Here is a 57671-nt window from a genome sequence, read left to right as displayed (position 1 = left end):
ATTGGAAGTAAATGTTGGTTACTCAAACCCTGTTGAAATTCAAATCAATGATGATCTAAAAGTTGAAACCCCAGATAGTTTAACTATTAATGTTAGTGGTATCAACAAAGAACATGTTGGTGACTTTGCTGCTAAAGTTCGTGCTGTACGTTCACCTGAACCATATAAAGGTAAAGGTATTCGTTATGAAGGCGAAGTTGTTCGTCGTAAGGAAGGTAAGACTGGTAAATAATAAGTATTTGCTTGTTATTTAGTCAATTTTACAAATTCAATTAAGAGGTGACTATTTTGATTAATAAACCAGACAAAAATAAGACACGTCAACGTCGTCACTTGCGTGTCCGTAACAAGATCTCTGGTACTGCTGTGTGCCCACGTTTGAACGTATATCGTTCTAACCAAAACATCTACGCTCAAGTTATTGATGACGTAGAGGGTGTTACGCTTGCTAGTGCCTCAACTTTAAGTAAAGACGTAAATGGTGCAAACAAAACAGAACAAGCAAGTTCTGTTGGTGCTTTAATTGCAAAACGCGCTGTTGAAAAAAATATCAAAAATGTTGTTTTCGATCGTGGTGGATACTTATACCATGGACGTGTTCAAGCATTAGCTGATGCTGCACGTGAAAACGGATTAGAATTTTAAAAAAGGAGGAATAACCACAAATGGCAGAATTTATTGATCCAAATAAGTTAGAACTTGAAGATACTGTCGTTTCAATTAACCGTATTACTAAGGTAGTTAAAGGTGGACGTCGTCTACGTTTTGCAGCTTTAGTTGTTGTTGGTGATAGAAATGGACATGTTGGATTTGGAACTGGTAAAGCTCAAGAAGTTCCAGATGCAATTCGTAAGGCTGTTGATGATGGTCGTAAGAACTTAATTACTGTTTCAAGAGTTGGTACAACTATTCCTCATGAAATTATCGGTACATTCGGTGGCGGTAAGATCATGTTAAAACCTGCTGAAGAAGGTTCTGGAGTTGCTGCTGGTGGAGCTGTTCGTTCAGTTATGGAATTAGCTGGTATCGGCGATGTTACAAGTAAGCGTTTAGGTTCAGATACTCCAATCAATGCAATTCGTGCAACTTTTGCCGGATTAAAATCATTGAAGAGTGCAGAAAAAGTTGCTACTTTACGTGGCGTTTCTGCTCAACATTTAGCAGAATAAGGAGGGGTTTATAAGATGGCTCAATTAAAGATTACTTTAACTCATAGTGCAACTCACCGTCTCCCCAAACAACGTAAAATCGTTAGTGCACTAGGATTAGGTCGCATTAATAGTACTGTTGTTAAGCCTGATAACGAAGCAACTCGTGGAGCTCTATTCCATATTGCACACTTAGTTAAAGTTGAACAAGTTGATTAATAAATAACAAGGAGGTGCACTTTTATAATGAAATTACATGAATTAAAAGCTGCTGAAGGTTCACGTTCATCAAGACAACGTCTTGGTCGTGGATTAGGAAGTAAAGGTAAGACTTCTGGTCGTGGACAAAAAGGTCAAAAAGCTCGTAGTAAGACCCGTCTAGGCTTTGAAGGTGGTCAAATGCCTTTCTACCGTAGAATGCCAAAACGTGGTTTCACTAATATTAACCGTAAAGAATATGCTATTGTTAACTTATCTGTTTTAGATCAATTTGATGATGGTGCTGAAGTTACTCCAGAAACTCTTAAAGAATCTGGAGCAATTAAAAATGCTAAGAGCGGAGTTAAGGTTCTTGGTAATGGTGAAATCAGCAAAAAGTTAACTGTAAAAGCAAGTAAATTTTCAAATGCTGCTAAGTCAGCAATTGAAAACGCTGGCGGTAAGATTGAGGTGATCTAAATGCTATCAACCTTGAAAAACGCTTTTAAAGTAAAGAGTATTAGAAATAAAATTCTTTTTACCTTAGGAGTTTTGATTGTATTTAGACTTGGAGCATATATTACTGTTCCTGGGATAAACGCCAAAGCACTCCAAAGCGTTGCTTCATCTGGTTTGGTTAGCATTTTAAACACCTTTAGTGGTGGTGGATTAACTAATTATTCACTATTCGCTATGGGTGTTTCACCATATATTACTGCACAAATTATTGTTCAGCTTTTACAAATGGATATTGTTCCTCGCTTTGTTGAATGGAGTAAACAAGGTGAAGTTGGACGTAAAAAATTAAATCAAGTTACTAGAGTTTTAACAGTAGTTCTTGCATTTGTACAGTCTATTGGAATTACAGCCGGATTTAATACTTTAAGTAGTTTGAACCTTGTTCAACATCCAGGTCCTTCTACTTATATAAGTATTGGTTTAATTTTAACCGGTGGATCAATGTTAACTACTTGGATGGGTGACATGATTACTGATCGAGGAATCGGTCAAGGTGTTTCAATGATAATCTTTGCTGGGATTATCGCTAGAATTCCTGTTGGAATTCAACAATTATATAAAGAATATATTGTTGGAGATACTTCTTCTCAATTATGGCAATCAATTATATTTATAATTCTATTGTTCATAATAGTTCTAATAATTGTTACATTTGTTACTTGGGTTCAACAAGCTGAACGCAGAATTCCAATTCAATATACAAGAAGAGAAACTGGAGCATCAGATAACAGTTACTTGCCTTTAAAAGTGAATGTTGCTGGTGTTATCCCTGTAATTTTTGCCAGTTCGTTTATTTCAACACCTCAAGCTATTTTGATGTTTTTTGCAAGTAAACATTCTGGTGACGGTTGGTACAAGATTTTGAGTGATATTTTTAATATGCAAACTCTATCTGGTGCTACTTTGTATACATTCTTAATTGTTTTATTTACATTCTTTTATGCGTTCGTTCAGGTTAACCCTGAAAAGTTGTCTAAGAATTTACAAAAACAAGGTAGTTACATTTCTGGTGTTTGGCCAGGTAATGGAACACAGACCTATGTTTCTAAGTTGCTTATGAGACTTAGTGTTGTTGGTGCCTTATTCTTAGGAATTGTTGCTCTTATTCCTTTAATTGCACAAAATTTATGGAATCTTGATGAGTCAATTGGACTTGGAGGTACAAGTTTACTAATTGTTGTTGGAGTTGCTATCCAAACAATTAGTCAAATTCGTGGATTAATGATGAAGCAAGAATATGTTGGTTTTATTCAAGATCCTAGACCTAAAGATTTATAAAATTTTGTGTAAGGAGGAAAAATAATATGACAATGAATTTGATTTTAATGGGTTTACCTGGTGCCGGTAAAGGTACTCAGGCTGAAACTATTATTAAAAATTATGGAATCCCACATATCTCTACTGGAGATATCTTTAGGGCCGCTATAAAAAATCAGACTGAAATGGGAATAAAGGCCAAACAATATATTGACAAAGGGAATTTGGTTCCTGATGATGTAACATGTGGAATTGTTAAAGATCGTCTTGCACAAGATGATACTAAAAAAGGATATATGTTAGATGGTTTTCCTAGAACTCTTGATCAAGCTAATGCTTTACAAAAGATTAGTAGTGATTTAGATCGTCCATTGGATGCTGTTATAAATATTGATGTTGACCCTAAAATTCTTATTGATCGACTTTCTGGTAGATTTATATGTAAAAATTGTGGAGCAACTTACCATAAACTATATAAAAAACCTAAGGTTGATAATACTTGTGATATTTGTGGTGGTCATGAATTTTATCAACGTAGTGATGACAAACCTGAAACTGTTAAAAATCGTTTAGATGTAAACATTAAAATGAATACACCATTAATTGATTTTTACAAAGGTCTTGACTTATTGTATACCGTTGATGGTAGTCAAAATATTGATAATGTTACTGAAGACATTGACAAAATACTCAAGAACCTATAATTTATTAAAATTTTAGAATGTTGCCGTAAGTTGGTTTATATGATAAACTAACTCATGTGTATTTGCGGTTTTATTAACGATTTCGGGATTAATACTACTTAATTTAATATTTTAATGTGTACCCAAAGTTTATAAAGAATCGTAGTTTCGAGGAGGAAATTCTTTGTCTAAAGATAATGTTATTGAAATTGAAGGTAAAGTAACTGAAACTTTACCTAATGCTATGTTTCGTGTTGAATTGGAAAATGGACATGAAATTTTAGCTCACGTATCAGGTAAAATTAGAATGCATTACATTAGAATATTACCTGGTGATCGTGTCACTGTTGAAATGTCACCATATGATTTAAGCAAGGGACGTATTACTTACCGTTATAAATAAGTAGTACTGTCTTTAAATATAGGAGGGTTATTATAATGAAGGTAAGACCATCAGTAAAACCAATGTGTGAAAACTGTAAAGTTATTAGAAGAAAAGGCCGTGTTATGGTTATTTGTTCTAATCCTAAACATAAACAAAGACAAGGCAAGTAATTTATTTAATATCACAGGAGGTGTATTTTAATGGCTCGTATCGCCGGAATTGATTTACCACGTGACAAGCGTATTGTTATTGGTTTAACTAGTATCTTTGGAATTGGTCAAAGTAGAGCTGCTGAAATTCTTTCAAAAGCTGGCGTTTCTGAAGATATTCGTGTTCGTGACTTAAGTTCTGAACAAGAAGAAAAGATTCGTGAAGTTGTTGACGGTTACAAAATTGAAGGTGACTTACGTCGTGAAGTAAGAATGAATATTAAGAAACTTCAAGAAATTGGTTCTTACCGTGGAATGCGTCATCGTCGTGGATTACCACTTAGAGGTCAACATACTAAAAATAATGCTCGTACTCGTAAGGGTAAAAAGACAGCTACCATCGCTGGTAAAAAATAATTAATAAAGGAGGTTAGTAAATCATGGTTCAAAAGAAAGGTTCACGTAAACGTAGAGCAAAGAAGAATATCGAAGCTGGTGTTGCTCATATTCATTCTACTTTTAATAACACATTAGTTATGATTACTGATATGCAAGGAAATGCTATTGCATGGTCATCTGCTGGTTCTTTAGGATTCCGTGGTAGTCGTAAATCTACTCCATTTGCTGCTCAAATGGCTGCAGAAGCTGCTGCTAAATCATCAATGGAACATGGTATGAAATCTGTAGAAGTTGCAGTTAAAGGTCCTGGTTCAGGTCGTGAATCAGCTATCCGTGCTCTTCAATCAACTGGTTTAGAAGTTGCTGCTATTCGTGATGTTACTCCAGTTCCACATAATGGATCTCGTCCTCCAAAGCGTCGTAGAGTTTAATTTATGTTCATCATTTTAGATGGAAATAATTAATATTAACTCATAGCGTTTTGAAAGGGGTAGAAGATAAGAATGATTGAATTTGAAAAACCTAATATTCATAAGATTGATGAAACTGATAATTATGGAGAAGTTGTTGTTGAACCACTAGAACGTGGATATGGAACAACTCTTGGAAACTCGTTGCGTAGAATTTTACTTTCATCTTTACCTGGTGCTGCGGTAACAAGTATTCAAATTGATAATGTTTTACATGAATTTTCTACTGTACCTGGTGTAGTGGAAGATGTAACACAAATCATTTTAAATATTAAAAAGCTTTCATTAAAACTTGAATCATCTGACGATGAAGAAAAGTCAATGGAAATCAATGTTACTGGACCTGCACAAGTAACTGCTGGTGATATCCAAGCTGATAGTGATGTAACTGTATTAAATCCAGAATTACACATTGCCACTGTTGCCGACGGCGCTACATTCCATATGAGAATGACTGCCAATAAGGGTCGTGGATATGTTTCTGCAGATGAGAATAAGGCTCGTAATGATGGAATGCCAATCGGTGTCTTACCAGTTGATTCCATTTATACCCCAATCGAACGTGTTAATTATCAAGTTGAAAATGCACGTGTTGGTCAAAGATCTGATTACGATAAACTTACCTTAGACGTTTGGACTGATGGTTCTATCACTCCAAGTGAAGCTGTAAGTTTAGCTGCCAAGATTTTAACCGAACACCTTGAAATGTTTGTTGATTTAACCGATGAAGCTAAAAATGCTGAAGTTATGGTTGAAAAAGAAGAAACACACAAGGAAAAAATGTTAGAAATGACAATTGAAGAATTAGACTTATCTGTTCGTTCATACAATTGTTTGAAGCGTGCTGGAATCAACACTGTTCAAGAATTAACTGACAAAAGTGAAGCTGATATGATGAAGGTTAGAAACTTAGGACGTAAGTCACTTGTTGAAGTAAAACATAAGTTAGAAGACCTTGGATTATCATTGCGTAAAGAAGATTAGTATAAAGGAGGATATCCATTTATGAGTTACCGTAAATTACAACGTACCAGTGCACATCGTCGTTCATTATTACGTAACCTAACTACTGATTTATTAGTTAACGGTGAAATTAAGACTACAGAAGCTCGTGCTAAAGAAGTACGTTCAACTGCTGAAAAAATGATCACTCTTGGTAAACGTGGCGATCTTCATGCTCGTCGTCAAGCTGCTGCATTTTTACAAAATGTTGTTGCTGATGCAAAAGAAGATGGTGATGATGTAACTGTTACTACTGCATTACAAAAGCTTTTTGATGAAATTGCTCCTAAATATGCAGAACGTAACGGTGGTTACACACGTATTATGAAAACAATGCCTCGTCGTGGTGACGGTGCATCAATGGTTATTTTACAATTAGTTGATTAATCATTAATTAAAAATAAACATTTAAATAGCAACAATAAATCACTAGGTATATTAGTATAGAGCGTTATGATGATGGTTTTTCCAAGTCTAGCTTGAATGGAGTATAAAATACTTTGCACTAATATACTTATAGTGATTTTTTTATACATAAAATTATTTATTTAGAGGGATATCTATGGCAAATAATATTATTGATGTTAGAAATATAAGTTTTAAATATGATGATGCAAATAAAAATGCCATTAACGATTTATCTTTTTCTATTGATGAGGGTGAATGGGTATCAATAATTGGTAAAAATGGGAGTGGTAAAACTACTTTAATTAATTTACTTGATGGTTTAATTAAATCTAATAATGGTGATATTATAGTAGATAATTTAAAAATAGATAATAAAAATTTGGGCGATGTTAGAGATAAAATAGGAATAGTATTTCAAAATCCTGAAAATCAGTTCGTCGCATCTACAGTAAAAGAAGATGTTGCATTTGGCTTAGAAAACAGACAATATAATATTTCAAAAATGCATAAAATAGTTGATAATTCTTTGAAAGAAGTTGATATGCTTAAATATAAGGATAGTAACCCATCAAAACTTTCTGGAGGTCAGCAGCAAAGAGTTGCTCTAGCAGGTGTAATAGCTATCTTACCCAAAATAATAATCTTAGACGAATCTACCAGTATGTTGGATCCTAAAGCAAAAAAAGTAATAATAAATTTAATTAATAAATTAAGAATAAAGAATAAATTAACAGTTTTATCTATAACTCATGATATGAATGAGATTCAATATTCTGATAGGGTTCTTTTATTAAAAGATGGTAATCTTATAAAAAATATTTCTCCTTTAAAATTATTTAATGAATTAGATGATGTTGAAAATTATGGATTAGAAATTCCTTTTTCAGAGAAACTTAGATTACAATTGAAAAAAAATGGATTTAATATAGGAAATAATTATATTAATGATGAGGAGATTGTAAAATGGATAACTCAGTATTATTCAAAAATGTAATTTATAAATATCAAATGAATACTCCTTTTCAGCATACTGCACTTAATAATATAAACTTAAAAATAAAAGCGGGTTCTTTTGTTTCAATTGTGGGCAAGACTGGAAGTGGAAAATCAACATTAGTTAAACATATTAATGCACTATTAAAACCTAATTCAGGAACAATTAATGTTGGGAACTTTACCATTAATTCTAAGACTAATAATAAAAATCTAAAAAAATTAAGAAGAAAAGTAGGTATGGTGTTTCAATTTCCTGAACAACAATTATTTGCTAACACGGTTAAAGAAGATATTGCTTTTGGTCCATTAAACTTTGGATACGAAGAGGACAAAATTTCTGATATTGTAAAAAACGTTGCTAAAATTGTTGGAATTGATAAAGACCTACTTAATAAATCTCCCTTTGAATTATCAGGTGGTCAACAACGTAGAGTAGCAATCGCAGATGTGTTAGCCACTAACCCAGAAATATTGATATTAGATGAACCAACTGCTGGATTAGATCCTGAGGGTAAAAAATTCATTATGAATTTAATTAATGATCTTAATAAGAATCAAGACATTACAATTATTTTAGTTAGTCATCAGATGGATGATGTTGCAAAATATTCAGATGAAGTTATTGTTATGCAAGATGGTAACTTAGTTAAACAATGTTATCCAGATGAATTATTCGCTAATACTAATTTGTTAAAAAAGTATGATTTACAGATGCCTGTTAGTGTAAAAATTAATTTGATGCTCAATGAAAGAGGATTTAAATTAAATAATTTACATTTAGATGAAGATGATTTGATTAATGCTATTATAAATAAATTAAAGGAATGTTAGTTGCTTATGGATAATTTTATATTTGGTCGATATTTACCAATGGATTCAATTATTCATAAAATGAATCCAGCGGCTAAAATATTTTTATGTTTTTATTTTGTTATATTAGTTTTTTTTGCTAATGGTTTATTGAGCTACTCTGCAATGAGCTTATTTGTAATTGCCTTAATATTTTTATCCAAGAGTCCTATTAAAATGTTTTTTAAAGGAATAATGCCCTTAATATGGATAATATTGTTTACAATTGCTATACAAATATTATTTAGTTCTGGCGGAGAGACGATTTACAAAATTGGTATAATTAATATAAATACGTTTGGTATAAAAAATGCAATATTTCTTTTTATGAGATTTATATTAATCATTTCTCTTTCTACAATTTTAACTATTACTACTGATCCATTAGAAATATCTAGTGGAATTAGTATTTTGTTAAGGCCTTTGAAAAAATTGAAATTCCCTGTTGAAACATTTTCTCTTATGATTTCTATTGCATTAAGATTCGTTCCCACCTTAACTGATGAAACAAAAACCATTATGGATGCTCAAAGATCCAGGGGAGTTGATTTTGGCAGTGGCGGTTTAGTTAAAAGAGTGAAATCATTTATTCCATTATTAATACCACTATTTGTTAGTGCTTTTAAACATGCTGATAATTTAAGCGTAGCCATGGAATCTAGAGGTTATCGAATAAATAATAGAAGGACTCATTATAATAATTATGGTTGGTCTAATTTTGATACATTATCATTATTTTTAGCAGTGTTCATTTCTATGATTATCTTTATATTAAGAAAGTAGGGGATAAAAATTGAGTCAACGTTATAAAATAATAATGGCATATGATGGTACTAACTTTTCTGGTTTTCAACGTCAACCTAATGAAAGAACTATAGAAGGAACTTTAACTAAAGTAGTTAATAAAATGGCCAAAAGTCCCAAAGAACATATATCAGTTTATGGTTCTGGTAGAACTGACGCTGGGGTGCATGCTCTAGGACAAGTTGCTCATTTTGATTTTCCTTATGATTTAAAAGAAATTAATATGTTGAAGGGTCTTAACAGCATGTTACCATTAGATATTAAAATTTTAGATGTTAAAATAGTTAGCTCTAATTTTCATGCTAGATATGATGTTTCAGGTAAAAAATATATGTACCGTATGTATCTGGGAGAATTTAAAGATCCATTTAAAAGATTCTATACAGCTCAGTGGAAATTTCCAGTTGATATTAGTAAAATTAACATTGCATTGAAAGATTTAATAGGGGAACATGATTTTACGAGTTTTGTTGCATCTGGATCAAGTGCAAAGACTAATATTCGTACAATTTATGAGGCTAAATGTAATTTTAATTCTGATAAAAGTGAAATAATTTTTGAATTCTATGGTAATGGATTTTTATACAACATGGTTAGAATTTTAGTTGGAGTTGTTTTAGAAATTGGTGCTGGTAAGCGTAACGAGCATGATATTTTAAGACTTTATAAAATAAAAGATAGAAACGAAGCTCGAAGAACTGTACCAGCAAGCGGATTATATCTAAAACACGTTTACTATGAAGGTGACGATCCTAATCATCCAACCAAATTACCATATCACCAAAGATAATTTTTATGGTTGACTTTTTAGAGCGAACTTTGTATCATTAGTTATGGTATTGTTTGCCCCACGATAAGCCCCGGAAACTTATATTGGTGTCGAACAAACACAGAAACATGGAGGAATATTAAAGTGCGTACAACATATATGGCAAAACCAGGTGAAGTAGAACGCAAGTGGTACATTATCGATGCAACTGATATCAGTTTGGGTCGTTTAACTTCTACAGTTGCTTCTATTTTACGAGGAAAAAATAAACCAACATTTACACCTAATGTAGATACTGGTGATCACGTTATAGTTATTAATGCTTCTAAAGTTGCATTAACAGGTCGTAAAGCTAGTCGTAAAGTATACTCCCACCACACAGGTTATTTAGGTGGTCTTAAACAAAAAACTGCTGGTCAAATGTTAGAAGATACTCCAGAAAAATTAATTGAAACATCAGTTAAAGGTATGATGCCTGATGGATCATTAGCTCATAAGCAATTGTTACATTTACATGTACATGCTGATGGCAATCATGGTCATGAAGCTCAAAACCCTGAAGTATTAGACATTAATAACCTAATTTAAGGAGGAAACTTAATTGGCTCAAGTACAATATCGCGGCACAGGCCGTCGTAAAGACTCAGTTGCTAGAGTACTTTTAGTACCAGGAACTGGTAAAGTAGTTATGAACAAAAAAGCTATTGAAGATTACATTCCATTCCCTAACCTAAGAGCAGTGGTTATGCAACCATTCAATGTTACTGAAACTTTAGGTAACTATGATGCTTTAATCAATGTTAATGGTGGAGGATTCTCAGGACAAGCTGGTGCAGCTCGTCATGGGGTTGCTCGTGCATTACTAGAAGTAGATCCTGATTTCCGTGCTCCATTAAAGAGCGCTGGTTTATTAACTCGTGATGCTCGTATGAAAGAACGTAAGAAACCAGGTCTTAAGAAAGCTCGTAAGGCTGGTCAATTCTCAAAACGTTAATATTTATTTTAATATTAAACTTTCAAGGTACTTTTCAATAAATGAAAAGTACCTTTTTATTTTATTGAAGATAACTTTAATACACATTGATATATCATTTTTGTATAATAATCAATAAAGCCTATTTTATAAAAAGGGGATGTAATTATTAGTAATAAAAATTATAATATAAATATTTTAACGATGTTTATAGCAATTATTCTAATCCAAACTACTATTCCAGGAATTGGTAATATTCCAATTGGTCCTTTGAGTATTACTATTATTCCTATTACTATTATTGTTGCTTCAATCTTATTAGGCAGCAAAAATGGTGCAATCCTTGGTGGTGTATGGGGACTAATAACATTTATTAGGGCTTTTTGGTGGCCAACTAGTCCACTAGCTGTTTTTGTTCTGATTAATCCTATAATTTCTGTATTACCTAGAATACTTGTTGGTTTAGTTTCTGGTTTGTTTTACCATAAGTTGGTAAAGTATAAGATTAATAATAAGTTATTAATGTCATTATCAGGAATTATTGGATCCTTGATCAATACGATTCTTGTATTATTTTTAATTTATATTTTTTATAAAAATGACTCATTTAATATTTATCATATTAATACTAATGAACTTTTACCATATTTATTGGGAATCGCTGGAACTAATGGATTAATAGAAGCCATTTTATCTGGGATATTTGTTCCACTTATTTCTGTTCCATTACAAAAAATAAAAAAGTAGTGATTTTTTATATCACTACTTTTTTTCGTCTTTATTATCTTCTTTTTTCTTAGCTTCTTTACTATTATGATTACTCATTTTAACCATCGTTAACTTTTTATTGCTAACTACGACTTTATCATGATACTTATCTTCTAATACTGGATCGTTTGATTTAAATGCGATTAGATAAGCATTGTTATATGCTTTCTCAATTGTTCCATTAAAAACATTTTTTTCAAGTTTAAATGATACTTTATCTCCAATATCAAATGGTGACTTGTCGTTACTTGTTAATTTATCCTTTACCAAAGATATACATCTCCTAACCTATATCTTAAAAGTAACTAAAAAAATTTGATTTGTCAATTTTTAGCTATGATATTGCTATTTTTGTGTTAAATAGTTTAAAATTATAAATAAATATGAATAGAGATGATAATGATTAAAAAAAGAAAAAGTAAATTTACCATTAACATTGGTTGGTTGATTTTAATTTTAACTTTAGTATTTATTATTTTCTCAGTAGGCTATTATTATTACGAAAATAATTATATGTATAATATTTATAATCAAAAAAATGTAATAAAAAAGCATCGTAATTTTATTAATAGGTTATTACCATCAGTTACTGATGCACAAAGGAAATATAATATTTTAGCTAGTATCAGTTTGTCTCAGGCAATATTAGAATCTAATTGGGGTAGTAGTAAACTGGCCACTAATTATAATAATCTATTTGGTGTAAAGGCATATAATGGACAACCTTCAGTTAAATTATCCACGAATGAATTTGTAAATGGGAATTTCATAAATATTAAAGGATACTTTAGAGTATACAAAAGTTGGGATGATTCTGTACAAAGTCATGCTAAACTATTAGCCAATGGAACTAGTTGGAATCAATATCAATATCAAGATGTCATAAATTCAGATAACTATATAGAAGCAGCTCATAATTTACAAATTGATGGATATGCTACTGATCCTAAATACACTAATAAAATAATTGAAATAATAAAAAAATATCATCTAAATCAGTATGATAAAGTCAACAAATAAGGAGAGTTACTATGAAAGCATTAGAAGAAAAAATCAACAACGAAGGTCGAGTTTTATCAGGAGACATTTTAAAAGTAGATAATTTTTTAAATCATCAAATTGATCCAATTTTTATGAATGAAATAGGAAAAGAATTCGCCAAACTATTTAAAAATGAAAATATTACTAAGATTTTAACTGTAGAATCTTCTGGAATTGCACCGGCGGTACTTACAGGCTTACAAATGAATGTTCCAGTTGTTTTTGCTAGAAAGCATAAAAGTCTAACACTTAATGACAACATATATTCTAGTGATGTTTATTCATATACTAAACAAACTAACAATAAGATTAGTATTAATAAAAGATATATTGACGAAAATGACAATGTATTAATTATTGATGATTTCTTGGCTAATGGACAAGCTGTACTTGGCCTTTTAGATATCGCTAACCAAGCCGGTGCTAATGCTAAAAATGTTGGTATTGTAATTGAAAAAAGTTTCCAAAAGGGTCATGAATTAATTACACAAAGAGGTATTAAATTAGAATCACTGGCTAGAATAGCATCATTGAACGATGGAAAAGTTACTTTTGAATAGATAATAAAAGTCGGTGATTTTACCGACTTTTGTTTTACAATGAAATGAAAATAAGTATAGCTATGATATAATTGATATACAAATAAATTGAGAGGATTGTGTTATTTTGCCAGTAAATGATGTAATTTCCGGAATGAATAATAAACAAAAAGAAGCAGTATTATGCACTGAAGGTCCTCTATTAATTATGGCCGGTGCTGGTAGTGGTAAAACTCGTGTTTTAACCCATAGAATTGCATATTTAATTGAAGAAAAACAAGTTCTTCCATGGAATATTTTAGCAATTACTTTCACCAATAAAGCAGCTAGAGAAATGAAAGAACGTGTAGCTAGTCTTTTAGACTATGGTGGTAATGAAGTATGGGTTTCAACTTTCCATGCATTGTGTGTAAGAATTTTAAGAAGTCATATCGATAAGATTGGATATAATCGTGCATTTACAATTGCAGGAAGTAGTGAACAAAGAACACTTGTTAAAAGGATCTTAAAAGATTTGAATATTGATCCTAAAAAGAATGATCCTAGAGCAATCTTATCAACCATTTCAAATGCTAAAAATGATTTAAAAACTCCCGCTGAATTTAATGAAAGCTTAAATCATACTAGTCCTTTTGAAGAAGTAGTGGGCCAAGTTTATACCGAATATCAAAAAAGATTACATAATAATCAAGCATTAGACTTTGATGATTTAATCATGATGACTATTCAACTATTCGAAGAAGTTCCTGAAGTTTTAGATTATTATCAAAATAAATTTCATTATATCCATGTTGATGAATATCAAGATACGAATGAAGCTCAATATAAGCTAGTAACGATGTTAGCTAAAAAATATAAAAATATTTGTGTTGTTGGTGATGCTGACCAAAGTATTTATGGTTGGCGTGGTGCTAACATGAATAATATTTTAAATTTCCAAAATGATTATAAAAATGCTAACACAGTAATGCTTGAACAAAATTATCGTTCTACTAAAAATATTTTAAGTGCAGCTAATGATGTAATTAAGAATAATGTTTCTAGAAAAGAAAAAAATCTTTGGACTGATAATGATGAAGGAGATAAGATTTCATATTATCGTGGTCAAAGTGAAGTAGATGAAGCTCATTTTGTGGTTACTCAAATCAAAAAAGTCATTGAAGAAAAGAACTATTCATATAATGATTTTGCTATTCTTTATCGTACAAATGCTCAATCACGTATAATTGAAGAAACTTTTTTGAAATCTAATATTCCATATTCGATTGTTGGTGGACATAAATTTTATGATCGTAAAGAAATCCAAGATATTTTAGCTTATTTAACTTTAATTGCTAATCCTAGTGATTCTATGAGCTTAGAAAGAATTATCAATGAACCTAAACGTGGCATTGGCGCATCTAGTATTGAAAAATTAAGAGTTTTTGCTCAAGAAAACAATTGGAGCATGTTAGAAGCTACAAAAAATATTGAACTTAATAACACTTTATCAAATCGTGCTCGAACTGCTATTGATCAATTTGGTCGATTAATGACTGGACTCCAAAAAATTGCTATGGAAAATAAAGTAACAGATGTTACTCAACATATTCTAGATGATAGTGGGTATTTGGATAATTTAAAACAATCAAAATCTCTAGAGTCTAAAGCTAGAATTGAGAATATTGAAGAATTCATTTCTGTTACTCAACAATTTGATAATAACCATGATGATAATGATGGAGATGAACCATTAACTGATTTTCTTGCAGACTTAGCTTTAGTATCTGCTCAAGATGATGTTGATGAACAAACCCCACAAGTTACACTAATGACATTGCATGCTGCTAAGGGGCTAGAATTTCCAGTAATATTTTTAATGGGGATGGAAGAAGGTATTTTTCCATTAAGTCGTTCTTTAGAAAAAGAAGATGAATTAGAAGAAGAACGTAGATTAGCATATGTTGGTATTACTAGAGCACAAAAAAAACTGTATATTACTAATGCATTTTCAAGAATGCTTTATGGTAGAAGACAGACCAATCCAGAATCTCGTTTTATTGATGAAATATCTGATAATTTAATTCATTCTGAAAATGATTTTTCTAAGAACAATTCATTAAGAACACCTTTCGATTCTGCTAGAAGTCGTAGATCACAGAATTTTGCAACCCAAAGATCTTATCACCAACCAACTCAAAAAGTGCAAAAACCTAAAGGTAGTGGTGCTGATAAGAAGTCATGGAATGTTGGAGATAAAGTTCAACATAAGGCTTGGGGAACAGGTACTGTTGTCAAGGTTAATGGAACTGGCGAAGATACAGAATTAGATATTGCTTTTCCAGATCAAGGATTAAAGAGATTGCTTGCTGCATTTGCACCAATTCAAAAAATTGAAAAATGATTTATTGAAAATTGAGGTGAAATAAATGTCAGATAAAACTATAAATGAAATGAATGAATCAGAAGTAGAAAAAACATATGAGAAGCTTAAAAATAAATTAAAATTATGGAGTCGTCAATACTATTATGAAGATCAGCCCAGTGTTGAGGATCACATATACGATCAAAATTATAGAATGTTACAAGACATTGAAAATAAATACCCCGATTTGATTACTTCTGATTCACCTACTCAAAATGTTGGTTCTAAAACTTTACCTGGCTTTGATAAAGTTAGACATGATGTACCGATGTTGTCATTAGGTGATGTATTTTCTAAAGAAGAATTATCAGAATTCATGGATAATTTGGATAATAATTATCCGTCAATTGATGAATATAATTGTGAATTAAAGATTGATGGACTTGCTATTTCTTTACTATATAAAAATGGTAATTTGGTTCAAGGATCTACTAGAGGTAATGGTTTTATAGGAGAAGATATCACTGAAAATCTAAAGACTATTAAAAGTATTCCCCACAAATTAAATCGCCCAATCGACATTGAAGTAAGAGGGGAATGCTATATGCCTAAGGAATCTTTTGCTAATTTAAATGCTAAACGTGAAAACGATGGAAATTCAACATTTGCTAATCCTAGGAATGCAGCTGCCGGTAGTTTAAGACAACTAGATTCAAGTGTTACTGCTAGTCGTAATTTGAGTACATTTATGTATAATGTTGCTGATTATAATGATTTAAAAGCTAATACTCAGTCAGAATTGTTAGATGAATTAAAATCTTTAGGCTTTAAAATTAACCCAACTTATGAAGTTGTTAAAAATATGTCTAATGTTGATAAATATATCGACAAGTATACTAATGAACGCGATGGTTTGAGTTATGGAATTGATGGCATTGTCATTAAAGAAAATAATTTATCATTGCAAAAAGATATTGGTAATACAGTAAAAGTTCCTAAATGGGCAATTGCTTTTAAATTTCCTCCAGAAGAAGTTGAAACTAAGCTTAATAATATTGAGTGGACGGTTGGTAGAACAGGAGTAGTTACTCCAACTGCTATTATGGATACAGTTAAATTAGCAGGAACAACAGTCTCTAAAGCATCACTGCATAATCCTGACTATTTGAATGAAAAGGCAGTAAGACTTGGAGATACAGTTAAGCTACACAAAGCCGGTGATATTATTCCAGAAATATCTGAATATATTGCAAGTAAACGTCCAAGTGATAGCAAACCATATAAGATACCAACTAACTGTCCTTCATGTGGTGATAAGTTAGTACACTTAGATGATGAAGTAGCATTACGTTGTATTAACCCCAAATGTCCAGCTCAATTGACGGAACAGATTAATCATTTTGCTTCAAGAAATGCTATGAATATTGATGGCTTAGGTCCTAAAATAGTTCAACAATTATTTGATAAAGGGTTGCTTAATGATATTGCTAGTTTATATAATTTGAATCGTGAACAATTAGAAACTTTGGACAAGTTTGGAACCAAATCTGCTACTAATTTATTAACAGCCATAGATAATAGTCGCAGTAATTCAATGGAAAGGTTACTTTTTGGATTAGGTATTCGCCATGTAGGTTCGAAAGCAGCTAAGTTAATATCGGAACATTTTGAAAATATGCATGCATTAATGGTTTCTAGTGTTGACGATATTTCATCAATTAATTCAATTGGAGATACTATTGCGCAAAGTATAGTTACTTATTTTAATAATCCAGAAGCTAAACAGCTTATTGAAGAATTAAAATCATTGGGAGTTAACATGAACCACAATGGTAATCAGGTTGCTTCTGATGTTATTCAAAATTCTGTATTTAATAATAAAACAATTGTTTTAACCGGAAAATTATCTAAGATGAGTCGACCTAAAGCATCAGAATGGTTAGAAAATCATGGTGCTAAAGTTACTGGTAGTGTATCTAAAAGTACAGATATTTTAATTGCTGGTAAAGACGCTGGAAGTAAATTATCCAAAGCTGAAAAATATAATGTATCAATTTGGAATGAAGATCAGTTCATTGATGAAATGAATAATAATTAATAATTTGTGGAGGCAAGCAGATTGAATAAGCTAAAAGTTTTGTTCTTGGTAATGTTTAGTTCAGTTTTATTAGTTGCTTGTGGAAATAATAACGAAAATAGTTCAAGTAGTTCTTCCGGAACTCAAGTTATTTCACAAACAAATAGTAATTATTACCAAGGAGTAATTAAAGATGGACATTATTTGACCAGTAAGTCACGTGGTGTTTCTGTTCAACAAAATGATAATCAATTGAATTTAAAAGGTTTTGAAAATGGATTGCTAGGAATATCTAAACAACATTTTCCAACTGATGATTATATTCTACAAGAAGGTCAATATATTAATACTGATACTGTAGAAGATTGGTTAGGACGTAAAAGTAAAAATAATCCAGATGGATTAAATCCTGCTGGTAAGGACACTAAGAAACCATTGTATCTTCAACAAATGGATGAACAAGACTTTATGACTGAAAATCATAATGCACTTAAAATTAAAGGGATGACTATAGGATTAGGCCTTAATTCCATTTACTATTATCGTAAAGAAGCTTATGGGGCAGTTTATCAAAAGAAATTAAACGATTCAGATATTATTAAACAAGGAAAAGACATTGCAAATAAGATTCTTCAACGTTTAAGAAAAAATAAACAATTAAAGAATATTCCAATTGTTTTTGCATTATACAAGCAAGCACCTAATGATAGTCTAGTTGGCGGTAACTTCTTTGCTTCTTCTGTTAATAACGGTAGTTCTATTAAGATTTCAGATTGGAAATCGTTAAACATTAAAAACTATGTTCTACCTGCTGAGTCCACTAAAGGTGTGAATAATAATGATGAAGATTCTTTTGAAAACTTTAAAAATCAAATTCAAAAGTTTTTCCCTAATTTGAGTGGTGTTACTGCTCAAGCACACTATGTTGATAATAGTTTGCGAGGTATGCATATCAATATTACTACTCAATTTTATGGACAAAGTGAGATTATTAGTTTTACTCAATATGTAGAAAATATGGCCGAAAAGTACTTACCAAACAATATCCCAATTGATATTCAAGTAAGCTCAACTGAAGGTATACAAAGTTTCTTATCTAGAAAAACTGGCGAGAAGAATTTCTATACGCACGTTTTCACTAGTTATTAAAATTAATTAAATTATTGTGTTAAAATATTTCATAAGTGAATGTAATATATATTTAATAAAGAAAGAGGGAGCTATTCAATGTCTGAAAAAATAAGTAAAGATACAGTAAGTCATGTTGCTTCATTGGCTAAGTTAGAATTAACCGATAAACAATTGCCTTACTTTACTGATCAATTAGGAAATATTATGGGAATATTTGATTCCTTGAATGAAGTTGATACTAATGATGTTGAACCAACATTTAGCGTAACCGATCAAATTAACGTTATGAGAGAAGACGTTGCTGATAACTGGGGAGAAAGAGATCAATTATTACAAAACGCTCCCGATGTTGCTGATGGTCTAATTAGAACACCAACAATTATTGATGAAAGTGGGGATTAATTAAATGAATTTTTTGAATAAAGATATCACTAGTATTCATCAAAGTTTAGTTAATGGTGACATTACTGCTGAACAATTAACAAAAGAAGCAATTGAAAATGCTAAAAATAATGAAAAAGATATTAACGCATTTATTACAATTGATGAAGAAAATGCAATTAAACGAGCTCAAGAAATTGATAAACGAGGAATTAATCCTGATAACTTATTATCTGGAATTCCAGTTGCAATGAAAGATAACATGTTAACAAAGGGTGTTTTAACATCTGCTGGTTCTAAAATGTTATCTAATTTTAAACCTATTATTAGTGGGACTGCTGTTAATAAAATGTTAGATGCTGATACTATTAGTATTGGTAAAACCAATATGGATGAATTTGCAATGGGTAGTTCTACAGAAACATCATATTATGGCAGAACTCATAATCCATGGAACTTAGATAAAGTTCCAGGTGGATCATCTGGTGGCTCTGCTGCTTCAGTTGCATCAGGAGATGTACTAGCTGCTTTAGGATCTGATACTGGTGGATCAATAAGACAACCAGCTGCTTTTAATGGCATTGTGGGGATGAAACCTACATATGGTCGTGTATCTAGATGGGGATTAATTGCTTTTGCATCTAGTTTTGATCAAATTGGTCCCTTAACTAAAAATGTTTATGATAATGCACTTGTTTTAAATCATATTGCTGGTCATGATGAACATGATTTAACTAGTTCGGACAAAGAAGTTCCTGATTTTACTAGTAAAATTGATTCTGGTGTAAAGGGCATGAAGATTGGTTTGCCTAAGGAATATCTTGGCGAAGGTGTTAGTGATGATGTGCGTGAAGCCATTAAATCAGCTGCTGATAAATATCGTGAAATGGGTGCTGATGTGGAAGAAGTATCATTACCACATAGTAAATATGGAGTGGCTGCTTATTATATTATTGCTCCTTCTGAAGCATCATCTAACTTACAAAGATTTGATGGTATTCGTTATGGATATCGTTCAGAAAGTGCTAAAAACCTTGATCAATTATATGTTAAAAGTAGATCTGAAGGCTTTGGCGATGAAGTAAAACGTCGTATTATGTTAGGAACTTATTCACTATCTGCTGGGTTCTTTGATGCTTACTTTAAGAAAGCTGCTGAAGTTAGAACTTTAATTAATAAAGATTTCCAAAATGTATTCCAAAATTATGATTTAATTCTTACACCAACAACACCAACTCCTGCATTTGGTTTAGATGAAGAAAAAGATCCATTAACTATGTATATGAATGATATATTAACTATTCCTGTTAATATGGCTGGCTTACCTGGTATGTCATTACCAGCTGGTTTTTCAAATGGTCTTCCAATCGGAATGCAATTGATTGGTAAACCCTTTGATGAAACTACTATGTATAAAGCCGCATATGCCTTTGAACAAAATACAGATTTTCATAAACAAACCCCTAAGATTGGAGGAGACAAATAATGAATTTTGAAACTACTATTGGACTAGAAGTTCACGTTGAATTAAAAACAAATTCTAAAATCTTTAGTCCTTCTCCTGTTGGTTATGGTGCAGAATCTAATTTAAACACTAATGTTATTGATTGGGGATATCCTGGAGTATTGCCAACTACTAACAAGGGTGTTGTTAAAGATGGAATTATTGCTGCCTTAGCTTTACATGCTAATGTTAACCAACACCCTCATTTTGATCGTAAAAACTATTTTTATCCTGATAATCCTAAAGCTTATCAAATCACTCAACAAGATACACCAGATGCTACAGATGGTTGGATAGAAATTGATGTTGATGGCAAAAAGAAAAAAATTGGTATCGAAGAAATGCATATTGAAGAAGATGCCGGTAAAAATAGTCATGGTAAGAATTATTCTTATGTTGATTTAAACCGTCAGGGAACTCCTTTAATCGAAATCGTTTCAAAGCCTGATATTGCTTCACCTGATGAAGCTTATGCATATCTTGAAGCATTAAGACAAAGAATTCTATTTACTGGGATTTCTGATGTTAAGATGGAAGAAGGTTCCATGCGTGTTGACGTTAACATTTCAATTAGACCATATGGTCAAAAAGAATTTGGTACTAAAGTAGAATTAAAAAACCTTAACTCATTCAATTATGTGAGAAAAGGTTTAGCATATGAAGAAAAACGTCAACGTCAAATTTTAATGTCTGGTGGTAAGATTCAACAACAAACTAGACGTTTTGATGAAAATAACGGGACTACTATTTTGATGCGTGTTAAGGAAGGATCTGATGATTATAGATACTTCCCAGAACCAGATTTACCATCATTAGATATCTCAGATAAATGGATTGATGATATCAATTCTAAGATGCCTGAGATGCCAACCAGTCGTCGTAATCGTTATATTAATGAATTAGGACTAACTGATTATGATGCAATGGTGCTAACGCAAACAAAGGAAATGTCTGATTTCTTTGATAAGATGATAGAATTAGGTGCTGATGCTAAAATGGCTTCTAATTATTTACAAGGTAATGTAAATGCTTATCTAAATGACAAACAGGTTGATTTATCTCAAACTGAAATTACTCCAGAAAACTTGACTACTATGATTAAGTTAATTGAAAATAGTACTATCTCTAGTAAAATGGCTAAGAAAGTATTCAAGGCTATTACTGAAGGTAAGGAACCTGAAAAATTTGTTAATGATAATGGAATGGTCCAACTATCAGATCCAAAGAAATTACAACCAATTATTGACGAAGTATTATCTAATAACCCACAATCAATTGAAGACTTCCATAATGGAAAGGATCGTGCAATTGGTTTCTTAGTGGGTCAAATTATGAAACAAACTCGTGGTAAAGCCAATCCACAAGTGGTAAATAAATTATTAATGGCTTCAATGAATAAATAAGATTAGGGGAATTATAATGCGAAAGCGAGCACGTGTAATATACAATCCAACATCTGGGCGGGAAGCTTTAAAACAGAATATGATTGATATTCTCGGTGTTTTTGAAAAAGCTGGTTTTGAAACTAGTGCATACGCAACAACTCCTAAACCTTTTTCAGCCAGAGAAGAAGCTAAGCGAGCTAGTTTAGATGGTTTTGATTTGGTAGTTGCTGCAGGTGGTGATGGAACTATTAATGAGGTTATTAATGGGATTGCACCACTTGAGAAGCGACCTAAACTAGCAATTATTCCTGCTGGCACAACTAATGATTTTGCTAGAGCATTGCATATTCCTAGAGAAAATCCTGTCGCTGCTGCTAAAGTTGTTTTAAAACATCAAAGTTTTAAGATGGATATTGGTAAAGCTGCTAACAAATATTTTATAAATATTGCTGGTGGTGGTTTATTAACCGAATTAACTTATGATGTTCCATCTGAATTAAAAACTATTTTTGGTTATTTAGCATATTTAGTTAGAGGAGCTGAATTGCTGCCACGTATTAAACCTATTGATATGGATTTAGAATATGATGGTGGTCATTTTCAAGGAAAAGCATCAATGTTTTTGTTAGCGATGACTAATTCTATTGGTGGTTTAGAACAAATTGTTCCTGATGCTAGATTAGACGACGGTAATTTTACAATGATTATTGTAAAAACTAGTAATATTGTAGAAATTGTTCAATTGTTGGCAAAGGTTATTAGTGGCGGTCGTCATATAAATGATCCAAGAATAATATATAAAAAAACAAGTAAATTAATAGCTAATCCAATTAAGGACAAAATGCAAATTAATTTAGACGGTGAGTATGGTGGCGATGCTCCTATGACCTTTAAGAATCTAAAACAACATATTGAATTTTATGCAAATATGGATGAAATGCCTACTAAATCAATTAGTTATGATGAAGTTAAAGCTGAAAAACAATTTGTTGATAAAGTTGATAAATTATCTTAATTAATTTTAAAAAATAAAAGTTTTGTTGTATTATATTATGAAGGTACAACAGAACTTTTTTATTTATTAAGGGGAAAATATGAAAATTACAGCACCAGTTGAAAAAAATGAAATGTACGATGTTAAAATCATCGACCTTACTTATCAAGGTATGGGTGTAGCTAAAATCAATGACTTTTCAATTTTTATTGAAGATACATTACCAGGTGAAGAAGCTACAATTAAAGTTATTAAAATTAATAAGAATTTTGGATTTGGAAAATTAGTTAAACTGATTACTAAGTCTAAAGATCGTGTTGAAAGTGTTGATAAAGATTATACTCGCACAGGAATTGCACCTCTTCAGCATTTAAAATATGACGCACAATTAAAATTTAAACAAAGTCAGATTCAAGAACTATTTAATAAAGCTAAAATGAATGTTGAGGTATTACCTACAATTGGTATGGACAAACCTAGTCATTATCGTAATAAAGCTCAAATTCCGGTTAAGAAAATTAATGGTAAATTGGAGACCGGTTTTTATCGTAAACACTCACATGATTTAGTTCCTATTGAAGATTTCTATATTCAAGATCCAGAAATTGATAAAGCAATTGTTGTCGTAAGGGACATACTTAGAAAATATCATGTTGCTCCTTATGATGAAATTAATCATAGTGGTGTTATCAGAAATATTATGGTTAGACGTGGACATTATAGCCATGAGATGATGATTGGTTTGATTACTCGTACTAAAAAATTACCAATGGTAGATATGATTACTAGTGAAATTGCTAAAGCATTACCAGAAGTAAAAAGTATCATGCAAAATATTAACCTAACAGATGGTAATGCTTTAATGGGGAAGAAAACCATTTGTTTATATGGTAGTTCTCACATTGAAGATCAATTATTAGGATTGAAATTCTACATTTCATTAACTTCTTTCTATCAAGTTAATCCAACACAAACTGAAAAATTATACTCATTAGCTGTAGAAAAAGCACAATTGGATGGTAACCAAAACGTTATTGATGCCTATTGTGGAATTGGTACAATTTCATTAGCAATGGCTAAAAAAGCAAAAAAAGTATATGGTGTAGAAATTGTTAAAGATGCAATTGAAGATGCTAAAATTAATGCTCAAAAGAATCATATAAACAATGCTAAGTTTGTTACTGGTAAAGCTGAAGAACAGATGGAAAAATGGCAATCACAAGGGCTAAAATCAGATGTTATTGTTGTTGATCCACCACGTAAGGGACTTGCATCATCATTTATAGAAAGTGCAGTTAAAGTTGCACCAAAGAGAATTGTTTATGTATCATGTAATCCATCAACTTTGGTACGTGATGCAAGAAGACTTTCTGAATACGGATATGAAATTAATCAACCAATTCAACCAGTGGATCAATTTCCACAAACCGTTCATATTGAATCAGTAACAGTTTTTGAAAAGAAATAAATAAAAAAGCTTGATGAAGTGACCCCCAAAAGTTGGACAAGAAATTGTTCAATATTTTGGGGGTCATTTTTTGGTTAAATTTAATAGTGAGTTTAAATTAAAATTAGTATTAAAATATTTATCAGGAATAGGTTCAACTTCGTTGAACCATGAATATGGTATTAAAGGCAGTGCAACATTACTTTCATGGTTACAAATGTATCAAAAATATGGAGTTAAGGGTTTAATTGCGAAAAACAGTAAACAATCATATTCTTATATGTATAAATTAAAAGTGCTGAACTGGATGAAGCTCCACAAAAGTTCATATCCAGAAACAGCACTTCACTTTAATATATCTTCGCTATCTGCCATATTTATATGGGAACGAAGATTAGAAGATGGGACGCTTAACAATATGAAAATTAAACATCCACTTAAAAAGAATCTCACAAAAGATAACATTAAGCAAATAAGAATTTTAGAAAACAAGAATTTGGAATTATCAATAAAGCTTAAATATAAGACTATTATAGATAAATATGGTCAAGCTAAAACTATAAAAATAATAAATAGTTTGTTTAAAACAACTGCACTATCTAAAATTTTAGATATTTTAGGTATTTCAAGAAGCAGTTATTATTATCATAAGAAAGCTACGCTTTCTTCTTTTAAAGAAGCCGTAAATGAACATAAAACCTATGGATATCGCAGAATTACTGCATATTTAAATAATAATGGAAAGCATGTAAATCATAAATGTGTACAAAGAATTATGCAGAAGTATAGTCTACAATGTACTCTATTTAGTAAAAGAAAACGCAAATATAATTCATACAAGGGACAAGTAGGACATATAGCACCTAATGTATTGAATGGAAATTTCAAGTCACAACGTTTTGGTCATAAAATAACTACTGATGTCAGTGAGTTTAGATATGGTCATAATTTAATAAACCAAAAGGTTTATTTATCACCAGTAATGGATCTTTATTCGGATCAAATCATTGCATATAATATTAGTTCACATCCAACAGTTAAATTTACTTTAGTGGCTTTAAACAAAGCGTTAAGCATTATTAGTAGTAAAGAAATACAAACTATTGTCCACAGTGATCAAGGTATCCAATATCAAAGTCATGAATGGGTAAACACGATAAAATCATATAATGCAATTCAATCCATGTCCCGTAAAGGGACATGTTTAGACAATGCACAAATGGAATCATTCTTTCACATTATGAAAAGTGAAATGATGAATGTACATTATGATACAAAAGAATCCTTAATCCATGCCATGAAAGTTTGGATTAAGGATTATAATGAAAATAGAATTAAAGAAAAACTAGGATATCAATCACCAAACCAATATTTGGGATTAATATCCTAGAAAAATGTTGTCCAACTTTTTGGGGTCAGATCATGAAGAATAATTTTCTTCAAGCTTTTTTATTTAACTATTATTTTTTAAATGTCTTTGTTGTAAATAATAAACTGGGATTCCTAATACCGTTAGTAATATACCAACTAATGCTAAACCGGTTTGAGATATGATGGTTTCAAATAATATGAATATTCCACCGACCAGTGCAATAATTGGGATAATTGGGTACCAAGGAACTTTATATGGTCTAATCATCTCTGGCTCTTTTCGACGTAATCTAAATACAGCGATGAATAATAGACAGTTAAATATCCACATAACAAATACCAACATATCAGTTAGTAAATCGAAACTACCTGCGAATATCATTAAAATAGCAATAAATAGTTGGAAAAGTCCAGCTACATATGGAACTAATGTTTTTTTGGTTAACTTTGTAAATGCATTACTAAAAGGTAATGATTTGCTTTTACCCATTGCATAAGGGATTCTCATACCACTTAACGTATATCCATTTAAGGATCCATAAACAGATACTAAAATTCCAATAGTAACTAATTTTCCTCCTAATTCACCAAATAATTTAATGGCTGCTTCTGATGCAGTATTTTGATTACCTGCAATTTGGTCAATTGGCAATGTTTTAAGAAATACCACATTAATTAATGTATAAATAATTGTAATGAAGCTTAGTCCTAATATAATGGCTTTGGGTAAATTCTTTTTAGGATTTTTAATTTCTCCAGCAACATCACAAACGCCAATCCATCCATCATAAGCAAACATAGTAGCTAATAAACCAGCACCAAATGCTGTCCATAAACTATCATGATTAATAGGGGAAATTGGGAATAATGATACATTAACTTCTCCTGGAATAAATAGTCCAATAATAGCAATAATAAAAATAGGAATTAATTTAAAAACTAATGCAATAGTTTGAACATTTCCACTTACTTTTGATCCAAGTAAATTAATTATAAGTATACTTAGAGCACATCCAATAGCAATTGGATTTAATAGGCCACCATTTAGGTGGAATAAATTAATAATTTGTGTTGAAAAAACAATCGATTCAGCTGCAATATTAGCTGGATAATAAACTAATATTTGCGCCCATCCCATTGAAAAACCAGTTAAGGGTCCGTAAGTATAATCTAAATATTTAATTGCACCACCAGTTTTAGGAATTGCGGCTGCTAATTCTGATACAGTCAAACCAGCACAAATTGTTAATAATCCACCAATAATCCACGCTAATATAGTTAATGTAAAAGAATGAGTACTTTGTACAACACTGGCGGTTTTGAAGAATACACCACCACCAATAACTGTTCCCATGACTGTGGCAAGGGATGCCATCATCCCAATACCACGTTTTAATTCATTTTCCTGCAATTTTCTTCCTCCAATAACTTTTGATAAAAAAGGTCAGGCATTAATTAGCCTAACCAATTTTAATTATTTATCTTTTGCAATATCATGTTTACGCTGGAATTCAGCGATATTTTTATATTCACTTTGTAATTGACGACTTAAACGAATGTATATTGGAACTAATTCACGATATGCTTCATAATTATCAGGGTTTGGTTTGTGAGCATTAGTTACACCAACAAAATCTTTAACTTTAGCTAAATCGTCAATGATTCCTAAACTATACATACCAAGAGTTGCTGCACCTAGGGCAGTTCCTTCAAAACTTTCAGGAATGTTAACATTTTGTTCAAAAATATCAGCTAACATTTGACGCCATAATTCTGAACGTGCAAAACCACCAGTAGCTTGAATACTTGTTGGCTTACCAACAACTTCTTCCAAGGCTAAACTTACAGTGTATAAATTATATACGATTCCTTCAAGTGCCGCACGAATCATGTGTGCTCTTGTATGAATTCTAGTTAGTCCAAAGAATGATCCACGAGCATTTGCGTCCCAAATAGGAGCTCTTTCACCACCTAAGTATGGATGGAAAATTAATCCATCTGATCCAGCTGGAATTTGGGCTGCAATCTTAGTTAACAAGTCATAAGGATCCATGTGCATTTGTTCAGCAGTAACTTTTTCAGGAGCACACAATTGATCTTTTACCCAACGGAAAACAATCCCACCATTGTTAACAGGTCCACCTACAACCCATTTACCAGGTGATAAGTAGTAACAAAAGACACGTCCTTTTGGATCAATCTTAGGTTTATCAGTAACAACACGTACAGCACCAGATGTACCAATAGTTACAGCTACAACGCCAGGTTTGATAGCATCTACACCTAGATTAGCTAAGGGACCGTCAGAAGCACCAATTACGAATGGTACATCTTCATCGATTCCCATTACCTTAGCATATGCTTTATTCATGCCTTTTAATTGGTAGGTTGTATCTACTAGTTCTGGTAATTGGTCACGAGAAACGCCAGTTAGTTTTAGCGCTTCTTCATCCCAATCCATATTAAATATATTAAACATACCAGTTGCATTAGCGATTGAATAGTCTTCTTTTAATTCGCCAAACAATTTATATAAAATATATTCTTTTATGCCGACAAACCATCTAGTTTTGTCATATAAGTCTTTTTTATTATCTTTTAACCACATAATTTTGGTTAAAGGAGTCATTGGGTGAACTGGAGTACCAGTTCTTTCATATAATTCTTTAGCTTTACCAGATGCTTTTAATTGATCTGCATAATCAACGGAACGATTATCAGCCCAAGTAATAGCACGTGTAAGTGGTTTATGATTTTTATCTAATAGTATTAAACTATGCATAGCACATGAAAAGGAAACACCTTTTAATGTACCATTTTTTAAATCAGCTTTTCTTAGTACTGAAGTAATTCCAGAAGCCATCGCAGAAAAAATTTCTTCTGGGTCTTCTTCAGCCATATCTGGGGTATCTTGATATAAAGGATAACCATTGTTTGCATATCCTTCTACTTGTCCATTAGTATTATATAAAAGTGTTTTAACACTAGTGGTACCAATATCTACACCAATGATGTAGTTCATTTTCTAAACTTCCTTTCAATATTAACAGAATAGAATCGTTTATTTACTAACTAATATAAATTAAATTTAACATTTATAAAGTGAAGTTTTAAATAAAAGTCATTATTAAGTTATTGTTTATCGCTTTCATTATATTGAAAAAAACAGCTCCATTCAAGCTATTTATCTAGTTTTATAAGAAAATATGTAGTAACCTTGTTTATAAAGTAAGGTGATTATCGATTAAAAGTAGAGTTGATTTATATAGCAATAAAAATAAATCTAAAAATTATAAATTATTTATTGTCATTATTTCAGTACTTTTTGTTTTTCTCATTATATATTTTGGAATTAAACAATATAATAGTTATTTAATTAATAAGTATAGTGTTCGTGGAGTTTTAGTTAGTCAATCGGATGGATATATTGATTTTGTTTCTTTAGCTAATAATGATCAAAAATTTGTTTATATTAAAGCTAGCCAAGGATCGACTTATACTGATAATAATTTTTCGAATAATTTTAATCGAAGCCAAGGTTCTGGGATGCAAATAGGGGTTTATCATGTTTTTAGTACCCAAAGTAAAATTAAAAGTCAATTATTGAATTTTACTAGGGAAGTAGGACCTAATTATGGTTCTATTCCACCAATGGTATTTGTGAATTCTAACCTTAATAATTTACAAAAGGATCAATTATCTAAATTTGTTTATATGATACATCGCTATTACAATACAAACTTAGTTATTAACTGTAATAATGATATATTTAATTATTTGCATAAAAGGAATCCATATATTAGCTTATTAAGTAATAATCTAAATGATTCAAAAGCTACTTTTGTTTCAATTGATAATCATTCTATAAACCTTGATGGCTCTAATATATCATTGAATCAGGTAGCCTTTAATGGTAAAAATACAGATTGGGAACGCTATCTATTAAAAAGTCGCAATCGTTAAAATTTTTATGAAATAATTTATGGTTTTTGATAAAATTAAGTATTAATAAGAAAATATAGGTGAAGTAAATGTTAGAAAAATTCGAAAGATATTTTAAAAAATTGGGTTATGACAAACCTACTTTAATTCAGTCAAGAGTTTATCCACTAATTGAACAAAATAAAAGTGTTTTGGGATTATCGCCAACTGGTTCAGGGAAAACGGTCGCATTTTTAATGCCTAGTTTATTAAATTTAAATTTAGGTGAGGGTAGTCAATTAATTATTATTGAACCATCGCAAGAACTTGCAATTCAAACTGCACGTGTTGCTAGAAATTGGGCTAATTTGTTAGGACTAAAAGTTTTAGCTTTGACGGGTGGAGCTAATATAAAACGTCAAACTGAACGCTTGAAAAAACATCCTGAAGTAATTGTGGGCACAGCTGGTAGATTAAAAAATTTAATTGATGACAAAAAATTAAAAACACACTTATTTAAAACAGTTATTATTGATGAAGCTGATGATTTGTTACAAGGGGAAACTTTAACGACTGTTCGTGAAATTGTTGATAATATGATGTCTGATGTGCAGTTAGAATTTTTCTCGGCAACTGAAACAGAAATTTTAGAAGAATTGGACCACTGGTTTGGCAACCGTAACATTCAAAAAATTGATGTTAGAAATGAAGATGAAACTCAAGGTATTGTTAAGCATGGATTAATGCAAGTTTTAAGAAAAAATCGTAATAAGATGCTTGCCAGATTACAACATGTACCTAATTTCAAAGCTTTAGTCTTTTTTAATCAAACTGTTGATTTAAATAAAACATATAGTTATTTTGTGCATAATCATTATACTGGAGTAGCAAAATTAACTAGTGATCAAAATCAAAATAAGCGTGAAAAAGCAATGAATGATTTTAGGTTAGGCCGAGTAAAACTATTGTTTACTACTGATGTAGCCGCACGTGGTTTGGATATTCCTAAATTGCCGGCTGTTGTTAATTATGATTTGCCTGATCAAGAAAATGAATATATTCATCGTGTTGGACGTACTGGTCGTATGGGCGAAAATGGTTTAGTGATTAATTTCGGTGATGATCATGATTTAAGAGATTTGAAAAATTTACTTAAAAATTATCAATATGATTTAAAGCCAATTTACTTTTTGAAAAACAAATTAGTCGATGAAATTCCTGAATCAGTAATTAAAGCTGAAAAAAAGAAGAAACTTGTTGAGAAAAATCAGCCAAAGCAGGAAGTTAATGTTCCAAAGCATTCCAATAAAAAAGCTAAGTCTATTAAATCTTCCCCTAAAAAATCAAATTCAGCTACTTTAAAAAACAAAAGAAAGAAGAAAAATAAGCATACAAAAAATAAAGGTATGCGCAAAAAATGGCGTAATTTAGATAATAAAAATTCTAAGTAGTGTCTTTACTTTGTGTTTATTAAATGCGACAATTATAAATGTTGCAAATGGCCTCATAGCACAACTGGATAGGGCGACCGCCTCCTAAGCGGCTGATCTCGGTTCAAGTCCGAGTGAGGTCATTTTAAACTTAATTCTTAAAGCTGTTCATTAATTTAATGAGCAGCTTTTTTTATTTCCAAATATATTTACAATAAATTTACATAAAAACCATATTATATTTACAAAGCCTTGCTATACTTTGTTTGTAAATTAGATTGATTCATATGGGAGGCTTCATTATGTTAAATGCTAAAAAGTTTGTATCCATTATTTCTATTATGATTATTTCTGGTCTTGTTTTAACAGCCTGCGGTAGTAATAGTTCCAAGTCAAAAATAACTGCAGTAGGCTCAACAGCTTTACAACCCTTAGTTGAAGAAGCTGCTAATGAATATCAACAAAATAATGATAATGTATCAATCACTGTTCAAGGCGGTGGTTCAGGAACCGGTTTAAGTCAACTACAATCAAAGGCAGTAACAATTGGTAATTCTGATGTATTTGCTGAGAATCAAAACGGCATTGATGCAAAAAAGATGATCGATCATAAGGTAGCTGTTATTGGAATGGCACCAGTTGTTAATAAAGCTGTTGGTGTGAAAAATTTATCTATGAAACAGCTAAGCGATATTTTCACGGGTAAAGTAACCAATTGGAAACAAGTTGGTGGAAAAAATCAGCAAATTGAAGTAATTAATAGGGTTAAAGGAAGCGGAACTAGAAAAACATTTGAAGCTGATGTTTTAAAAGGAAAATCTGCAATTAAATCACAAGAACAAGATTCTAATGGAACTGTAAAGAAGATTGTTTCAAGTACGCCTGGAGCAATTAGCTATTTAGCATTTTCATTTATGGACGATAATACGCTTCAACCAATTTCAATTGATAATGTAAAACCAAACGATAAAAATGTTGAAGACAATTCTTGGAAAATCTGGTCATATGAACATATGTACACTAATAAAAATATTGATAAATCAACAAAAGCATTTATAGATTATATAAATTCAAAAGATGTTCAAAATAATTTAGTTAAGAAGTTGGGCTACATTAGCATTCATAATATGAAAGTTACTAAAGATTCTAATAACCAAATAGTTAAATAAACTTTAGATGAAAATGTTGGATAAATTTAATTCCCTCATTTTCGTTTATGGAGGATAAAAATGGAAATAAAGAAAAAACTATTAAGGTCGTCCAAAGAGACTAGACAAGATAAATTAGGTAAGAGTATTAGTTATCTTAGTATTGGATTTATTATTTTAGTAGTCTCTTTAATCCTATATTTTATTATTTCGAAAGGTTTATCTACATTTACACAAAATAATGTTAATATTTGGGATTTTTTAACCAAACAAGATTGGTCACCTTCCTCGATTGGTAAAGATGGCAAACCCGAAGTTGGTGCTCTACCAATGATAATTACTTCATTTGGGGTAACCATTTTATCAGCAATTTTAGCGACACCATTTGCTATAGCGATTGGAATATATATGTCAGTGATTGCTCCTAAAAAAGGTCGCAAATTTTTACAAATAATTATTGAAATGCTAGTGGGAATTCCATCAGTAGTTTATGGATTTTTAGGATTAACTATCATTGTACCAATGAATCGTCATTTATTTGGGGGGACTGGTTTTGGAATTTTATCAGCCACATTAGTATTATTCGTTATGGTATTACCAACGATTACATCTTTAACTGTTGATAGTTTAAATGCAGTGCCAAAATATTTATCAGATGCTTCTTTGGCATTAGGTGCAACTCGTTGGCAAACAATTTATAAAGTTATATTAAGAGCCGCAACTCCTGGAATCTTAACAGCAATTATATTTGGAATGGCTAGAGCATTTGGAGAAGCATTAGCTGTTCAAATGGTTATTGGTAATGCTACTTTAATGCCTAAAAATTTAATTACACCAGCATCTACTTTAACTAGTCAATTAACGACTGGAATTGGTAATACTGTTATGGGGACTTTAGGCAACAACGCTCTTTGGTCATTAGCATTAGTATTATTGTTAATGTCATTAGTTTTCAATATTATTGTAAAAATGATTGGAAAGAGAGGAAGTATTAAGTAATGAATCCAAAAACAACAAATAAAATTGCGATTGGATTGATTTATACATTCGTAGCAATCGTAGTTGCAATTTTAGTATCATTGATTGGTTATATTTTAGTAACAGGAGTACCTCATATTTCATGGCATTTTTTAACTTCCAAATCACAATCTTTTTTATCTGGCGGTGGAATTAGAGATCAATTATTCAATTCTGTTTACTTGTTATTTTTAACATTGTGTCTTTCTTTTCCTATTGCTTTAGGGTCAGGAATATATTTGGCCGAATATGCACCCAAAAATTGGATTACAGAGGTTATTAGAACCACCATTGAAGTTTTAAGTTCGCTACCTTCAGTCGTGGTTGGATTATTTTGTTACTTATTATTTGTAGTTCAAATGCACATGGGATTTTCTATTTTGTCAGGTGCAATTGCTTTAACATTTTTCAATTTACCTTTGTTGACTAGAAACATTGAAAATTCGTTAAGATCTGTATCACACTTACAAAGAGAAGCTGGTTTGTCATTAGGTTTGTCACAGTGGAAAACAATTACAGGTATCATTCTACCAGCAGCTGTTCCTGGAATTATTACGGGCATTATTTTAAGTGCTGGAAGAGTTTTCGGAGAAGCAGCTGCTTTAATTTATACTGCTGGTCAAAGTTCTCCAATTATCGATTATTCTAATTGGAATATTTTCTCTTCTTCAAGTTTTTTAAATCCAATGAGACCGGCTGAAACATTAGCTGTTCATATTTGGAAGGTTAACTCTGAGGGGATAACTCCAGATGCTAATTTGGTTTCTAGTGGATCATCAGCAGTATTAATTATTTTAATATTGTTATTTAATTTATTAGCACATTGGATAGGCAATCGTTTATACAAAAAGATGACTTCTAATTTTTAAATGAGGGTTAATAATGAAAAAATATAATTTAGATGAAAATTTTATTGCTAATTTTGATAATGAAAAAGCAATTATTACTAACAATGTTGATGTTTTTTACGGTGATCATCAATCCATCTTTAATGTTAATTTAGCTTTTCCTAGATTGAGTATCATAGCATTAATTGGATCTTCTGGTTCTGGTAAATCAACTTTTTTAAGATGTCTTAATCGAATGAATGATTCTATTGCCAATGTTGACGGTAATATTATGTATCGTGATGTTGATATTAATAGTAAAAAAGTCAATGTTTATGAAGTTAGAAAACAAATTGGAATGGTTTTTCAAAGACCTAATCCTTTTGCAAAAACTATTCGTGACAATATTACGTTTGCGCTTAAAAAACATGGAATTAAAGATAAAGATGAATTAAATAGAAGAGTGGAAAACAGTTTAAAAGAAGCCGCATTATGGGAAGAAGTAAAAGATAAATTAGATGATAGTGCACTTTCTCTATCTGGTGGACAAGCACAAAGATTATGTATAGCCAGAACAATTGCTATGCAACCTGACATTTTATTACTGGATGAGCCTGCTAGTGCTTTAGATCCAATTTCAACTGCTAAAATTGAAGAAACTTTAAAAAGCTTAAAATCTAAATATACAGTAATTATAGTTACTCATAATATGCAACAAGCTTCTCGAGTAAGTGATTATACTACATTTTTTCATTCAGGACATGTTCTAGAATTTGATAAAACTGCTAGTATCTTTACAACTCCTAAAATGCAAGCAACTGAAGATTATATTTCTGGTAATTTTGGATAAGGTGATAATATGACTGGTATTTTGCAAACTAAAAATGTACATTTATACTATGGTGAAAGTGAAGCTTTGCATGGATTTGACTTAAACTTCAATGAAAATGAAATCACTGCTTTAATTGGACCTTCTGGGTGTGGTAAATCCACATTTTTGAGATGTTTAAATCGTATGAACGATTTGCGACCCAATGTAACTATTAATGGCAGCTTTAAATTTGAAGAAAAAGATATTTATTCACCATCAATAGATTTAACAGAACTTCGTAAAACTATTGGCATGGTGTTTCAACAACCCAATCCATTTCCATTTTCTGTTTATGATAATGTAGCATACGGATTAAAACTTGCGGGAATTAAAAATAAAAAGAAAATTGATAAGATTGTAGAAGAAAGTTTAAAGGAAGCTGCGGTATGGGATGAAGTAAAAGACAATCTTAATAAAAATGCTTTATCTTTTTCAGGTGGTCAGCAACAAAGGATTTGTATTGCTCGTGTGTTAGCAGTTAAGCCTAAAATTATTTTAATGGATGAACCGACTAGTGCACTTGATCCGATATCTAGTTCTAAAATTGAAGATACATTGGTTAAACTAAAAAAGGATTTCACAATTATTATGGTTACTCATAACATGCAACAAGCTTCTCGAATTTCTGATAAAACAGCATTTTTATTAAATGGTGACTTAATTGAATATAATTCAACGCAAAAGATGTTTGTAAATCCATCAAACAAAAAAACGAGTGACTACTTAAATGGTGAATTTGGTTAGGAGGTTCATTATTATGAACGATTCATTTTTAAAAGAGTTAAAGAAATTACAACGTACTTATATGAAAATGGGCATCACTGTTAGCGATCAAATATATCAATCAATTAAATCCTTTACAGATAACGATCAAAAATTAGCCAGAAAAATTGTTGAAAAAGATACTAAAGTGAATGATGAAGAAGTTGATTTAGAAAAAAAATCTTTAAATTTAATTGCTTTAAAACAACCAGTTGCAAATAATTTTAGGGCAATTATTTCTTTGTTAAAAGCTAGTTCTGATTTAGAGAGGATTGGTGATCATGCTTCTACAATTGCTAGAGAAACATTAAGATTAAAGACTGAAAATAGAATGCCTGACGTTAATGCCTCAATTTCTCAGATGTCTTTAAAAATTAGAGGAATGTTGGAATCATCATTAGATGCTTATGTACACGAAGATGAACAAGCTGCCCGTTTAATAGCTGAAGAAGATTTATTGATCGATAAAAAATTTGTTTTAGCTAAAAATATCATTATTGCAGATATTGAAAAAGATAATAACAAAATTGAATTAGTTAGTAGCTATTTAATGGTTGTTCGACTACTTGAAAGAATTGGCGATCATATCGTAAATTTATCAGAGTGGATTGTTTATAATTCAACTGGTAAGATAGTTGAACTCAATCCTGGTAAAATAGAGCCAGATCTTATTGCTGAAGAAATTAAAAAAGATATTAAATAAACGGGAAGTGAAGCATCGCTATGAATAGTATTCTACTAATTACTAATAATTTAAAATGGTCATCTGAAATTAGTCATTCAGCTGCAGATAAAGGATTCTTTATTAATACTTTAAGTAATCCAGATATGGATGATTTATATTTATTCTTAAAAAAAGATAATGATTCTGCTGTTATTTATGATTTATCAGTTAAAGATGACTTTAAAAAAAATTTAGAATTTATTAGCAAGATTAGGGATAGCTTTTCAAACCCCGTTATTATTATTGCCTCTGATTACATTGAAGAAAATGAGCGAAAACTTTTTGCCTTAAAGGTTGATGACTATATTACTAACGTTTTGAATGCAGACAGAATTTTGCTACGAACTATTCACTTAATTGAATTATATAAAAGGTTAGTTTCAGAGAATGTTAATAATTTTAAAAAATATATTTATAAAGATTTTGAAATTAGTTTAAAACATTTTCAAGTTAAATATTTAGGAACAAAAATGGATTTAACACCTAAAGAATTTAATATTTTTTATTATATGGTTCGTCATCATGACCAAGTTCTAAGCCGTGAACAAATTTTTAGAGGTGTTTGGCGAGAAGATGGGAATGATGCGGATTTGTTTATATCTTCAAGAATCGTTGATATGCATGTTAGTCATTTAAGAGATAAGTTAAAAGCATTACCTGGAAATAATGTTTTTATTAAAACGGTTAGAGGATTTGGATATATTTTAAATTAGAAAATAAAAAAGGGCGCCTTTATGTGCGTCCTTTTAATTTATCTTTTATAAGAATGCAGTAGCAGTAGCTGCAACAACAATTAATATTAAACCTAATAATGTAACGACTAGTTCTTTTCTTGTTTTACTTTCATGTAAGAAGTAAACACCAGTTAATGTGGCTAATACCACTGATGTTTGTGAAAGTACAAATCCAGTAGCTAAACCATTCATATCAGGTTGTGCAGAAATTAAGTATGTTAATGCAGCGAAAGCAAAGAAGAATCCAGAAATAATTTGTAAATATGATTCTTTTTGTTTAAATACATTATCCTTTTTAATATTAATTAGGCAGTAAATAACAGCCGTTATAAACATTCCAAGAGCTTGTGGTAAAAATGCTTCTTTACCATTTATTTGAGCAGCTTGTGGTGCAGCAGAGTATAACCAATAACCAATAACACCAATTAATAATAATACAACTGCGTTTCTTAAGTCTTTTGATCCTTGTTTATCGGGATGTTCTTGCCAAGCAGTCATAGTAGCACCAATAATAATTACTATTAAAGCGACAAATCCAATAATTCTGCTAGTTGTTCCAGCCCAATTTCCTAGTGCAAAAACTCCCCACAATGCAGTAGCAATCAACTGTAAAGCAGTAGTAATTGGCATTACACGAGATGAGCCGATTAATTTGAATGACTTAAAAGACATAATTTGTCCAAAAGACCATCCAGCACCAGAAATTAGTGATAAAACAAATTTAGATCCCATTGGAATAGAATTACCAGAAATTAATAAATAAACAAAAGCAAAAATAAGAGTACCAAATGTGGCACCAACAATTTGATTTGTAGGCTTACCACCAAATTTGGCAGATACAGTAGGGAATAATCCCCATCCTAAAACTGGTCCTAGACCAACTAATAAAGCAATAGCGCTCAAAATTCTTCCTCCTCCATTTAAAGATATTTAAAAATAATATCATAAATTAAAATGATTATATATAGAATTTAATTAAAATATTATTCGCAAAATGATAATGCTTCTCATAACAATATAACACATAATAAATTCAAATTGTAAAATAAGCTATGAAATCGGTTTCATTATTTTTAATGATATGATATTATTATTTTATTAATTATAAAGCGCTTTCAAAAAATAAAACATAAAGGAGTAATTAAGCATGCCATTTTTAGTTTTAGTATTAGGAATATTATTATTATTATTTTTGATTATTAAATGTAAACTAAATACATTTATCTCTTTAATAGTTACGTCAGTGTTGGTTGCATTGGGATTAGGAATGAATCCTGCTGACATTGCAACTTCCATAAAAAATGGAATTGGGGGATCGCTTGGCGAATTAGTTATTGTATTTGGTTTTGGTGCTATGATTGGGCGACTAGTTTCAGATGCTGGTGGGTCATATCGCATTGCAAGGACTTTAATAAGTTGGTTTGGTAAAAGAAAGCTGCAATTTGCAATTGTAGTTGCTTCATTTATCATCGGAATGTCCTTATTTTTTGAAGTTGGATTGGTATTATTAACGCCAATTGTATTTGCGGTAGCTTTAGAAGCAGATGTACCATTTGTTTATTTGGGAATTCCAATGGCTGCTGCTTTATCAGCTACACAAGGTTTTCTACCACCACAACCAGCACCAACTGCAGTAGCATCAGCATTAGGAGCTAATATCGGTCAAATGCTATTATTAGGTGTGATTGTTGCTATTCCTGGTGTGATTGTTGCTGGTCCTATTTTCACAAAATTAGCTAAAAAATTTGCTCCTGAAACATTTGTTGTAAAGAAATCTTTACCGGCATTTGGCGAAATTAAAGAATATGATTTAAAAGATACACCTAGTTTTGGAATTGCAGCATTTACTTCTTTATTACCAGTTATCTTAATGGCCATAGCAACTATTTATGACATGGTATTTAATGGTGGAAAGGCACAACCTAATCCTCATGGATTTGATGCTTTTATTACGATGATTGGAAATCCAGTGATTGCGATGATAATTACTTTGTTATTTGCTATTTGGTCAATGGGCTTTCATCGTGGCAAAAAAATGGAAGATATTACTAATACGGTAACTGAAGCCATTAAATCTATTGCAATGTTATTAATGGTTATTGGTGGTGGCTCTGCTTTTAAACAAATTTTAATTGATGGTGGAGTAGGTAAAGCGGTTCAAGATATGATGTCACATGCTAATTTATCTCCAATCATTTTAGGGTGGTTAATTGCAGTTATATTACGTGTATCATTGGGATCAGCTACAGTAGCAGGAATGACTGCTGCTGGATTGGTCACACCATTAATGCATTCTCTAAGTGTTAATCCTGTATTAATGGCACTTGCCATTGGTGCTGGTTCACTAGCAGCATCTCATGTTAATGATGCTGGATTTTGGATGTTTAAAGAATACTTTGATTTAGATGTGAAACAAACTTTAAAGATATGGACAACTTTAGAAACCTTAATTTCTGTAATTGGATTATTGATGGTATTAATTTTAAGTATATTTGTTCATTAATATTATAAAAATAAAGCTACCAATCATTTTAAATGATTGGTAGCTTTATTTATTTATTATGATTTATAAAAACAACGAATTTGGACCAAAAGTAGTTAAAAAGAATAACAATTATTTGTGCTAATATTTTAACAACATTGAAACTGCCATGCATTAATGTTTGTCCAACCCAAATAACAATTTCTTCTAAAACTAAAGATGCAAATCTACCAAAGGTAAAAGAACCCATTTCTGTAAAAAATTGTTTGATATTATTAGCACTTGAGTGAAATACCCATTTACGATTAGTAAAAAATGCAAATATTACACTAGCTAACCAAGCAATTGCTGTATTCCAAAAACTACCAATATACGTGTATTGGTTTAATAAAAATGCGACTAATAAATCAACAAGTGTTGTTAACACTCCCCAAAAAAGATATGAAATAACTTCTTTGTTTTTTTTATATAATTTGACTAGATTATTCAATTTATTTCTTCTCTTTTACAATATATTTTGGACGGTGTTTAGTTTCTAGATAAATTTTACCAATATAATTACCTACAATTCCTAGACAGAATAGTTGAATTCCATTAATTAATAAAATAATAGATACTAATGAAGGCCATCCAGCAACGGATCCACCAAATATGATGGCTCTAAATATAACTAAGATTAATCCTAATATAGATAAGAAGAATGATGTTCCACCAACCCAAGTAGCAATTTTTAACGGAACATCTGAAAAATCTACAATTCCTTCTAAAGAATATTCCAATAATTGGTATAAAGACCAATGTGAGGTCCCAGCTGCTCTTTCAACACCATCGTATTTAATGTATTTAGTTTTAAAGCCAACCCAACTAAAGATACCCTTAGTAAATCGATTGTATTCTTTAAGTTTTAATACATTATCAACATACTGTCTAGTCATTAAACGATAATCACGTACATTTTGTTTGATTTCTACGTCCGACATCTTATTAATTACCTTATAAAACATTGATGAAAGAAATGCTCTTATAGGATTTTGCTTTCTTGTCTTTTGAACACAACCAACAACATCATAATCATCATTTTTTATGTACTTAATCATTTTAGGAAGAAGTGCAGGTGGATCTTGTAAATCAACATCCATTACAGCAACATAATCACCACTGACGTTGTCCAAACCAGCAGCCATTGCAGATTCTTTACCAAAGTTTCTAGAAAAAGATACATAATGTACATTTTCATCTTTTTCATTTAATTTTTTAATAAGATTCAATGTATTATCAGATGAACCATCATTAACAAACCAATATTCATGATTATAGTTTAAATTATTTTTTTTCATTTCATTAAAAACACGTTCTACTTCTTTATAAAATAACTCAATTGAAGGTTCCTCATTATAACAAGGAACAATTAAACCAATAGTTTCCACTTTATAAACCTCCATAACAATTTAATTTTATTTTACCATAATGAATAATATTTTCATGTTTGTATACAAAAAATAATATATTTATAAATTTTTGTACATAAGCATAAAATCGTCATTTTAAAATTATTTTGTTATAATTAGATTAATGAATACAAGTTTCTCGGGGGATTTAAATTGAAAAAACCAATTAAAGTAATGACTGTTTTTGGTACACGTCCTGAAGCTATTAAAATGGCGCCAATCATTTTAAAGATGAAGGAAGAAAAAGAAAACTTTGCACCAATTACGGTTTTAACAGGTCAACATAAAGAAATGTTGGATCAAGTGATGGATATTTTTCACATTGTACCTGATTATAATCTACATGTGATGAAAGAAGAGCAAACCCTAAGTTCAATTACCACTTCAGTAATAAATAAGTTAGATAATATTATTAATAAAACTAATCCAGATGTTATTTTAGTTCATGGTGATACTACTACTACCTTTGCAGCTTCAGTAAGTGCCTTTTATCATAAGATACCACTGGGGCATGTTGAAGCAGGTTTAAGAACTTGGGATAAATATTCGCCATATCCTGAGGAAATGAATCGTCAAATGACGGATACATTGTCAGATATTTATTTTGCGCCTACTGAATTAAGCAGAAGTAATTTACTAAAACAAAACTTTAACGACAATAGAATTTATATCACTGGCAATACAGCAATTGATGCGTTAAAACAAACAGTTGATCAGAATTATCATCATGATGTTTTAGATGATATTGATAACAATCATCGTATTATTTTGTTAACAATGCATCGTCGAGAAAATCAAGGAGAACCCATGCATCGTGCATTTACTGCAATTAAAGAAGAGGTCATTAAGCACCCAGATATTGAGGTAGTATACCCAGTTCACCTTAGTCCAGTAGTACAAAAAATGGCTCATGAAGTTTTCGATGGTTGTTCAAGAATTCATCTCGTTGATCCTTTAGATGTAGTTGATTTTCATAATATGTCTGCTAGAAGTTATTTTATAATGACGGATTCTGGTGGGGTACAAGAAGAAGCACCTTCTCTAGGGAAACCGGTACTAGTTTTAAGAGAGCATACTGAAAGGCCTGAAGGGGTCAAAGCAGGAACGCTTAAATTGATTGGTACTAGTTCAACAAAAATTAAAGAAAGTATGGAACAACTATTAGATGATGAAGATATTTATAAAAAAATGTCTCATGCTAAAAATCCATATGGTGATGGTAAAGCCTCAGATCGTATTTTAAAAGCACTAGACACTTTTATTAACGAAGAATCAGGTGTTGAAAGTAATGGAAATTAATAGGTATAAAAATTATTTAAAACGGTTAATATCAATTGTGATGAATCGATATAAGAAATCAAATGCTGGAGATTCTGCTATTGTTATTGCCTTTTATGCTTTGTTATCATTATTTCCAATTACAATTATTGCTGGTAATTTATTGAAACTGTTTAATATTAATCAATACGAAATAGTTGACTATTTAGCACCACTTTTACCAGAAACTATTTTGCATACAATAACACCGATTATTTCATCAGCTTTAAATGGGGCTAGTGGTAATAATCTATCAATTGGCTTAATTTTGACTATTTGGTCTGCTAGTCGGGCATTAGCTGCATTTCAAAGAACCGTAAATCGTGCTTATGGTATTTATGAAACTAGTGGTTTTATGAATAGAATTGTTTCGTTTATTTGGATGTTATTGTTAATTGTTTCTCTAGGCATATTCTTAATATTCTTTGGTTTTGGTAAAGTTATTATTACATATTCAGCGAACTTTATTGGTTTGTCGCATGTTATAACTAATCTGTTTATAATACTAAGAATGCCATTAACCATATTAGGAATATTTTTGTTAATATTAATTCTTTATTATTTTGTACCAAGTGTTAATACCAAATGGCGTTATGTATGGTTAGGATCAACAGTTGTAACAATTGGAATGATTGTTCTGTCCAAGGGATTTTCAATTTATTTGCATTATTTTGCTAAAAGTATGGATGCCTATAAAACCTTAGGTGCTTTTGTCATCTTAATGTTATGGCTTTATATGATAGGCAACATTTTAATAATTGGCGCTGTTATTAATGCCTCGTTTCAAAATAGTTTTAATGATAAAATTGAAAACCAGGGCTTTAAATTAAAGTCTTTAATTCAAAGAAAAAACAAATAAAAAATCGTTGATTAATAGTCAACGATTATTTTTTAAGATTATTATATTTATCTACTAACTCTTGGGACATTTTATCAAGAGTTTTAATATCATTTTCATCAGGTTCTAAGTTAATTTTGACGCCTTCTGATCCTTGAATAGCATTTGCCTTTTTGAATTGATCAATGAATTTATCAACGGATGTGTTGTATGAATCTTCATAAAAATCATCGCCTGATCCAGCAACACCAAAGACCTTATTCGAAAGATCCATGTCTGCTAAATCGTCAAAGAAATCTAGGCCTTCTTCAGGAAGGTGGCCTTCATCATAAGTATAAGCACAAACTACACAAATATCAGCATTTAATAATTCTTCTGTGTCAGTTTGTGAAATTTCAGTTTCCTTGACTTCAGCACCTAAATCTTCCAAGCCTTCAGTAACAATGTCTGCCAAATCCTCATTATTACCAGTTATGGTTGCAAATACAACATGTGCTTTCAATATTTTAATCGATCCCTTCTAAATATTAATCAAATATTTTAAACATTCATATAATAATTATACTAGGAAAGTGAAAAACTATGAACCCAAAGATAACTAAAATTTCTTCACAAAAACGCAAAGGTCGTTTCAACGTATATATCGATGATCATTATGCTTTTCCAATTAGTGAAAATGTAATGATTAAGTATCGAGTATTTAAAGGTATGGAGGTAGATGAGAAACTTAAACATGAGTTAATTAATGCTGATAATATTTCTAAATTATATAGTAAAGCTATCGACTTCTTGTCGCATCAATTAAGAACTGAGAACGAAGTTGTAAAAAAGCTAAGCAATTTTACTGAAGATGATTCTGAAATTGAAACAGTAATCAATCAATTAAAAGACCAACATTTAATTAATGATCAAAATTATGCCGATAGTTATGTTAGAACTGAAGTTAAAAAACAAGATAAGGGCCCCTCGAATGTATTTTTTAAATTAAAATCTAAGTCAGTTAGTGAAGATAAAATTCAAAATGCAATTGAAAACTTTTATAGTGATGAAGATGCAATGGACAACTGTATTGTCCAAGCTAAAAAGATTTTTAATAAACATAAGCGGGATGCATTTAAAAATAGAGTCCAGAAAACTAAAGTGAATTTAATAAAAAAAGGATATAATACTGATACCGTAATATCTGCAATTGATGCTTTAGCTTTAGAACCTGACGATGAACAACAAGAAAATTTATTGGAAGAACAAGGTGAAAAATTTTGGTTACGCAATAAAAAATACGATAATCAAAAAAGAAGCTTAAAAACTAAGCAGTCACTTTACCGCAAAGGCTTTAATATTGATGATATTAATCACTTCATAGATTCCAAGCTTAATAATTTTTAAAATGTTATAATTTATCCTAAAGAAGGAGTTAATTTATGTATGATTAATAAAATAAAAAGTTCATCATTAATTTTATGGACGATAGAGTTATTGTTGGTAGTTAGTATTATCTTTATATGTACTAAATTAGATTTTATTTTCTCGCCAATTGGGACATTCTTTTCGGCGGTATTTATTCCTATATTAATCTCTGGAGTTTTATTTTATATGTTGAATCCAGTTGTTAATTTGTTAATGAAAATTCATATTGGTAAAAGAAATATGTCTAGATTAATGGCAATAATACTTGTTTTTGTATTATTAGGTTTATTAATTTTTTATACTACATATTCTCTTATGCCTAGAATTATTACCCAGGTGACTAATTTATTTAATAATTTGCCATCACTAGCTAATGATACAACCAACTATCTAAAGGGTTATTCACACAAGGGATTTATGAAGAATGTATATTTAAGTGACTACGTAAATAAATTTCAAAGTTATATATATTCTTATGCTCAGAAATTTCTAAGTGGATTAACGAGTAGTATTGGTTCTGTAATTTCAATGGCGGCATCAACAGTGGTTGTTTTGATTACAGTACCAGTAATGTTATTTTATATGTTAAAAGATGGACACAAATTATTACCAGGGATTGCAAAGGTTCTACCACCTAAACGTCGTGACAACACAATAGATTTATTAACAAAAATGAGCAATACTATTTCTAACTATATCGGTGGTCAAATGATTGAATGTCTATTTGTTGGAGTATTTACATCAATTGGATATATCTTAATAGGACAAAAATATGCTTTATTATTAGGATGCTTTGCTGGAATATGTAATATTATTCCTTATGTTGGACCTTATATTGGAATTATGCCTTCATTATTTGTTTCTTTATCCGAAGATATCACTAAAGTAATTGCTGTAGTGATAGTAGTTTTAATTGTTCAACAAATTGATGGTAATTTAGTTTATCCAAATGTTATTGGAAAATCTTTGAATATTCATCCACTAACCATTATAATTATTTTATTAGCAGCTGGTAATATTTCTGGCTTGTTAGGGATGATTTTAGCCATTCCATTATATGCGGTTGTTAAAGTAATCGTTCAATACGTATATTCTATATGGCTATTACAACGAGAAAAAGAATAGCACACATGCTAAGAAACAGGAGATTTTATGAAAAAAGTAATTACTTATGGAACCTTTGACCTATTACATAAGGGTCATGTAAGGTTATTAAAACGAGCAAAGGCATTAGGCGATGATTTAACTGTATGTGTATCAACTGATGAATTTAATGCTGAAAAAGGGAAAAAAGCATATACTTCTTATGAAGATCGTAAATATGTATTAGAAGCCATTAGATATGTTGATCATGTTATCCCTGAAAAGGGATGGGATCAAAAGATTAAAGACGTTCAGGATAATAATATTGACATCTTTGTCATGGGTGACGATTGGAAAGGTCAGTTTGACTTTCTAAAAGATTATTGTGAAGTAGTTTATTTACCAAGAACTGAAGGTATCTCAACCACTAAAATCAAGCATGACTTAGGTCTTAATGATGACAAAAAATGGGAAACTAAATAAATAATATGAAACATCCTTAGGATATTATATTCTAGGGATGTTTTTTATATGTTACAATTAAAATTATATATTATTTTAAATACGGAAGGATTCAAAAAATGAGTAGTAATAAAAGCTTAGACAAAAGTGTAGATAAAAGACGAACTTTTGCGATTATTTCTCATCCGGATGCTGGTAAAACAACAATTACTGAACAATTACTTTTGTTTGGGGGAATTGTTAGAGAAGCTGGTACAGTTAAGGCTAAAAAGTCAGGTAACTTTGCCAAATCAGATTGGATGGAAATCGAAAAGAAACGTGGTATTTCTGTAACTAGTTCAGTTATGCAGTTTGATTATGCAGGTAAAAGAATTAATATTTTGGATACTCCTGGACATCAAGATTTCTCAGAAGATACTTACCGTACTTTAATGGCAGTTGATTCTGCTGTTATGGTAATTGATGCCGCTAAGGGGATTGAACCACAAACTAAAAAGTTATTCCAAATTTGTAAGATGCGTGGAATTCCTATTTTCACATTTATGAATAAAATGGATCGTGATAGTAGAGATCCAATGGAACTAATTAGTCAATTGGAAGATGTTTTAGGAATTGAAGGATATCCTATGAACTGGCCTATTGGTTCGGGTAAAATATTGAAGGGACTATATGATCGATACAATAAGAGAATTGAATTATATCGTCCAAAGGATGAAAATAAGCCTTATCTACCACTAGATGATGATGGCAATTTATTATCACCTGATCCAATTACTGATGACACTATTTACCAAGATGCTAAAGAAAGTATGGATTTAATTACTGAGGCTGGAAATCCATTTGATGAAGATAAAATAAGAAATGGTGAACAAACTCCTGTATTCTTTGGTTCAGCTTTAGTTAATTTCGGGGTTAAGACATTTTTAGATGCATATTTAAAATTTGCTCCTAAGCCAAGTGAGCATGAAACTACAAATGATGTTGATGTTAAGCCAGATGATGAACAATTTTCTGGATTTGTATTTAAGATTCAAGCTAATATGAATCCTAGACATCGGGATCGTATTGCTTTCGTTCGTGTTTGTTCTGGAATGTTCGAAAGAGGTATGGATGTTACTTTGGATAGAAATCAAAAGAAGTTGCGTTTATCTAATGTTACTGAATTTATGGCTAATACTCGTGAAAATGTAGAAAATGCGGTTGCTGGTGATATTATCGGGTTATATGATACTGGTAATTTTCAAATTGGTGATACCATTTATTCTGACAAACGAAAGATTGAATTCACTAAGTTGCCACAATTTACTCCTGAAATGTTTATGAAGGTTTCTGCGAAGAATGTTATGAAGCAAAAATCATTCCATAAAGGAATTAAGCAATTAGTACAAGAAGGTGCCGTTCAACTTTATACTGCTTATACTACTGGTGATTATATTCTTGGTGCTGTTGGTCAATTACAATTTGAAGTTTTCCAATTTAGAATGCAAAATGAATATAATTCGGAAGTAGTAATGGAACCAATGGGACATAAGACTGCTCGTTGGATTGATCCATCACAACTAGATGAAAAGATGTCTTCTTCTAGAAACATTTTAGTGAAAGATACTAATGATGAACCATTATTCTTATTTGAAAATAAATTTGCTGAACGTTGGTTTGCAGATAAATACCCAGATGTTAAATTAACTTCAAAATTATAAAGAAAAAGCCTAATCTTTTAAGATTAGGCTTTTTGTATGTCACTTGATTTTATATAGTATAAATTGTTAATTTCATACCAAAGAATATTTTCATTGTCTAATATCGAGTGAGTAATCATCACTTTTTTGCTTTTTACATGATCGTTAATAATTTCTCCACCAGGATAGTTAAATATTTGAGTCCTTTTTGTTTTTAAAAATGCTGCTGCATTCATTTTTTGAAATTTCCAATTATTTGTATTAGTTAGTTTCTTACCAAAAGGATAATAAATTTGGGTAAATTCTTTATCTATGATCCATTGATCACTTCCAATATTTAGCCAGATGGAATCATTCTTTTGTAATTTAGCAAAAATCTTCCAAATACTATTTTGTGGAATAAAACCTATGGGTTTTGATAATTCAGCATTGTCGAATACCTTAGTAATTTGACTAGTTTTAATATAGAAATTTACATTAGTTAATTGTAGCCAGTCATATTTTTTGTAATATAATACTACAGATTGTACTTTATTATTAAATGTTCCATTTAAATTACCGCTATGAGATATATTTTTATATCCATTTATTTTGGGAGGTTTAACTTGGTATAAACTGTTTATTTTACCAGTCTTAATTTCAGGAGATTTAAGTAATAAATAATTTTCGATATTTATAAAGAATACACTAACTGGTTTTCCATATAATTTTTGATATTCAATAAAGACTTCATTATTATCTACAAAATATTGTAAATTGCCGGTTATATTATAGATAACATAATTTTTGAAACTAGGAATTATATAACTATGTCTTGTATTTTTAGGACCATAAAATATTTCATCTTTTGCTAGTTTCTTACCATTTTCATCTATACAATGTACCTTCATTGCATTTAGTGGGAGGGTGTTTTCTGATTTTTGTTTTTCGTTATTTAAATTTGCTTTTTTATAATTATTTCTTTGAAAATTATTTTTTATAATTTTTTTAAATATTTTAAACAATGAATATCCCTCCCATACATCATAATAACATATGATAGTTTAATTTTTACTTTTCAATTACCTATAATTGTTAATTAATATATAAATTTATCTCATTAATATGTTTTATTATTAAATAATCATATATAATAGAGGAGAAAGAAGGAATCTTATTATCAATGAGCAAAAATATACTGAATTATTAAACCAACTAAAAAATAATGAAATTAGTAAATTAGTGATAAAGCCAGATGAATTTCTTGATTTTCAAGTTGCATTCATGAATTTTGATACTAGAAAGAGAGTTTCTGGTAAAGCAAGTGAAAATGGAATAATCACTTATACTTACTTGTCTGATAATAATTCTGATAATTAACAAATCTTGTATTTTATAAAATTAATTGATATTCTAAAATTATTATGTAAATAAGAGGAGATTTTAAAATGGAAAAAAGTCAATTTAAAATAGTTTCAGCAACAGGAATTCATGCACGTCCAGCAACATTGTTAGTTCAAACTGCAAGTAAATTCAAGTCTGAATTAAGCTTGACTTATCAAGACAAGTCAGTTGATTTAAAATCAATCATGGGTGTAATGTCATTAGGAGTAGGCCAAAATGCTGATATAATTGTTTCAGCAGAAGGTGACGATGAAAAAGAAGCAATTAATGCAATTTCAGAATCATTTAAAAAAGAAGGTTTAATTGATTAAGAATGCTTAATTATGAAGGAATTGCAGCCAGTAAGGGGTATGCAATTGCTAACGCATATAAATTAGTGCACCCCAATTTGTCTTTTTCTACAATGAAAATTGGTAATCCTAGTAAACAAGTTAAGCGTTTAAATAATGCTATTAAAAGAGCTGTCAATGACTTAAACAAAATTGAAGAAGTAGTTATTACTAATATGGGATCGGCTTCTTCAGAAATATTTAAATTACAAGCAACTTTTATTTCAAGCCCAAACTTTATTAATGAAGTTTCTAGCGTTATTATCGATAGCAAAGTTAATGCTGAAACTGCTGTAAGTGAAATATTGGAGCGCAGAATTAGTAAACTTAAGAATGCTGGTAATGGTAAATTTGTGTTAGATAAGATCAAAGACATAGATGATATCAGAAAAAGATTGCTTGCTTATTTATTAAATAAGAACATGTCTGATTTAGCTTTGATTCAGTCACCTGTGATTGTTGTTTCAGAAGATTTAACACCAAATGACATTATTCAATTAAGTAATAAAAATGTTAAAGGGGTTATTGCTGACTTAGGTACAAATACTTCACATTCCGCTATTTTGACAAAATCTTTAAATATTCCATCCATATTTGGCTTAAATAATATTAGTAAGAATGTTTCTAACGATGATTTAATTATTGTTAATGGAATGTCTGGTGAGGTAATTGTTAATCCAAGTAATGAACTGGTTAAAGACTATAGTCTTAAGATAACTAAGTATAATCAAACTGAAAAGCCACTAGATAAATTAAAAAAACGAAATGCGTTTACAAAAGATGGTAAAAAAATAGGGATTAATGCAAATATTTCTAGTCCTAAAGAAGTTAACTTGATAAAAAATTATATGATTGATGGTATTGGGTTATATCGAACTGAGTATTTATACATTGATTCTTATTCTTTACCTACCGAAGATGAACAATTTAATGTCTACAAAAATATTCTTTCTTCAATGAATAATAAATCGGTAGTGATTAGAACTTTAGATATTGGTGGAGATAAGCAGGTTCCATATTTAGACAATAATGATAGTAGTGAGAGAAATCCTTTTTTAGGTAATCGATCGATTCGTTTTAGTTTGTCTAAAACGATTATTTTTAGAACTCAAATTAGAGCTTTATTGCGTGCATCTATTTATGGAAACCTCTCTATCATGTTTCCAATGATTTCTGAATTAAATGAATGGTATAAAGTTAAAAAGATAATTAATGAAGAAAAGAAAAAATTGGATGATGAAGGCATTGCTTATAAAAATCCTAAATTAGGAATTATGGTTGAAGTACCTTCTGTTGCTATAATGGCTGATCAATTTGCTAAAAATGTTGATTTTATGAGTATTGGAACTAATGATTTAATTCAATATGTAATGGCTGCCGATCGTGGAAATCCAACGGTTGCAGCTTTAGATAATCCTTTAAATCCAGCTTTATTAAGAATGCTTGAAAGAGTTGTTAATGTTGCTAATGCATATAAGATAGATATTTCTCTTTGTGGTGAAATGGCATGTAATCGATATGCCTTACCTATTTTAATAGGGATGGGTTTTAAAAATTTGTCTATGAATATTAATTCTACTTTAGACGTTAAGGCTTTACTTAGTTTATTAGATTATAGTTTAATGCAAAAAATGTCTGAAGAAATTATTAAAAATGCATGTACGGTTAAGGATGTTATTAAAATAGAACAACGATTTATAAAAATTTAATCACTTTTTGAACTAAAGAATGCTTTGTAAATATAATTCTTTAGCTCTTTTTTTATTCGACTGTTTGCAAAGGCAAGACCAAAAACATATAATTACAATTAAATTGATAGCTTAAAAGGAGGTGGTGGTATTTTGAACATTGGAATATTTACTGATACTTATTTTCCGCAAGTCAGTGGAGTGGCAACATCAATTAAAACTTTAAAAGATCAATTAGAAAATGATGGTCATCAAGTTTATATTTTTACTACTACTGATCCGCATGTATCCAAAAATACTTATGAAAAAAATATATTTAGATTTTCTAGTATTCCATTTGTTTCTTTTACAGATCGTAGAATAGCTGTTAGGGGAATGTTTCAAGCTTATCAAATAGCTAAGAAATTAAATTTAGACATAATTCACACACAGACAGAATTTTCCATGGGAATGATAGGAAAATTTGTTTCTAAATTTTTAAGAATTCCCTGTTTGCATACATATCATACTATGTATGAAGACTATCTACATTATGTTGCTAATGGGAAATTATTAAAACCTGTGCATGTTAAAGAAGCAACTTTGGCCTTTTGTCATAATATGTCAGGGGTGATTGCGCCTAGTAAACGCGTATTAGACACTTTAGTTAGATATGGAATCAAGAGTCCAATTAGAATTATTCCAACTGGAGTTAATATTAATAAATTTGATGTTAATCCAGAAAAGAATCTTAAAAGTGAACTAGATTATAAAGAAGATGTTCAAATACTATTGTCAGTTAGCCGATTAGCATATGAAAAAAATATATCTGGCTTAATTGATATAATGCCTAAAATTATTAATGAAAAACCAAAAACGCAATTAATGATAGTTGGTGATGGACCCGCTAAAAAAGATTTGGAACAACAAGTACAAAAAATGAATTTATCTAATAACGTTAAGTTCATTGGTGAGATTAGTAATGATAGGATTAGTTCTTATTACCATTTAGCTGATTTATTTGTTTCTTGTTCTAGTTCTGAATCACAAGGTTTAACTTATATTGAAGCAATGGCTTCAGGTGTAAAAGTTGTTGTTACTTCTGGTCCATATACTGATGATTTATTAGATAATAAGGCCTTAGGAATGACATTTTCAAATGAAGATGAATTTGTCTCAGATATAATAGGGTACTTAGATAATAAAGTTCAGTTTAATTCAAATGATGCCAATAACATCAGAGCTAAGAAACTTCATGAAATTTCTGCACAAAATTTTGCTGATCGTGTGACATCTTTTTATAAAAACGCACAGATTGAATATAATAATCAAATTAGAAATTCGACCAGAATAAACGATTAGGAGGGCTTATGTTAAATATCAATATGCTTTCTACGGCTGATAAAGTTAAAGGTCAGGGAGTGGGAAGCGCTTATCTTGAATTGATTTCAATGCTTAAAAAACATTTTCCAAATGAATTTAATATTGAAATCAATAAGCATGGTAAATCTCAAATCACCCATTATCATACAATTAATCTTAGTTATTATTTTTCTACTTTTCTTTCTAAACGAGGGAGAAAAATTGGTTATGTTCATTTTTTACCTGAAACATTAGAAGGAAGTTTAAAGTTACCTAAACTAGTTAAATGGATTTTTTACAAATATGTCATTGCTTTTTATAAAAGAATGGATCATATTGTAGTTGTCAATCCAACCTTTATTCCAAAATTAGAAAAATATGGTATATCTAAAAACGATATTACTTATATTCCCAATTTTGTTAGTAAAAAGGAATTTTATCCTCTATCAGATGAAAAGAAAACTGATATTAGAAAAAATATGGGTTTTAATAGAGATGATTTTATAGTAGTAGGTACAGGTCAAGTTCAAACAAGAAAAGGTGTCTTAGATTTTGCTAAACTTGCACAGTCTAATCCAGATGTTCAATTTATCTGGGCTGGTGGATTTTCATTTGGAAAAATTACTGATGGTTATAAGCAATTAAAATTATTAGTTGATAATCCACCTAAGAATCTACATTTCCCAGGAATAGTTGATCGCAATGTGATATTTAAATATTATAATATTGCAGATCTATTTTTATTGCCTTCATATAATGAACTATTTCCAATGTCAGTTCTTGAAGCCTTTTCTTGTGGTACACCAGTTATGTTAAGACATCTTGACTTATACAAGAAAATTATTGAGGGTTATTATGTTCCATTTGACAACTTTGATGAAATGAATGCTCAACTTAAAGAATTAAAAAATAATCATAATAAATTAGAAGCTTTATCTGATAAATCGCTTAAAGCTTCTGAATATTATTCTGAGGAACATTTAGCATCAATATGGTATGACTTTTACATATCTCAAGCAAAAGAAGGTTAAAAATGTCAAAAAAAAATGCAATCACTTTTTTTATTATGTTTCTGTTTGGTGCATTTATATTTTGGTACTTTATTAGAGACATTCAAATTAGTGTTTTGATTCAAGACTTTTTCACCATTAATTGGTGGTGGATTTTAGTAGCATTTATGTGTATGGCACTTTATTTAGGGCTAGAAGCAGTTATTACTAAAATAATTGTTAACACACAGTCGAAGCGTTTTACTTTTAAAGATGCTCTAAGAGTTCCTTTAGTAGAACAGTTATTTAATGGTATTACGCCATTTTCTTCTGGCGGGCAACCAGGTCAGTTATATGTATTGGTTCAAACAGGAGTAGATGCAGGTAAAGCCAGCTCTGCTCTTTTGATGAAGTTTATTATATTCCAAGGGATGATTGTATTAAATTTTATAATGAGTCTTATTGTTGGATTTCAATATATTGAAGAAAAACTTCATTATCTTGCTATTTTTGTTATTTTTGGATTTATTATTCACTTATTTGTAATCGCGATTTTACTATTAATTATGTATTGGTATTCATTTACCAAAAAAATGATTGACATAGTTATTAGGCCGGTTCGCCTTTTCATTAGTAATGATAAATTTGTTAGTTTTAAGAATATGATTGATGAAAAAGTAGATAATTTCCACCAAGAAAGTGTAAAGATAGCTAAGCAATGGAAACTTATGTTTAAGATTATTATTATTACATTTTTCCAACTAGCTTTTTATTATCTTATCCCTTATTTTATAATGCTGTCACTAGGATTTAGTAAGGTAAATATTATTGTTGTAGTTAGTTTACATGTTTTAATATTTATGATTATATCTTTGTTTCCTATTCCTGGTGGAGCAGGTGGGGCAGAATATAGTTTTGAGGCTTTGTTCAAAAGTTATATAACCAATAGTACAAAACTAGTTTTGGCACTTATGATTTGGCGATTGTTGACTTACTATTTAGGAATGATATTAGGTGCGATAGCATTATTTATTAAACCAGATAAAATTTCTAAAAAATAAATTTATTTTCGGAGGCATTGATAATGTCCAGTAACATTAAAAATACCAGAAGATTTATTAATACTAAGTTTGGATTCTTTGTATTAACAATTTTACTTTTCTGGTTAAAAACTTATATTTCATATCGAATGGATTTTACTTTAGGTGCGAAGGGTGGAATCCAAGAATTTTTATTAGCAATTAATCCGATACCAGCTGCATTACTTATTTTTGGAATAGCGCTCTATTTTAGAGGTAAGTTGGCATATTGGTTAATGTTAATTATTAATTTCATAGAATCAATATGGTTGTTTGCTAATATTGTTTATTACCGAGAATTTTCTGACTTCTTATCTTTTGGAGTTATTAAAGGCTCCGGTGATGTTCAAAATAATCTTGGTAAAAGTCTAGCAGAAATTATTCATCCACTAGATTTTATTGTATTTGCGGACATAATAATCTTAATTATCTTATTGTTATTTAAGGTAATTAAAGTTGATCAATGTCCGTTTAAAAAGAAGAATGCCTTTGCGGTAACTATTTTGTCTATCGTTTTGATTTTTGCAGAGTTTGGTATTGCAAATGCTAACCGTTCTGGGTTATTAACTAGAACTTTTGACAATAATTACATTGTTAAGTATTTAGGACTAAATGAATATGCTGCATTTAACGGTTATCAAACATATAAAGAAAGTAAAACTCGTTCTGAAGCTAAACCATCTGATATGAATGATGTTCTTAAATATCTAAAAAATAACCGTAGTTCACCTAATATGGAATATTTTGGTAAGGCTAAGGGCAAAAACGTTTTTATTTTGCATTTGGAAAGTTTTCAACAATTCTTAATGAATTATAAAGTTGATGGTAAGGAAGTTACGCCTAACTTAAATAAATTTTATAATAACAAAAGCACGCTTTCTTTTGATAACTTTTACCATCAAGTATCTCAGGGTAAAACCTCTGATGCTGAGATGATGCTAGAAAATTCATTATTTGGATTACCACAAGGCTCAGCAATGGTTAGCTATGGTAGTCAAAACACTTATCAAGCAGCACCTGCAATTTTGGCTCAACATGGATATAGTACTGCAGCATTTCATGGAGATGTTCCAAGTTTTTGGAATCGTGACAATACTTATAAGTCTTGGGGATATCAATACTTCTTTGATTCAGATTATTATACTGAAAAGCCTTCATATAGTGTTGGATATGGACTTAAGGATAAAATCTTCTTAAAAGATTCTGCTAAGTATATTCAACAATTGCCACAACCATTCTATGCTAAGTTAATTACATTAACTAACCACTATCCATATGAACTTGATAAGCAAAATCAATCTTTCCCAGCAACCAAGACGGGTGATGATACGGTTGATCCTTATGTTCAAACAGCTCATTATTTAGATCAAGCTTTTGGAGAATTTGTCAATTATTTGAATAAGACAGGTTTGATGAAAAATAGTATGATTGTTCTTTATGGTGATCATTATGGTATTTCTAATAATCATAGACCTGCGATTGCTCAATTATTGCATAAGAAAAATATCAATAGTTATGATTTAGCTCAATTCCAAAAAGTTCCATTTATGATTCATATGAATGGCTTAAAAGGTGGCATTAATCACACTTATGGTGGTGAAATTGATGTGTTACCTACATTGCTACACTTATTGGGTTACAAGGATAATAATACTATCCAATTTGGTAATGATCTTCTATCTAAGCATCGTAATCAAGTAGTTGCATTTAGGAACGGTGATTTGGTTTCTCCTAAATATACTGTTGTTGGTGGAAACGTATATAATACTAAGACTGGGTCAATTATTAATCCTAGCAATAATCAAAAGAAAGAAATAAAATCTATGCAAGATCATGTTACAACCGAACTTTCTTTATCAGATAGGGTTGTTTTGGGCGATCTTTTGAGATTTTATAAGCCAAAAGGATTTAATACAGTCGATAAAAAAGACTTTAATTATAAGTATTCTGCTGCAATGAAGCAATTAAAAGAAGCTAATCAAAAGAAGCGTTCTGACTTGCTTAATAAATTGCATACTAATGATACTGAAAATTTATATAAAACAGACGCTCCTGAATTAAAATAGGTAATATAAAAAGAGTATTCTCATAAATAATCCGTGAATACTCTTTTTTGTTGACGTTTTATGTTTATATTGGTATTATTACATCTACTGTCATTAGCTTATAACATTTAACAAAAATAATTGTAAAAAGTTGTTGACGTTATTTTATAGCTTTGGTATTATTATAAATGTCGTTGAAAGGAACAAGTTAGTTATTTAAAAATAATTATAAAAAGTTGTTGACTTTCACTTGTTAAGATGGCATAATAATTAATGTTGCGTTGTTGATATGACAAAGAGCAACAAATTAATTCAAAAATTTAATTATAAAAAGTTGTTGACATTAAGTTGATAACCTGATATAATTAAAGAGCTGTTTATTGAAAGCAGCTAACTGATAAGTAGATCTTTGAAAACTGAACAAGATTGATAATCGATGATGTGTAAGGATTCTTATGATTTAGATCATAAGGAATTAAACATTGCGAAGTCAATTCGCTTATAAAAAACAATTAATTTGATGAGCTAGTTAAAAGCTTTTCATCTATAAGATGAGAGTTTGATCCTGGCTCAGGACGAACGCTGGCGGCGTGCCTAATACATGCAAGTCGAACGAGTCCTCCCAATTTGATTTTATGCTTGCATAAATGATTTTTGGATTCGGGACGAGTGGCGA

The 57671-nt window shown here is 30.4% G+C and carries 62 protein-coding genes, 1 tRNA gene and 1 rRNA gene (1 of these 64 running past the window's edge); 56 read left to right on the top strand and 8 right to left on the bottom strand.

What is annotated here, in order from left to right:
- The 20 genes from rplF to DY123_RS00225 form a co-directional block, all read left to right on the top strand.
- A protein-coding gene (gene rplF / locus DY123_RS00320; RefSeq protein WP_105956365.1) for a 50S ribosomal protein L6 crosses the window boundary here: on the top strand, positions 1–232 show its end. It extends 308 nt beyond the left edge of the window; the window shows 232 of its 540 coding nt (coding positions 309–540); its start codon lies beyond the left edge, outside the window; its stop codon occupies positions 230–232.
- Between the two features lie 56 nt (positions 233–288).
- A complete protein-coding gene (gene rplR / locus DY123_RS00315; protein ID WP_105956364.1) occupies positions 289–645 on the top strand; it encodes a 50S ribosomal protein L18 in 357 nt (118 codons plus the stop codon).
- Positions 646–665: 20 nt separating this feature from the next.
- On the top strand, positions 666–1169 hold the full coding sequence (rpsE, locus tag DY123_RS00310) for a 30S ribosomal protein S5 (RefSeq protein ID WP_105956363.1): 504 nt from the start codon (positions 666–668) through the stop codon (positions 1167–1169).
- Between the two features lie 15 nt (positions 1170–1184).
- Positions 1185–1367: a 50S ribosomal protein L30 gene (gene rpmD, locus DY123_RS00305; RefSeq protein ID WP_105956362.1), complete on the top strand. Its 183-nt coding sequence runs from the start codon at positions 1185–1187 to the stop codon at positions 1365–1367.
- A 27-nt stretch (positions 1368–1394) separates the two neighbouring features.
- Positions 1395–1826, top strand: coding sequence for a 50S ribosomal protein L15 (gene rplO / locus DY123_RS00300; protein ID WP_108982467.1), 432 nt, complete (start codon positions 1395–1397; stop codon positions 1824–1826).
- On the top strand, positions 1827–3143 hold the full coding sequence (gene secY, locus DY123_RS00295) for a preprotein translocase subunit SecY (RefSeq protein WP_105963770.1): 1317 nt from the start codon (positions 1827–1829) through the stop codon (positions 3141–3143).
- A gap of 32 nt (positions 3144–3175) precedes the next feature.
- Complete coding sequence (locus DY123_RS00290) at positions 3176–3826, top strand: adenylate kinase (RefSeq protein WP_280176695.1); 651 nt, start codon at positions 3176–3178, stop codon at positions 3824–3826.
- Positions 3827–3989: 163 nt separating this feature from the next.
- Positions 3990–4208, top strand: coding sequence for a translation initiation factor IF-1 (gene infA, locus DY123_RS00285; RefSeq protein WP_105956358.1), 219 nt, complete (start codon positions 3990–3992; stop codon positions 4206–4208).
- A gap of 35 nt (positions 4209–4243) precedes the next feature.
- Positions 4244–4360: a 50S ribosomal protein L36 gene (gene rpmJ, locus DY123_RS00280; RefSeq protein ID WP_105956357.1), complete on the top strand. Its 117-nt coding sequence runs from the start codon at positions 4244–4246 to the stop codon at positions 4358–4360.
- Positions 4361–4390: 30 nt separating this feature from the next.
- Complete coding sequence (gene rpsM / locus DY123_RS00275) at positions 4391–4756, top strand: 30S ribosomal protein S13 (RefSeq protein ID WP_105963768.1); 366 nt, start codon at positions 4391–4393, stop codon at positions 4754–4756.
- 23 nt (positions 4757–4779) lie between these two features.
- Complete coding sequence (gene rpsK / locus DY123_RS00270) at positions 4780–5169, top strand: 30S ribosomal protein S11 (protein WP_105956355.1); 390 nt, start codon at positions 4780–4782, stop codon at positions 5167–5169.
- A gap of 72 nt (positions 5170–5241) precedes the next feature.
- The gene (locus DY123_RS00265) at positions 5242–6192 is read left to right on the top strand and encodes a DNA-directed RNA polymerase subunit alpha (RefSeq protein ID WP_105963767.1); all 951 of its coding nucleotides are present in this window, start codon (positions 5242–5244) and stop codon (positions 6190–6192) included.
- A gap of 21 nt (positions 6193–6213) precedes the next feature.
- The gene (gene rplQ, locus DY123_RS00260; RefSeq protein WP_105956353.1) at positions 6214–6597 is read left to right on the top strand and encodes a 50S ribosomal protein L17; all 384 of its coding nucleotides are present in this window, start codon (positions 6214–6216) and stop codon (positions 6595–6597) included.
- A gap of 175 nt (positions 6598–6772) precedes the next feature.
- Complete coding sequence (locus DY123_RS00255; RefSeq protein WP_140923524.1) at positions 6773–7612, top strand: energy-coupling factor transporter ATPase; 840 nt, start codon at positions 6773–6775, stop codon at positions 7610–7612.
- Complete coding sequence (locus DY123_RS00250; protein WP_140923522.1) at positions 7582–8445, top strand: energy-coupling factor transporter ATPase; 864 nt, start codon at positions 7582–7584, stop codon at positions 8443–8445. Before DY123_RS00255 ends, DY123_RS00250 begins: the two co-directional genes overlap by 31 nt.
- Positions 8446–8451: 6 nt before the next feature.
- The gene (locus DY123_RS00245) at positions 8452–9246 is read left to right on the top strand and encodes an energy-coupling factor transporter transmembrane component T family protein (protein WP_108982483.1); all 795 of its coding nucleotides are present in this window, start codon (positions 8452–8454) and stop codon (positions 9244–9246) included.
- Between the two features lie 34 nt (positions 9247–9280).
- Entirely contained in the window at positions 9281–10057 is a 777-nt protein-coding gene (gene truA / locus DY123_RS00240; protein WP_140923887.1) for a tRNA pseudouridine(38-40) synthase TruA, read from the top strand.
- Between the two features lie 123 nt (positions 10058–10180).
- Positions 10181–10624: a 50S ribosomal protein L13 gene (rplM, locus tag DY123_RS00235; protein ID WP_165807736.1), complete on the top strand. Its 444-nt coding sequence runs from the start codon at positions 10181–10183 to the stop codon at positions 10622–10624.
- Positions 10625–10637: 13 nt separating this feature from the next.
- Positions 10638–11030 (top strand): 30S ribosomal protein S9, encoded by a 393-nt coding sequence (gene rpsI / locus DY123_RS00230; protein ID WP_105956349.1) that lies wholly within the window; start codon positions 10638–10640, stop codon positions 11028–11030.
- A gap of 183 nt (positions 11031–11213) precedes the next feature.
- Positions 11214–11756, top strand: a complete 543-nt coding sequence (locus DY123_RS00225) for an ECF transporter S component (RefSeq protein WP_140923520.1) — start codon at positions 11214–11216, stop codon at positions 11754–11756.
- 15 nt (positions 11757–11771) lie between these two features.
- Here DY123_RS00225 and DY123_RS00220 read toward each other — a convergent pair whose 3' ends face one another.
- A complete protein-coding gene (locus tag DY123_RS00220) occupies positions 11772–12047 on the bottom strand; it encodes a DUF2187 domain-containing protein (RefSeq protein ID WP_225426723.1) in 276 nt (91 codons plus the stop codon).
- Positions 12048–12176: 129 nt separating this feature from the next.
- On the opposite strand from DY123_RS00220, the gene DY123_RS00215 reads away from it, so the two are divergent.
- The 11 genes from DY123_RS00215 to DY123_RS00165 all read left to right on the top strand — a co-directional run bounded on the left by DY123_RS00215 (position 12177) and on the right by DY123_RS00165 (position 26010).
- Positions 12177–12797 (top strand): glycoside hydrolase family 73 protein, encoded by a 621-nt coding sequence (locus DY123_RS00215; RefSeq protein ID WP_225361847.1) that lies wholly within the window; start codon positions 12177–12179, stop codon positions 12795–12797.
- An 11-nt stretch (positions 12798–12808) separates the two neighbouring features.
- Positions 12809–13378, top strand: a complete 570-nt coding sequence (locus DY123_RS00210) for a xanthine phosphoribosyltransferase (protein WP_108982462.1) — start codon at positions 12809–12811, stop codon at positions 13376–13378.
- 106 nt (positions 13379–13484) lie between these two features.
- Positions 13485–15740: a DNA helicase PcrA gene (pcrA, locus tag DY123_RS00205; RefSeq protein ID WP_108982461.1), complete on the top strand. Its 2256-nt coding sequence runs from the start codon at positions 13485–13487 to the stop codon at positions 15738–15740.
- A 25-nt stretch (positions 15741–15765) separates the two neighbouring features.
- Positions 15766–17799 (top strand): NAD-dependent DNA ligase LigA, encoded by a 2034-nt coding sequence (gene ligA, locus DY123_RS00200; protein ID WP_225426722.1) that lies wholly within the window; start codon positions 15766–15768, stop codon positions 17797–17799.
- 21 nt (positions 17800–17820) lie between these two features.
- Positions 17821–18927, top strand: coding sequence for a CamS family sex pheromone protein (locus DY123_RS00195; protein WP_225426721.1), 1107 nt, complete (start codon positions 17821–17823; stop codon positions 18925–18927).
- A 78-nt stretch (positions 18928–19005) separates the two neighbouring features.
- Complete coding sequence (gene gatC / locus DY123_RS00190; RefSeq protein WP_108982459.1) at positions 19006–19311, top strand: Asp-tRNA(Asn)/Glu-tRNA(Gln) amidotransferase subunit GatC; 306 nt, start codon at positions 19006–19008, stop codon at positions 19309–19311.
- 4 nt (positions 19312–19315) lie between these two features.
- A complete protein-coding gene (gene gatA / locus DY123_RS00185) occupies positions 19316–20776 on the top strand; it encodes an Asp-tRNA(Asn)/Glu-tRNA(Gln) amidotransferase subunit GatA (protein WP_105963757.1) in 1461 nt (486 codons plus the stop codon).
- Positions 20776–22197 carry an Asp-tRNA(Asn)/Glu-tRNA(Gln) amidotransferase subunit GatB gene (gene gatB, locus DY123_RS00180; protein WP_140923512.1) on the top strand — a complete coding sequence of 474 codons (1422 nt, stop codon included), beginning with the start codon at positions 20776–20778 and terminating at the stop codon, positions 22195–22197. Before gatA ends, gatB begins: the two co-directional genes overlap by 1 nt.
- A 16-nt stretch (positions 22198–22213) precedes the next feature.
- Complete coding sequence (locus DY123_RS00175; protein ID WP_140923510.1) at positions 22214–23194, top strand: diacylglycerol kinase; 981 nt, start codon at positions 22214–22216, stop codon at positions 23192–23194.
- Between the two features lie 79 nt (positions 23195–23273).
- A complete protein-coding gene (rlmD, locus tag DY123_RS00170; RefSeq protein ID WP_108982455.1) occupies positions 23274–24641 on the top strand; it encodes a 23S rRNA (uracil(1939)-C(5))-methyltransferase RlmD in 1368 nt (455 codons plus the stop codon).
- A gap of 70 nt (positions 24642–24711) precedes the next feature.
- The gene (locus DY123_RS00165) at positions 24712–26010 is read left to right on the top strand and encodes an IS3 family transposase (RefSeq protein WP_140923508.1); all 1299 of its coding nucleotides are present in this window, start codon (positions 24712–24714) and stop codon (positions 26008–26010) included.
- Positions 26011–26073: 63 nt separating this feature from the next.
- On the opposite strand, the gene DY123_RS00160 is transcribed toward DY123_RS00165, so the two are convergent.
- Complete coding sequence (locus DY123_RS00160; RefSeq protein ID WP_105963753.1) at positions 26074–27402, bottom strand: APC family permease; 1329 nt, start codon at positions 27400–27402, stop codon at positions 26074–26076.
- 63 nt (positions 27403–27465) lie between these two features.
- Positions 27466–29013, bottom strand: coding sequence for a gluconokinase (gene gntK, locus DY123_RS00155; protein WP_140923506.1), 1548 nt, complete (start codon positions 29011–29013; stop codon positions 27466–27468).
- A gap of 221 nt (positions 29014–29234) precedes the next feature.
- Between gntK and DY123_RS00150 the strand changes: the two genes are divergently transcribed.
- The 10 genes from DY123_RS00150 to DY123_RS00105 all read left to right on the top strand — a co-directional run bounded on the left by DY123_RS00150 (position 29235) and on the right by DY123_RS00105 (position 37404).
- Positions 29235–29954: a GH25 family lysozyme gene (locus DY123_RS00150; RefSeq protein WP_140923505.1), complete on the top strand. Its 720-nt coding sequence runs from the start codon at positions 29235–29237 to the stop codon at positions 29952–29954.
- Between the two features lie 68 nt (positions 29955–30022).
- Positions 30023–31363 (top strand): DEAD/DEAH box helicase, encoded by a 1341-nt coding sequence (locus DY123_RS00145; RefSeq protein ID WP_140923503.1) that lies wholly within the window; start codon positions 30023–30025, stop codon positions 31361–31363.
- A gap of 49 nt (positions 31364–31412) precedes the next feature.
- Positions 31413–31485, top strand: a tRNA-Arg gene (locus DY123_RS00140).
- A gap of 159 nt (positions 31486–31644) precedes the next feature.
- The gene (locus tag DY123_RS00135) at positions 31645–32511 is read left to right on the top strand and encodes a phosphate ABC transporter substrate-binding protein PstS family protein (protein ID WP_140923501.1); all 867 of its coding nucleotides are present in this window, start codon (positions 31645–31647) and stop codon (positions 32509–32511) included.
- Between the two features lie 60 nt (positions 32512–32571).
- Positions 32572–33489, top strand: coding sequence for a phosphate ABC transporter permease subunit PstC (gene pstC, locus DY123_RS00130; protein ID WP_140923499.1), 918 nt, complete (start codon positions 32572–32574; stop codon positions 33487–33489).
- Entirely contained in the window at positions 33489–34376 is an 888-nt protein-coding gene (pstA, locus tag DY123_RS00125; protein WP_140923497.1) for a phosphate ABC transporter permease PstA, read from the top strand. Before pstC ends, pstA begins: the two co-directional genes overlap by 1 nt.
- A 13-nt stretch (positions 34377–34389) precedes the next feature.
- On the top strand, positions 34390–35184 hold the full coding sequence (gene pstB / locus DY123_RS00120; protein ID WP_140923495.1) for a phosphate ABC transporter ATP-binding protein PstB: 795 nt from the start codon (positions 34390–34392) through the stop codon (positions 35182–35184).
- 9 nt (positions 35185–35193) lie between these two features.
- Positions 35194–35949, top strand: coding sequence for a phosphate ABC transporter ATP-binding protein PstB (gene pstB, locus DY123_RS00115; RefSeq protein ID WP_140923493.1), 756 nt, complete (start codon positions 35194–35196; stop codon positions 35947–35949).
- 13 nt (positions 35950–35962) lie between these two features.
- Entirely contained in the window at positions 35963–36670 is a 708-nt protein-coding gene (phoU, locus tag DY123_RS00110) for a phosphate signaling complex protein PhoU (protein ID WP_140923491.1), read from the top strand.
- 20 nt (positions 36671–36690) lie between these two features.
- Positions 36691–37404 (top strand): response regulator transcription factor, encoded by a 714-nt coding sequence (locus tag DY123_RS00105; RefSeq protein WP_140936124.1) that lies wholly within the window; start codon positions 36691–36693, stop codon positions 37402–37404.
- A gap of 45 nt (positions 37405–37449) precedes the next feature.
- Here DY123_RS00105 and rbsU read toward each other — a convergent pair whose 3' ends face one another.
- Positions 37450–38328 carry a ribose/proton symporter RbsU gene (gene rbsU / locus DY123_RS00100; RefSeq protein WP_140923487.1) on the bottom strand — a complete coding sequence of 293 codons (879 nt, stop codon included), beginning with the start codon at positions 38326–38328 and terminating at the stop codon, positions 37450–37452.
- A 244-nt stretch (positions 38329–38572) separates the two neighbouring features.
- Here rbsU and DY123_RS00095 point away from each other — a divergent pair, with 244 nt between their 5' ends.
- A complete protein-coding gene (locus DY123_RS00095) occupies positions 38573–39928 on the top strand; it encodes a gluconate:H+ symporter (protein ID WP_140923485.1) in 1356 nt (451 codons plus the stop codon).
- Between the two features lie 49 nt (positions 39929–39977).
- On the opposite strand, the gene DY123_RS00090 is transcribed toward DY123_RS00095, so the two are convergent.
- On the bottom strand, positions 39978–40397 hold the full coding sequence (locus DY123_RS00090; RefSeq protein WP_140923483.1) for a GtrA family protein: 420 nt from the start codon (positions 40395–40397) through the stop codon (positions 39978–39980).
- 1 nt (position 40398) lies between these two features.
- Positions 40399–41334, bottom strand: coding sequence for a glycosyltransferase family 2 protein (locus DY123_RS00085; RefSeq protein ID WP_140923481.1), 936 nt, complete (start codon positions 41332–41334; stop codon positions 40399–40401).
- 195 nt (positions 41335–41529) lie between these two features.
- Here DY123_RS00085 and wecB point away from each other — a divergent pair, with 195 nt between their 5' ends.
- Both wecB and DY123_RS00075 read left to right on the top strand, forming a co-directional pair.
- Positions 41530–42654, top strand: a complete 1125-nt coding sequence (gene wecB / locus DY123_RS00080) for a non-hydrolyzing UDP-N-acetylglucosamine 2-epimerase (RefSeq protein WP_140923883.1) — start codon at positions 41530–41532, stop codon at positions 42652–42654.
- Complete coding sequence (locus DY123_RS00075; protein ID WP_140923479.1) at positions 42644–43531, top strand: YihY/virulence factor BrkB family protein; 888 nt, start codon at positions 42644–42646, stop codon at positions 43529–43531. Before wecB ends, DY123_RS00075 begins: the two co-directional genes overlap by 11 nt.
- Before the next feature lie 25 nt (positions 43532–43556).
- Here the strand turns inward: DY123_RS00075 and DY123_RS00070 are convergent, their stop codons facing one another.
- A complete protein-coding gene (locus tag DY123_RS00070; protein ID WP_140923477.1) occupies positions 43557–44015 on the bottom strand; it encodes a flavodoxin in 459 nt (152 codons plus the stop codon).
- Positions 44016–44092: 77 nt separating this feature from the next.
- Here DY123_RS00070 and recX point away from each other — a divergent pair, with 77 nt between their 5' ends.
- From recX to DY123_RS00050, 4 genes are all read left to right on the top strand, one after another.
- Positions 44093–44896, top strand: a complete 804-nt coding sequence (gene recX / locus DY123_RS00065; protein WP_140923476.1) for a recombination regulator RecX — start codon at positions 44093–44095, stop codon at positions 44894–44896.
- A gap of 39 nt (positions 44897–44935) precedes the next feature.
- Complete coding sequence (locus DY123_RS00060) at positions 44936–46042, top strand: AI-2E family transporter (RefSeq protein WP_140923474.1); 1107 nt, start codon at positions 44936–44938, stop codon at positions 46040–46042.
- A gap of 27 nt (positions 46043–46069) precedes the next feature.
- Positions 46070–46483, top strand: a complete 414-nt coding sequence (gene tagD / locus DY123_RS00055) for a glycerol-3-phosphate cytidylyltransferase (RefSeq protein ID WP_140923472.1) — start codon at positions 46070–46072, stop codon at positions 46481–46483.
- A gap of 98 nt (positions 46484–46581) precedes the next feature.
- On the top strand, positions 46582–48162 hold the full coding sequence (locus tag DY123_RS00050; RefSeq protein ID WP_105964061.1) for a peptide chain release factor 3: 1581 nt from the start codon (positions 46582–46584) through the stop codon (positions 48160–48162).
- 23 nt (positions 48163–48185) lie between these two features.
- Here the strand turns inward: DY123_RS00050 and DY123_RS00045 are convergent, their stop codons facing one another.
- Positions 48186–49145 carry a MucBP domain-containing protein gene (locus DY123_RS00045; protein ID WP_140923470.1) on the bottom strand — a complete coding sequence of 320 codons (960 nt, stop codon included), beginning with the start codon at positions 49143–49145 and terminating at the stop codon, positions 48186–48188.
- Between the two features lie 115 nt (positions 49146–49260).
- Here DY123_RS00045 and ykzS point away from each other — a divergent pair, with 115 nt between their 5' ends.
- From ykzS to DY123_RS00005, 8 genes are all read left to right on the top strand, one after another.
- Positions 49261–49500 carry a protein YkzS gene (gene ykzS, locus DY123_RS07750; RefSeq protein WP_498365768.1) on the top strand — a complete coding sequence of 80 codons (240 nt, stop codon included), beginning with the start codon at positions 49261–49263 and terminating at the stop codon, positions 49498–49500.
- Between the two features lie 68 nt (positions 49501–49568).
- Positions 49569–49835 carry a phosphocarrier protein HPr gene (locus DY123_RS00035; protein WP_140923466.1) on the top strand — a complete coding sequence of 89 codons (267 nt, stop codon included), beginning with the start codon at positions 49569–49571 and terminating at the stop codon, positions 49833–49835.
- Between the two features lie 2 nt (positions 49836–49837).
- The gene (gene ptsP / locus DY123_RS00030; protein ID WP_140923464.1) at positions 49838–51562 is read left to right on the top strand and encodes a phosphoenolpyruvate--protein phosphotransferase; all 1725 of its coding nucleotides are present in this window, start codon (positions 49838–49840) and stop codon (positions 51560–51562) included.
- Between the two features lie 132 nt (positions 51563–51694).
- Positions 51695–52882, top strand: coding sequence for a glycosyltransferase family 4 protein (locus DY123_RS00025; RefSeq protein WP_140923462.1), 1188 nt, complete (start codon positions 51695–51697; stop codon positions 52880–52882).
- An 8-nt stretch (positions 52883–52890) separates the two neighbouring features.
- A complete protein-coding gene (locus tag DY123_RS00020; protein ID WP_140923460.1) occupies positions 52891–53913 on the top strand; it encodes a glycosyltransferase family 4 protein in 1023 nt (340 codons plus the stop codon).
- Between the two features lie 2 nt (positions 53914–53915).
- The gene (locus tag DY123_RS00015) at positions 53916–54932 is read left to right on the top strand and encodes a lysylphosphatidylglycerol synthase transmembrane domain-containing protein (RefSeq protein WP_140923458.1); all 1017 of its coding nucleotides are present in this window, start codon (positions 53916–53918) and stop codon (positions 54930–54932) included.
- 23 nt (positions 54933–54955) lie between these two features.
- A complete protein-coding gene (locus tag DY123_RS00010; RefSeq protein WP_140923456.1) occupies positions 54956–57016 on the top strand; it encodes an LTA synthase family protein in 2061 nt (686 codons plus the stop codon).
- 526 nt (positions 57017–57542) lie between these two features.
- Positions 57543–57671, top strand: a 16S ribosomal RNA gene (locus tag DY123_RS00005); the annotation flags it as partial.

This window comes from Apilactobacillus micheneri (assembly GCF_006493595.1).
Lineage (GTDB): Bacteria > Bacillota > Bacilli > Lactobacillales > Lactobacillaceae > Apilactobacillus > Apilactobacillus micheneri.
Note: the sequence above shows the minus strand (reverse complement) of the source record. Positions and strands in the feature narration are given on the sequence as shown.

Coding starts and splice junctions, on each gene's coding strand:
- rpsE (WP_105956363.1), top strand. CDS start 666: ATGGCAGAATTTATTGATCCAAATAAGTTAGAACTTGAAGATACTGTC.
- rpmD (WP_105956362.1), top strand. CDS start 1,185: ATGGCTCAATTAAAGATTACTTTAACTCATAGTGCAACTCACCGTCTC.
- rplO (WP_108982467.1), top strand. CDS start 1,395: ATGAAATTACATGAATTAAAAGCTGCTGAAGGTTCACGTTCATCAAGA.
- secY (WP_105963770.1), top strand. CDS start 1,827: ATGCTATCAACCTTGAAAAACGCTTTTAAAGTAAAGAGTATTAGAAAT.
- DY123_RS00290 (WP_280176695.1), top strand. CDS start 3,176: ATGAATTTGATTTTAATGGGTTTACCTGGTGCCGGTAAAGGTACTCAG.
- rpmJ (WP_105956357.1), top strand. CDS start 4,244: ATGAAGGTAAGACCATCAGTAAAACCAATGTGTGAAAACTGTAAAGTT.
- rpsM (WP_105963768.1), top strand. CDS start 4,391: ATGGCTCGTATCGCCGGAATTGATTTACCACGTGACAAGCGTATTGTT.
- rpsK (WP_105956355.1), top strand. CDS start 4,780: ATGGTTCAAAAGAAAGGTTCACGTAAACGTAGAGCAAAGAAGAATATC.
- DY123_RS00265 (WP_105963767.1), top strand. CDS start 5,242: ATGATTGAATTTGAAAAACCTAATATTCATAAGATTGATGAAACTGAT.
- rplQ (WP_105956353.1), top strand. CDS start 6,214: ATGAGTTACCGTAAATTACAACGTACCAGTGCACATCGTCGTTCATTA.
- DY123_RS00255 (WP_140923524.1), top strand. CDS start 6,773: ATGGCAAATAATATTATTGATGTTAGAAATATAAGTTTTAAATATGAT.
- DY123_RS00250 (WP_140923522.1), top strand. CDS start 7,582: ATGGATAACTCAGTATTATTCAAAAATGTAATTTATAAATATCAAATG.
- DY123_RS00245 (WP_108982483.1), top strand. CDS start 8,452: ATGGATAATTTTATATTTGGTCGATATTTACCAATGGATTCAATTATT.
- truA (WP_140923887.1), top strand. CDS start 9,281: ATGGCATATGATGGTACTAACTTTTCTGGTTTTCAACGTCAACCTAAT.
- DY123_RS00225 (WP_140923520.1), top strand. CDS start 11,214: ATGTTTATAGCAATTATTCTAATCCAAACTACTATTCCAGGAATTGGT.
- DY123_RS00215 (WP_225361847.1), top strand. CDS start 12,177: ATGATTAAAAAAAGAAAAAGTAAATTTACCATTAACATTGGTTGGTTG.
- DY123_RS00210 (WP_108982462.1), top strand. CDS start 12,809: ATGAAAGCATTAGAAGAAAAAATCAACAACGAAGGTCGAGTTTTATCA.
- ligA (WP_225426722.1), top strand. CDS start 15,766: ATGTCAGATAAAACTATAAATGAAATGAATGAATCAGAAGTAGAAAAA.
- gatC (WP_108982459.1), top strand. CDS start 19,006: ATGTCTGAAAAAATAAGTAAAGATACAGTAAGTCATGTTGCTTCATTG.
- gatA (WP_105963757.1), top strand. CDS start 19,316: ATGAATTTTTTGAATAAAGATATCACTAGTATTCATCAAAGTTTAGTT.
- gatB (WP_140923512.1), top strand. CDS start 20,776: ATGAATTTTGAAACTACTATTGGACTAGAAGTTCACGTTGAATTAAAA.
- DY123_RS00175 (WP_140923510.1), top strand. CDS start 22,214: ATGCGAAAGCGAGCACGTGTAATATACAATCCAACATCTGGGCGGGAA.
- rlmD (WP_108982455.1), top strand. CDS start 23,274: ATGAAAATTACAGCACCAGTTGAAAAAAATGAAATGTACGATGTTAAA.
- gntK (WP_140923506.1), bottom strand. CDS start 29,013: ATGAACTACATCATTGGTGTAGATATTGGTACCACTAGTGTTAAAACA.
- DY123_RS00145 (WP_140923503.1), top strand. CDS start 30,023: ATGTTAGAAAAATTCGAAAGATATTTTAAAAAATTGGGTTATGACAAA.
- DY123_RS00135 (WP_140923501.1), top strand. CDS start 31,645: ATGTTAAATGCTAAAAAGTTTGTATCCATTATTTCTATTATGATTATT.
- pstC (WP_140923499.1), top strand. CDS start 32,572: ATGGAAATAAAGAAAAAACTATTAAGGTCGTCCAAAGAGACTAGACAA.
- pstA (WP_140923497.1), top strand. CDS start 33,489: ATGAATCCAAAAACAACAAATAAAATTGCGATTGGATTGATTTATACA.
- pstB (WP_140923495.1), top strand. CDS start 34,390: ATGAAAAAATATAATTTAGATGAAAATTTTATTGCTAATTTTGATAAT.
- pstB (WP_140923493.1), top strand. CDS start 35,194: ATGACTGGTATTTTGCAAACTAAAAATGTACATTTATACTATGGTGAA.
- phoU (WP_140923491.1), top strand. CDS start 35,963: ATGAACGATTCATTTTTAAAAGAGTTAAAGAAATTACAACGTACTTAT.
- DY123_RS00105 (WP_140936124.1), top strand. CDS start 36,691: ATGAATAGTATTCTACTAATTACTAATAATTTAAAATGGTCATCTGAA.
- DY123_RS00095 (WP_140923485.1), top strand. CDS start 38,573: ATGCCATTTTTAGTTTTAGTATTAGGAATATTATTATTATTATTTTTG.
- wecB (WP_140923883.1), top strand. CDS start 41,530: ATGACTGTTTTTGGTACACGTCCTGAAGCTATTAAAATGGCGCCAATC.
- DY123_RS00075 (WP_140923479.1), top strand. CDS start 42,644: ATGGAAATTAATAGGTATAAAAATTATTTAAAACGGTTAATATCAATT.
- recX (WP_140923476.1), top strand. CDS start 44,093: ATGAACCCAAAGATAACTAAAATTTCTTCACAAAAACGCAAAGGTCGT.
- DY123_RS00060 (WP_140923474.1), top strand. CDS start 44,936: ATGATTAATAAAATAAAAAGTTCATCATTAATTTTATGGACGATAGAG.
- tagD (WP_140923472.1), top strand. CDS start 46,070: ATGAAAAAAGTAATTACTTATGGAACCTTTGACCTATTACATAAGGGT.
- DY123_RS00050 (WP_105964061.1), top strand. CDS start 46,582: ATGAGTAGTAATAAAAGCTTAGACAAAAGTGTAGATAAAAGACGAACT.
- DY123_RS00035 (WP_140923466.1), top strand. CDS start 49,569: ATGGAAAAAAGTCAATTTAAAATAGTTTCAGCAACAGGAATTCATGCA.
- ptsP (WP_140923464.1), top strand. CDS start 49,838: ATGCTTAATTATGAAGGAATTGCAGCCAGTAAGGGGTATGCAATTGCT.
- DY123_RS00020 (WP_140923460.1), top strand. CDS start 52,891: ATGTTAAATATCAATATGCTTTCTACGGCTGATAAAGTTAAAGGTCAG.
- DY123_RS00015 (WP_140923458.1), top strand. CDS start 53,916: ATGTCAAAAAAAAATGCAATCACTTTTTTTATTATGTTTCTGTTTGGT.
- DY123_RS00010 (WP_140923456.1), top strand. CDS start 54,956: ATGTCCAGTAACATTAAAAATACCAGAAGATTTATTAATACTAAGTTT.